Source organism: Alteromonas sp. G4i13 (genome assembly GCF_054960505.1).
Window position 1 is genome coordinate 57,672 of sequence record NZ_JBHNYX010000013.1, and the last position, 54,021, is coordinate 111,692.

A 54,021-nucleotide genomic window follows, 5' to 3' on the forward strand; every position below is an offset into this window, starting at 1 on the left:
TTGCAGGTGGGGGGATTGAGTACCTATGCCCTGCGTTAACAAGACGATTAGCACTAGTAGGCCTTCTTTGCTTCACAACGAGAGTGCTGGTAGCAAAAGAATAAGAACGTTGACGTGCCCATCAGGCTTGCTTTGTCACAGGGTTGGCGTAAAACTGTCGTATCACTGACCATGGATATTTCTTACTGTTAACCGCGTTACGTTTTTAACGTATGTGAATCGCAGCTAACAGGAGGAAGCGCGAGATGGATATGAAAGTAGACAGTCAAAAGCTTATACAACTTCGCAATGCTAGGGCATGGAGTCAGCAGCATCTGGCAGATGTGTCTGGATTGAGTTTGCGTACTATTCAGCGAATTGAGAAAACACAATCTGCATCACACGATTCAATAGGCGCACTTGCTTCAGTTTTCGAAACGACGCCCGATGCGCTTTTAATGGGGGAAACCCATGCCACCACAAGTCATGCTCAAGGGCAGCCAACCTCGCAAACTTCTACTGCGGGCGAGAATGCCGCAGCTCATCATTCAATTAAGCTGCAGGGTGACCGGCCAACGTCGTTGAATCCCCAACATGTTCTTTGGGCCACGCTAGCGCTCGCCATCAGTTTGTTCGTTGCTATTTATTATGCGCAAACGGTCAATGCAAACAATGGTAGCAACCAAGTAATTGAAGCTGGCAAGCCAGTTAATGTCAGTAGCGAAGTCCTTGAAGATGCAACAAGTTGGCTGGAACTTATCGACAGCGGTGAATATGAACAAAGCTGGAAAGAGAGTGGGGCTATTTTTAGAAGCGGTATTTCAATCGCTAAATGGACCGAGGCGATGCAGCTAGTCAGGGAGCCATTGGGGGCGGCCAAGTCGAGGGAAATCGCGTTAGCACAAGCGCCAACTTCACTGCCTGGATTGCCTAAAGAAAACTACCTGATTTTGTCGTTCACCACTGACTTTGATTCCCAGACCACAATGAAAGTAGAGACCCTTTCTATGGTGGAAGTTGATGGCGAATATAAAGCAATAGGCTACTTCATTAAGTAGCCTACTCAGGTAACTGGTACAAAGTTTCAATTCCTTGAATGGCTTTGAAAGCATCATCGCTCGTTGCATTGTTGATGGCTTTGATAAGTTCAGGTGCATTGTAGGGTTCTAACAAGGTTAAGAACGTCGCTGTGCCAGGCGGCATGCCACTATTCACTGCTTTTTGAAGTCGCTTCCATACGGTGAACAGCGACTCCTCACCTAACGTTTTTTGTTGCACCACGCTATCGATGGCGCGGTGCATTATCATCCCGCATGAATAATAAAGATTGAAGTGCCCGTTTTTATAAGCACGAGCCAGCGTTGTCTGCGCCAGACCTTCAGTACAGCTCTCGAAAGCGCGGGTCATTCGGCTTTCAACGTAGCTATTGGCGTCTTCGTAGAGGAAGTTCATGGCGATTGCCGCAAAGTAGTCGGCGTTGCCCTCGTGCAGCCAAGACTGCTCCTCGTTTTCTGATACACCTTCGGTACTGCCGGGCTGATATAAATGGGCGACTTCGTGAGCAAAGAACCAAAGTGTTTGGTTAACAAAGCTGCTGTTATCGGCCTGCTCATTTAAGTCTTGTCTGTTCCAATGCATAAATATCTGGTTAGGTAGTGTGCCGCCTTGTGTAGAGTGATCATCTACGTTTGCATAAGAGGCAAATAACATGGGCTTTTCGCCCTTAAGCGGATTAAGAGAATGGGAGAAAAATGCCATTATGTTGGGTAAATCTTCTTCTAGCGAAGCTTTAATGCTTTCAGGAAGCCCGGGATCAATTAGGGCAACCACATCATCGGTAATAATTGGCTGTTGCTTACCCACATACACGACTCTTCCATCATTGTTATCTGTCCACGACACGCTGCTTTTCATTACTTTGCCATTCAACAATATGTGTTCATCACTGGGAACATTGAGTGTCAGGTGCCATTTATTATCTTCTTCAGTACAGGCATTAGCACAAGCAAACAGTCGCCCAGAGTGAAAGGCATTTCCACCATCAGAAAAAGGAGAAAATGGTGCGTAATCTTTACCCAAGTGTTTATAGGTGGGCGTCAGTAAAAATGACACGGTAGAGAGGGGCCTGCCTGACTTCGAACGTACAAGTTCTTGGTGTTTGACGTTATCAAAGACGATTTCTATGTCGTTGTCTTGCGCGAACCAACGTGTTGTTCTTGATGTATCTGGATTTCTAATAAAAGCCAGCGTTTTGGCTGGCGTAGTTAATGTGTAAGTGACTACCCATTTTTCAGACGTATCAGCCGTGCTTTTCTCAACCTTGATTAGAATGTTAGAAGGGGAAGAATCATTGAGCGCTTGGCTATTCGCCCATGCAATTTCAACGTTAAAGCACGCCAGTAGCGCTAACGTCATGCTTATGGCCGTTTTTATTTTTGTGATGTTAAGCCAATTCATAGCTGATCTTTCCCTGAGTGTTATTAATTTAAACGTATCCACTTTATTGAGGTGTTGTGGCATTGGGTTAGCACCCGTGTTTAATTCACCGCTTCAACAAATACACCTTAGCCTATTTGGGTATTAAAAACGCAACTAAAGCTGCGCTAACTGTAGTTAAAGTGTGAGCATTTGTTACGAACCAAGTATGCCAGTTTCTTGTTAATGCAGAATGGGAGCGCTGTGCTATCTCATATTACGTGAAGGGACTGCTCTTCGCTTATCACTTGCTCTAACGAAAAATAAAAAAGAAAAAACAGTGCTAAATCTCAAAAACTGGATTATGGTGGAATTAAGGGTTCGCTAATTTAACAAACGAACCTTTGAGGCAGAAAGAGTAGTACTGCTTCTCAGTCGACGCGAGTAGGGGAAGAAGTCCTGTTTCGAGCGGCATTCTCCTACAACCGTAACTGTAGCTTGTTAGCGCGTGCGTTCATAAATGAACAATACGTCTAACCTGGCTTTATTTACCGGAGTGAAGGATGCCAAGAAAAAATTCTACCGATACTAAGATTTACGTCCTCGATACCAATATTCTGCTGCACGAACCTCACGCTTTTCTCTCCTTTAAAGAACATGACGTTGTTATTCCAATGACCGTATTGGAAGAGCTCGACTACATCAAAGACAGCAAAAAAGACGTGGCGCGTGATGCACGGGTATCCATTCGGGCAATGGAGGATTTACTCCATGACGCAACGCCAGAAGATATGCTAGCGGGTGTATCGATGGAAGGGTTGGGCGCGGGTCAAACGGCACCTACAGGGAGTCTATCTATATTCGCCGACCTCAACATGGTTGAGGCTCAGCAAGTGTTTACCAGCAACGAGAATGACAACCGCATTATTAACGTAGCGCTGCACTTGCAAAAGACGTTCGCGCCGCAAAAAGTGGTGTTGGTTACCAAAGACTTAAACATGCGCCTTAAAGCGAAAGGGGCAGGCCTCGCTCATGTTGAAGACTACCGCACCGACCAGCTAATTACTGACATCAAATATCTATCTCGCGGGTTTCATACCTTTGAAGGTAATTTTTGGGACAGCGTAAAAAGCGTGGATAGCCGCAGCGAAGGGCGCGACACTATTCACACTATCCCCAAGTCTATGTTGTTAGAAGCGTATGTAAACGAGTTTTTGCTCGACGAAACTAAACAGTTTGCAGGTTTAGTAGAAGAGATCACCGACGATCATTTAGAGGTGTTGGATTTAGGTTACGAACGCTTGATGGGTCGTCATGCCTGGGGCATCACACCCAAAAATATAGGGCAGGCCATGGCGCTTCATGCGCTGCTAGACCCACACATTGATATGGTTATTCTCACAGGCCCTGCCGGTAGTGGTAAAACGCTCCTTGCGTTAGCTGCAGCCCTTGAAATGGTGGTAGAGCGTAACATGTATGACAAAATCATTGTCACGCGAAGCACGCCGGAAATTGCTGAGTCCATTGGCTTCTTGCCGGGAACGGAAGAAGAAAAAATGTTGCCTTGGTTGGCAGCAATTACCGATTCTTTGGAAGTACTCCACAAGCACGACGAAAATACCAAAGGGTCTATGAATTACATCATGGAAAAAGCCAACATTCAGTATAAGTCGGTAAACTTTATGCGAGGCCGAAGTATTCAAAATGCGATTGTGATTTTGGATGAGTCGCAGAACTTAACCGCGTCACAGCTTAAAACCATCATCACACGTTGTGGTGAAGGAACGAAGCTGATAGTGGGCGGTAACTTGGCGCAGATAGACAGTAACTATCTGAGCGCAGTGACATCGGGTCTTACTTACTTGGTTGAGAAATTTAAAGACTTCTCGGGCAGTGCCACTATAAACCTAGACGGCGTGGTAAGAAGTCGTCTTGCGAGTTTTGCTGAAGAAAATCTATAACCTAAGATAATGCGTAAATTGGCAGTATTGTTTTTATAACAGAATACTGTCCTCACTGTTATACTCCGCTGGTGGGAACTATCGGAGTATAACGTGGCTAAATACGAAGTTTTAGCTCACCAACTTAAAGAGCAGATTGAGCGCGGCGTGTGGGTAGAAAATGAAAAGCTCCCATCGCTTCGCAAACAGGCAGCACAAACAGGCTTCAGCCTAATGACAGTGCTGCACGCCTATCAGATGTTAGAAAGCCAAGGCATAGTAAGCTCCCAAGAACGTTCGGGCTTTCTGGTAACAGCTAAAGCGAGCAATGCCTCAAAAGAACGTGTACAGGCCACAGAAGCCGTCAGTATTAACGACTTTGTATATGAAGTGCTGCAGGCCTCTCGCGACCCCCACATGTTCAGTTTAGGATTTGCTTACCCCGACCCAAGCCTTTATCCAAGGCAACATTTAAATAAGTCTATTGCAGCTGCCGCCCAGCAAATTTCCTTGACCAGCGCCATGGATAACTTGCCTCCAGGTAACCTGGACCTTAGAAAAATCATCGCTAAGCGCTATGCCGTCAAAGGCGTGAATATATCGCCTGATGAAATCATTATTACCGCTGGTGCGCTAGAGGCGCTGAACTTGAGTTTGCAGGCATGCACCACACCAGGAGACTGGGTGGTTGTTGAGTCGCCGGTGTTCTATGGAACGCTTCAGGCGCTTCAACGTTTAGGTCTAAAAGCGATTACTGTAACGGTATCACCCAACACTGGCCTGGATGTAGCTGCACTTGAGCGCGCATTTAAAAATCATAATGTGAAAGCCTGCTGGCTTATGAGCAACTTTCAAAATCCAGTTGGATACTCATTGAGTGACGTTCAAAAACAGCAGGTGGCCGCGTTACTCGATAAGTATAATGTTGCCCTTATTGAAGATGATGTGTATGCCGAGCTTTATGCTGATAAGCGTCCACCTCTGCCAATTAAGCATTTTATGAAAGAGGGAGATAGCATGTTGTGTTCATCGTTCTCCAAGTCTTTAGTGGCAGGTTACAGAATAGGGTGGGTCGCCGCAGGTAAGCGTGCCCTTGAAATACAAAAACAGCAGCTTATGAGTACATTGGCAACCAGTGCGCCGATACAGCTTGCGCTTGTAGACTATTTATCCACAAAAAATTACGAGTCTCATTTAAAGCAGCTGCGAAAAAAACTCATCGCTCGTAAGAAGACGATAACGGCGCTGCTTACCGACCTTCTATCAGACGTTGCGACTATTCATACACATAGCGGCGGCTATTTTTTGTGGGTGGAATGCCGGGGGCATGTTGATGCAATGGCTATTTATAAAGAAGCGTTGCGTTTACACATCACCATTGCGCCTGGAAAACTGTTTAGCTTAACCAATGAATTTAACCATTGTTTTCGTTTAAACGCGTCGTTTGCTCTGAATGAAGCGAAGCGCAATCAACTGCTTAAGCTTTCGTTATTTATAAAAAGTCTTTCATAAATAACGTGTTATCAATCTGCGTAACGCAAACCGTAGTTTTTGCACATTCTGTATAGGGCGCAGGTTTGAAACAAGAAAAACATACACCTTAAAAATCTGTGACTTCAAAGCCTACGCCTTAAATATCTGCGCCTTAAAATCTATTGCAACTGATCTATAAAGAAAGCCCTAATCTGTTTCTATTTTAACGGCCCTAAATCCCTACCATTAGCGCAAAATTTTCGGAGAAAGCTAATGACGGCAGTTAAAATTCGGCAGGAAGACATCATTGCTTGTACACCCGTAGAAAACAAAAAAATCTATATCCGTGAGGAAACCGGGCACTTTCAAAAAATACGTCGATACTTGAATGTAGTATTAGTGACGTTGTTTGTTGCGCTCCCCTTTATTCAATACCAAGGACAGCAGGCGGTTTTGTTTGATGTGGGGCGTCAAACCCTCACGCTTTTTACATGGGTGTTGTATCCACAAGACCTCATGATTTTTGCCTTTCTGTTTATTCTTGCGGCTTTTGTTTTGTTTTTAGTAACCCGTCATTACGGGCGAGTATGGTGTGGCTTTACTTGCCCTCAAACCGTATGGACTCTCGCTTTCAATTGGGTAGAGCGCCGTATTGAAGGTACGCACAATCAAAGCAAGGCTTTAGATAAGCAGCCTAGCTCACTAACAAAAGTAGTCATAAAGGGGGCAAAACACAGTGCATGGTTGGCATTAAGCCTTATTACTGCGCTGGTTTTTATGTCTTATTTCTATCCGGCATCTCGTCTATATACGGAGTTTTTCACTTTCTCTGCGCCTGCGTTAATTTCAGGCTGGACTATGTTCTTTACCGTTTGCACTTATGCCAATGCCGGTTGGCTTCGAGAGAAAATGTGCACGCATATGTGCCCCTATTCTCGCTTTCAAGCTGCGATGTTTGATAACAGTACGTCATTGGTTACTTACAACGAAACCAGAGGAGAAAGCCGCGGACCAAGGAAGCGTTTTTCACAGCACAAAGACTTGGGCGATTGTGTGGATTGTAATTTATGCGTTCAAGTCTGCCCAGCAGGCATAGATATTCGTGAAGGAATTCAGTACGAGTGCATTAACTGTGGTCTGTGTATTGACGCATGCGACAAGGTCATGGCCAAATTTGGCTATCCACTCAAACTTATCAATTTTTCGCGAGCTGGCAGGAATTCTGGGCGTAAATTCACTAACTATCTTTACGGCGCCGCAATCATTGCCATACTGCTCGCAATGGGCGAGTGGGCTATCGACAGGCAGGACTTCGAGGCTTCAATTAGCCGTGACCGCAACGCGCTTTACAGGGAGAACAACGCGGGACACATTGAAAACACTTATACGTTAACCGTTTTAAATAAATCCCGCGTGGCCAAAACCTATGAAATTGCTATAGAAACGCCATCAGATATGCAGCTTATTAACGTACCGACTATAAACGTAGCACCAGGCGAAAAGCGAAATGTGCCGTTTTCAGTTGAAGCATTGTCGCCAATGGCTAATACCATGCAATCTGTTAGCTTTGTTATTATCGATAAATCTACCAACAGTGTGATTGGCAATGAAGTGATGTTCTATTCAGGGAATAACAGGCAAATGTAGATGAAACTTACTCTACTACTTCCACTTGGTAGCGCCCGGTCACAATGTTGCGCTCTGTATCTTCGGATACTTGCCCGAAGGGAATGAGTGCCGGACCCGTAGGATCATAGAGCACGTAAACGTCGCCATCGTGCTCAATGGTTCGGTCATCTGCCATGGGGGTTAATGCAATTCCAAGCAAGGCGTGGTTGGGCAGGTAAAGTACAATCATCTTTGTAGTGGGTAAAAAAGCTCTTACCATTGAAGACGCTAACACTGCTTTACTGTCACAGTCCCCTAGGTTCTGCATAAGCACACTTATGGGCGGCGCATACCCAGAGCCATTACTCACTACTCTATCTTCTAACGTGTCGTAAGGGATGCTTTGCAGCCAACTGAGAATTAAAGAAAAATAGGCTCTAGAATCTGACTCAGACGCGACTTTCTCGTAAAACGCTTGAGAAACGGACACCAAAGGTTTTACTGACTCAGAGATGTAACGCAGGTGATCTGGCTTTATGGCACTTTGGTTAAATATGGTCGTAAAGCGCGTGAAGTAATGTTCACGCAAGTAGCTATCGTAAGCGTTTTGCTGTACGTCACGTAAATGCGCTTGAACGTCTTCTATTTTCTCTTCGTCAGTCCCCGACACTTTAATATTAATGGCTTCTCTCAAGGGCTTGATTGTTATTTTTGCGTCCTTGGGGTCGATAGCCTTTGCTGCTTTGGTCAATGCAACAGTCACGTGTCGCTGTGCTATTTTGGGCTTGTAATTTGTCTGCCTGAGCGGCAAATCTTCAATTGACTCAAAGGGAATTTCAAACCTGAGGTTATGTCGCTGCTTCGCACCGTCAATCCATTCGTAATAGAACTGCATGCCGGTATCAGTCTTCTTTCTTTTGAACTCGAGTTGTTCAGAGAGCGCATGCTGAACATGGAAAACCACAAGGATCGTAGCAAGACCAAGGTATCTCGTTACCTTGCTAATAAAGCGCCAAATGTTCTTTTTTTTCGAGGAAGTATGAAGCTTCATTGTTATCGTTGGGTTAACTTAATAATTGATCACTCATTTTGTGAGTATGCGCGTGAAAATGAAAAAAACAAGGCAAAGGCTATTTTGAAGCCTTTGCCTTGGGTCGTGCCAGCCCATTACCCTAGCAGAGGTCGTCAATAGTGCATTGAGAGACCTTGGGATTGTGCTACTTGATTCAAAAACTGTCGATTAGTGGGTAAACCACTGAGTTGTTGCTGAATACTTTGTACATGTTTTGCGTAGGCATGCCGCTGTTCAGGAGTGTGCAAATTGGCTTGATAGACATCATTGTACTGCGACCTGAATCCCATGCCGTATAGAACAAACAAATAGCTGGCCGCGGGGAACAATTCCTCACGAAGTTCAAAATCAGATGAAATAGGGCTGCGGCTTTTCCACAGGGTTAACCAATCTTGTAACTGGGTGGAACAGCTCTCTTGGTTTCGCATATCACGCCAGTACGCAGAAGCTTCACGTTCACTCAACACATAATGAAGCTTTAGGAAGTCGACTATTCTTTCCCATTTTTTTTCGAAAGCCTGATTAAACTGTCGACCAGCCGCTTGGCATTCTTTATATGTTCTAGGCAGTTGTTTTGCTATGTGGGTGGCAGATAATTCAATCATGACAAGCGCCGACGCTTCCAAAGGTTCTAGGAAGCCAGCAGATGTGCCGATGGCGACACAATTCTCTACCCAAAGCGTTTTACGGTAGCCCGGTGAGAATGTGATCTTTCTCGCTTTGCTAACATCCACATCAGCGGTTTTCTTGTCGTGCTTTAAGTAGGTCTCCAGTGTTGCTCTTGCTTCATCTTCACTGCAATGCGCCGAGCTATACACGTATCCCACACCTTTTCTCGAAGGCAAACCAATATCCCAAACCCAGCCACTGTCTTGAGCTGTTGAGTGTGTGGTAGAGGCAATATCAACTGAGCTGTCAACGTAGGGAGCTTGGATTGCGATAGCACTATCGTTGGCCAGTACGTTGGAGCATGATGTTAAGGGAACACCATAGTGCTGACCAATTAACCTTGCCGCAAAGCCTGTACAATCTATGAATAGATCACCAGTAATATTACCGTGTTCACGACCCACTATTGCAGCAATAGGTTCTGAAGATGAGCCAACCACATCATCCACATGATCCACAATATGTTGAACACCTAAAACCGTTGTCGCGTGCTTTTGAAGTAAGGCTGCAAACTTGTTTGCGTCAAGGTGATAACCATAGTTTGCAATGCCAGCATACGCAGGCGTTTGACGCTGCTTGGGGGCGAGATGGTGGTCGCATAATGCGGCCTGGGAACATACGGCATGTGCAAAATCTTGCTCTGCTGCGTAGCTTTGCCACCATGCCGCAACGTCGCTTTCAAAGTACCTAAATGGCAGGCTGAAAGGGTGGTAGTACTGATGTTCAATGGTGTCTGAGCGCCAATTGTGAAAACTGGTACCCTGCTTAAAAGACGCATTGCACTGGGCTAAAAAGGTTTCTTCACTGATACCAATTTTAAGAAGCGTACTGCGCATAGTAGGCCACGTCCCTTCGCCTACACCCAATATACTGACATCTGGTGACTCAACTAAAGTGACACTAATATTGTCATCGTGCTTGTGCGTTACAGCGATGATTGAAGCGGTTAACCAGCCAGCGGCACCACCACCTACAACAACAATACGACGAAGGGGGCTATTCGCTTGATGCATATTTTTCCCAAAGCCTACTTTATGGAAACAAAATGTTAACGATTTGGTTTTTCTTAAATGTATATTAAATGGGGCTTAAATGTAAGTGGAAACGTTTACATAATTAGTCGGTAGTCAGGAAATAGCGCAATTAACTACGAGTACAGGCAGCATTGTTTACTGCCAATAATACACAGGGAAATTATTGGGGCAGATGTTGGTAGTCGGTTGGGAAATTGCGGCAGAGCAATGTTGAAGAGGAGGGAAGTAAAAGCCGACGTTCTTAAGCGGAAAGCTGGTACAGAGCCCCTTTATTTACACAAAGGGGTAGGAAGGGATTATTGGTACCAGTTTAGTTCGTCACGTAAACTAACAACTGAACCGACGATAATAAGTGTAGGAGGCTGTAATTGCGCCTCTTCTTGCTTAGCCACAATATTGCTTAGCGTGCCTGTTAGTACCGCCTGCTTTTCGGTAGTCGCCGATTGAACTAAAGCGATAGGCGTATTGGCATCAAGACCGTGTTCAATGAGCTTTTCGCAGATAATCGGCAAGCCTGTCAAACCCATATAAAACACAGCGGTTTGATTCTTCTGTGCAAGGGCAGGCCAGTTGAGGTCGATAGTGCCATTTTTTAGGTGACCGGTGGCAAATACCACAGACTGGGCGTGATCGCGATGAGTAAGTGGAATGCCAGCATAGCTAGACGCCCCGCTTGCGGCGGTAATGCCGGGAACTACCTGAAAGTCGATGCCGTGCTGAATAAGTGTTTGAATTTCTTCTCCACCACGTCCAAATATGAATGGGTCGCCGCCTTTTAAACGCACCACACGATTGCCTTTTTTAGCTTCATCAACCATTAGTTGGTTAATGTCGCCTTGAGGAAGCGTGTGATTGCTTTTGGCCTTACCCACGTAGATTTTCTCAGCGTCACGGCGTACAAGCTCAAGAATTTGCGGCGATACTAAGCGATCATAGACTACCACGTCGGCCTTTTGCATTAAGCGCAAGGCGCGAAAGGTAAGAAGATCGGGGTCGCCAGGACCTGCTCCCACCAAATACACTTGCCCTTCTACTTTTTTGTCCTGAGCCGCGGCTTGCAGTGCTAATTCGAATGCATCATCGGCTTTGCTGTCTTGGCCCTTTTCTACCATTTCAGCAATGTCACCATCGAGCACGTCTTCCCAAAAGTATCGGCGAGCGGTAACGCCATTAAGCGTTTGTTTTACTTTTTCGCGGAATTTTTCAGAAAATGCGCCAAGTCGACTTAAGTTAGCAGGCAGTACAGTCTCTAACTTTTGACGTAAATAACGAAGCAAAACAGGCGCTACACCACCACTACTCATAGCAATAACGATAGGAGAGCGGTCAACAATAGAGGGGGTGATGAATTGGCAAAGCGGCGTATTGTCCACCACGTTCACCAACACTTTGTTAGCGCGCGCTAAGTCGTGAATATGTTGATTAACATCGCCTTTGTCGGTGGCAATGAAGACCATATCTTTATGGGTGAGATCACTATTTTCAAACTCGCGTTCAATAAGTGTCACTTTGTCATTTTGCGCCAATTGCTTCACCGTATCGCAAACCCAAGGCGCCACCACGGTGATGGTCGCAGGTGTCTTCATAATAAGCTCTAGCTTACGGGCAGCTACTTCACCAGCCCCAACAATTAGAACATTGAGTTTTCTGGCGTCTAGGAATAACGGAAAGTAATCCATAAAGGTTTTCTTAGCTTCAAATACAAAAAAAGAACTGACACTATTTTGCGCCAATTCTTTTTAATTAGAAAACAACGAAAACAGCCTTTATATTGCTATTAGTTATATAAAGGCTGAATGTATTGCTATTTAGTTCTTACGCTTACGGTTTTCGCGATCTCCGCGATTAGGGCGGTCTTCACGATTGCCGCGAGGCGCTCTGTCACCACGGTTACCACGATCGCCACGACCTTTAGCCGGCGGTGTATCTGACCATTCGCGAATATTCAAACGCTGACCAGCAACACGGGTGCCCTGTAGCGTATCGCGCGTCTCCTTAGGCATGCCTTCAGGAAGGTCTACCGTGCTGAAGTTGTCATAAATTTCGATAGCGCCAATGTGCTTCGAATTTATGTTTGCTTCATTAGCAATAGCCCCAACGATATTTCCAGGCTTCGCACCATGTACGTGACCTACTTCAATGCGGAAGCGCTGCATGCCTTCTTCAGGCTTGCGGTTTCCACGAGGTACTCTTGGCTTTCTCTCACGACCATCACGGTCACGAGAGTTTCTCTCGCGGCTATCGCGCTGAGGCTTGCTGTTAATATCTGGACGATCTGATTCTTTAAGAATTAACGGTTCGTCGCCTTGTGCAATTTTAAGCAGTGCCGCCATCAATACTTCAGGAGACGCTTCGTTTTCTTCTTTAATCATCTCAACAATAGGCATTAATGATTCAATGCTATCGTCTTGGGTTGCTTCGGCAACCGATTGTTTGAAGCGGCTTAAACGGGTTTCGTTAATTTCGCTAATTGAAGGAATTGGCATTGCTTCAATAGGCTGCTTAGTGGTTTTCTCGATAGAGAATAACAAGCGCTTTTCGCGATGAGAGATAAATAGGATCGCATCACCTTGACGACCAGCACGACCCGTACGGCCGATACGGTGTACGTAAGATTCGCTATCGTAAGGAATATCGTAGTTAATAACGTGGCTTACACGCTCAACGTCAAGACCACGGGCTACAACGTCGGTAGCGACAAGGATATCAATTTTACCCTGTTTAAGTTTTTCAACGGTGCGCTCACGAGCTGCCTGAGGAATATCACCGTTTAGTGGTTCTACATCGTAACCACGAGCAGAGAGTTTATCTGCTAGTTCAACCGTAGCGGTTTTCGTACGTACGAAAATGATCATACCGTCGAACACTTCCACTTCCATGATACGCGTTAGCGCTTCAAGCTTGTGGTGTGGTGCAATTTGGCAATAACGCTGGCGAATGGTGCTAGCTGTACTTACCTTAGACGCAATTTTAACGTGCTTAGGGTTTTTCAAATATCGCTGAGTAATCTTCTTAATTGGGCCAGGCATAGTTGCCGAGAACAGTGCGGTTTGGCGCTCTTCTGGTGCGTGGCTAAGAATAAGTTCAACGTCATCGATAAAGCCCATACGAAGCATTTCGTCAGCTTCGTCTAGCACTAAGAACTTAAGTTCGCTTAAGTCTAGTGTTTTGCGCTTAATGTGGTCGATGATACGGCCTGGTGTACCAACAACCACCTGAACGCCGCGCTTAAGCTGGCGAATTTGGTTGTCGTACGACTGACCGCCGTATACTGGAAGTACTTTAATTTTTTGACTAAAGCTCGCATAAACCTGAAACGCCTCTGCAACCTGAATAGCTAGTTCACGGGTTGGGGCCAATACCAGTAATTGCGGCTTACGTTGCTCAGGATCGATATTTGCCAACATTGGTAGGGCAAACGCAGCGGTCTTTCCTGTCCCTGTCTGTGCCTGACCGAGTAGATCGTGACCTTCAAGTAGAAGAGGAATACTCTCAGCTTGAATAGGAGACGGTTTCTCGTAGCCAACTTTTTCAAGGGCTTGTAAGATAGGTTCTGGTAAATTGAGGTCTTTAAATGTCATGTCGACAGTTGTGGTCATTAAGGATCCTGGTGCATTAAGTAAGGAGGGTGCGGCATACGATTAAACCGTACTTTTTCGGTTTATTATCGCAAGACGCTATACAGCGATGAACTGGCCTTTCGGGCGAGTTTATGAAGCGTATTCGTAGCGTATTTCGCGATATGCTTGCCAGCAGTGTTGCAAAAAACCATATTATATTCGAATAATGGCAAGGTTGCCACGAAATTGCACAGTTTAGATGAAATAATAGACAATACACCATGCGCTATTTTCAATGTGTAGCGATGTGACAATAAAAAGTTGAGGTAGGGCAAGGAATTACAATGACAAAAATGAAACCCAATACATTACTTAAACGCACAACGTTAGCGGTAATGCTGACCAGCGCGCTTTTATCTGGATGTAGTGAAAAAACAATGGAAAGCCATTTGGCAGATGCAAGGAACTACGCCTCTTCTCAACAAATCGACGCCGCCATTGTTGAATATAAAAATGCCATTCAAAAAGCGCCCGATGCCGCAGCACCGCGCTTCGAACTTGGCAAGCTGTACTTGCAGCAAAGTAATTTTTCAGCTGCTGAAAAAGAACTCAACAAGGCAATGGAACTTGGGCATCCTGTTAGCCAAGTCATTCCTTTATTGTCGGTCGCTTACCAACAGTCAGGGGCAGAAAATGCGCTGGCCGAAGTAGATTATCGCGCAGAAGGGATGTCAGCAGTTGAATCAGCCGAGGTGGGTTTTTATAAGCTACAGGCTTTAATGCAGCTAGGTAAAAACGAAGAAGCTCAAACGCTACTGGCTGATTTATCAACCCTAGATACGAGCTCAGTCTACAAAGGCCTTATTGACAGTTATGCCTTTGTTTTAGACAACGACATGGATGGAGCGCTAGCCGCCACCGAGAAGCTGCGAGAACAAGCCCCCACCAATAAAGACGTGCTACAACAGCTTGCCAAAATTTATCTGCAAAATGGCGAACCAGAAAAAGCTGCAGAAGTATATGGCGTTTATGTTAGCCAGTTTCCTGATGACGTTACCAGTAAATTTGCGTATGCCGCGCTTCTTATTGAGATAAGAGATCTTGATAACGCTCAGCCTATTGTCGATGACTTGTTGGTGCTGAACGAAAACCATCCGCTGCTAAATACTTTTAAAGGCATTATTGAGTCAGCCAACGAAAATTACGCGAAAGCCCTTGAACACTTGGAAATTGCCGTTCAAAACGGTAGGAGCGATCAGGTTGTGCGTTTGGTTGCGGGTTTTAGTGCGTATCAAATTCAAGACTTCGAGGCGGCCCAGCGCCACTTAACTATGGTGGCGTCTAGCTTGCCTGATAATCACCCTGGCCTTCGAATGCTAGCCGACAGCATGCTTCAACTAGGTGAAAACGATGAGGCGCTTGAAGTGTTAGCAAGAGTCGAAGGTGAGCAGGGTGTTGATGCGGCCCTGTTTTCGAAAGCCAGCTATCAGTTGCTAAGAGAAGGCAACGTCATTGGTGCTCAGCAAATGGTAGAAAAATCAGAAGGGGTTAGCACTACAGCCGAAGACTTATCGCGTTTAGGGGTTTTACAGCTTTCATTAAATGACATCGATGGTTTAGTAAACCTCGAACAAGCGGTTGAACAAGCACCTGAGTCCGTCACCTCACAAGCAACCTTACTGCGTGCCTACATAGCGACGAATCAGCTGGAAAAAGCAAAAAGCGCGGCGAAAGAGTGGCATGAACAGTCACCTGAAACTGCAGCTCCGCTTATTTACCTAGGGAATATTGCGACGGCAGAGGGAGCCTACCAAGAGGCCGCCCAATATCTAGATAAAGCCAGTGAGCTAGAAGGTGCAAAGAATGAGGTGTTTTACTCTCGCGCTAAATTACTGGTAGCCGAAGGTAAAAACGATAACGCGATTTCCTTTGTTCGCGCCTTTATTGATAAGAACCCCGCCGATGTACAGGCGCTAGCGCTATGGTTTGCCCTCGCAAAGGAAAAGGGGAACGCAGAGGACGTTATCAAGCATACTCAAACACAGTTCAACACCAATAAAACAAATCTGAATTTAAGACTTCTTCTTGCAAGAATGTACTCGTTGAACAGTCAGCTTGATAAAACGGTTTCGCTTTTGTCAGATGTAGAAGGTAATGAAGCGTCGCCACAAGCGTTTTGGAACTTAAAGGGTCAAGCGCTTATTGCCACCAACAACGTAGAAGACGCGACAGCGTTTTTTGATCGTTGGCTATCGTTTTACCCGCAAGATAAAAATGCGGTATTGGGTAAGTTGTTGATTGTCGACTCTCAAAAGCAATTTGATCAGGGGCTGACGTTAACCAATAAGGTGTTGGCTAAACGTCCAGATGCACAGTTAACCTTATTGAAAGCTTACTTTCACAGTCGACTTGGGCAGGCTAAACCTGCATGGGAAATCATTAATAGCACGGCCGATGATGTTAAGGCTCTGCCTTTCGTTAGAGGCGTAATAGCGCGCTTGCATCTTATCGATAAAGCGCCTGAGCAAGCTGTAGAGCACGCCAAAGCCGCCTATGACGCTACGCCTAACTCAGATAACGCTTTGTTGTTGATAGCGGCGCTTGAGATGTCGGGTAAAAAAGCTCAGGCATTTACGTTTCTTGAAAAACACGTTCAGGCGCACAGCAACGACATCCCAAGTGCAATGCTGTTAGCCGAGCGTCAAATTGGCAAAGACCGAGCAGCAGCCATTAAAACTTATGAACAGGTGCTAGCTAAAACGCCAGATAATTTTGTCGTATTAAATAACCTGGCGTTTTTGGCGCTGGAAGATAAAAAACTTACCCGAGCAGAAGAGCTCGCTAAAAAGGCCGTATCACTGCAGCGTGAGAACGCAGACGCCGCGGACACGCTAGCGCAAATATACATTGCTAAAGGCGACAAAGCCGCAGCGCTTAAACTGTACGAGGAAGTCGCTGCACGTCCTATTGCGAACGACGACGTATATTTAAATTATGTGAGTGTATTACTTGAACTCGATAAAAAGGCGCTCGCCTCGCGCAAGCTGGCAAGCCGAGAGTTTAAGTCAGAGGCAGCCAAGCAAAGAGCGGAGTCACTTAAGCAGCAATACGGGCTTTAGACTCGCCCGGGCGTATCTTGCTTTAGCCTAAATCTAGGCATCACCATTTTTGAGAAACTAAAAAGGCCACATCACTGTGGCCTTTTTCAATTGCGCTATTCGGACAGAACGCACTTAGCTGGTTTTGTTTACCGTGCTATTTTGATTATTAGCGGCAAGCTGTGCCTTCAGCTCTCGTAGTTCTTTCATTACATCTTGAAGGGTTGGCTCTACGTTCCCTTGGGCAATTTGCTCTTCAAGTAAGGCGGCTTCTTTTTCTGCTCGTGCTTTTTCGTTTTCTCTTTCCATCACGTTCACCACGATCCCAATCACCATGTTCAAGAACGCGAACGCTGTAAAGAAAATAAAGGTAAGGTAGAAAATCCAGCTTAGCGAGTAAACCTCCTGAGTCTCGTACATTACATCGGTCCAATCTTCGAATGTCATAATTCTAAAGAGCGTTAGCATCGAGATAGTGATATCGCCCCACAGCACGGGATTGATGGTTTCGAATAAAGTACTGCCTATAGCTGCGTAAATGTAGAAAATGATAAACATCAACAGCATGACATATGCTAATTGGGGCAGTGCTTTAACCAAAGAAACTAATAAGATCCTGAGCTCGGGAATGATCGAAATCATACGCAATACGCGGAACACACGCACCAAACGGGCGATAAGTGCCAGTTCGGTATCGTCTGCCGGAATGAGACTAATAACCACAATCAGTGTGTCAAACCAGTTCCAAAAGCTCTTGAAAAAGTAGCGTTTACGTTTTTCAGCCAAAAAACGAATGGTGATTTCTGTTAGAAAGAAGGCACTGATAAACCAATCTAAAAATAGTGTTACTGACGACATGCCAGCTGGCAGTTCATAGGTCTTGGCACCTACGAGTAGCGCTGAAATAACAATAACGCTTATTACAAAGGCTTCGAACCATTTATTGGCTCGAATGCGCTCAAATTTATTTTGAAGTTCAGAGGCTTGCATTTCTATTTATCACTCAAAGAAAAACCGAATAGCCAAAGGGCTTGTGGTAAGCGCCATTGGCTGTATACTAAATAATCAGAAGTGCAGCGTACGCGCACTTATTGCATACAAATGTAGGGGCACAACGGGCGTTTTAAACCTGTCTCGTCGCACGTTACCTAAACGTTTATCAAGCCGAATACACAGGCTTAAAAATAAAGGGCATAATCATGGATGATGAATTACGGTTGTTGCAAGAGAAATTGCATCGTGTAGCGGAACGCTTGTCTAACTTCGCGCCCACAAAGCAAAATGCAGAAGCCTTGCGTATGGAATATCGCCAACTGCTAAGCGCACTTAAGAAATATACACCTACATCGCCAACTTAATCATCATTAACATAGCCCTTTTTCGCGACTCAGCATCGCATTTCTTCAGGTGTCATATTATCTCAGGCATAAAAAAGGGCAGCACTGGCTACCCTTTCTTTCACTATTGAGCATGTACTAAACGCTCAACTATCCAATGCTAATCATTGGTGTTGGTTTCTGCTGGCTTAAGACCACGGTTGATCATAGCCACATCTTCACCTGTCAATGTACCTGCCGCTTGCTTAAGCGTAACCACTGACTGAATAAAGTCATAGCGTGCGCCCGCAAGGTTACGACGTGCATCGAACAGGTTACGTGTGCTGTCTAGCACGTCAACAATGGTACGTGTACCTACATCAAAACCTGCTTCTGTTGCTTTAAGGGCGCTGTCTGCTGAGACCACTGACTGCTCTAAAGCACGAATCGTTGAGATTGACGCTTTTACATTGTTAAACGAGCTGCGAATAGACTGCACAGTTTGACGATAAGTCTGTTCAGCTGCTTGGCTTGCTGCAACATAGTTAAACTTAGCTTGGTCGGTTTGCGATGAAACGCGAGAGCCTTGATAGATAGGCACATTCAATTGAACCGCAACTGACTGACTATCAAGATAAGGTGTTTCAAACTGTAAGAACGGGTTTGAAATATCGTCTTTGCTTCGCGATGCGTTAGCTGTTAAACCAAGGGTAGGTAAGTGACCCGAGCGCGCAATTGAAATATCTTCTTTCGCGATATCCATAGCAAGTCTGTCAACCAGAAGTGCTAAGTTTTTATCCTGCGCAGTTTCTAGCCACTCATCGACAGCCGCTGGCACAGGCATAGTTGCGGCAAAATTCTCTGTGTTTAGCCCAAACAAACGATCGTGATATTTACCTGTAATTACGCGAAGCGCTTCAAGAGCAAATTCAAGCTGGTTCTTTGCTTGGATTTCCTGCGCCACCGTGCTGTCGTAATTGGCCTGAGCTTCGTGTACGTCAGTAATAGCCGTTAAACCCACTTCAAAACGCTGGCGAGTTTGTTCTAACTGGCGCTCAATGGCACGTTTTTCAGCGCCCACAAATTCAACATTGTCACGTGCACGTAGTACGTCAAAATAAGCAGTAACCGTACGCACAATAACGTCTTGCATGCTAGCGGCAAGCTGGGCGTCGCTTTGCTCGGCCACTTTTTCAGCGCGATCCAGCCCTAGCCAGTTTGCGTGGTCGTAAAGTGACATTTGTACCTGCAAACCATAATCGATAGTGTCTACGTCTGTTTCAAATACCACAATTTGAAGGTCATCAGCATTAGCACCTAACGTTTGTGCACGTTCAGCTGTAGAAGTTGTATAGCCTACCGAGCCAGATATCTGTGGTAGAAGGTTTGCGCGGCTAATACTAATCCCTTCAAACGCTGCATCACGTTGCGCTTTCGCTTGGTTTACCAATGGGTCGTTCGCCAGTGCTTGTTGATATACCTGCATAAGGTCATCGGCCAGCGCACCCGTTGTCATCGAAACTCCGATAACCAGCGACAGAAGTGTTCGTTTCATGCTTACGTCTTCCTGTTGTGTTCAAGTTGCGTCGTCATTCGCTCTAAGGGACGACTTAATAAAACCAAGTGTATGAAAATTCAACCACAAACCGAAAGTCCAAACTCGTAACAGTATTTGATTAACTGTAACAGAATATGTGATCTACCCACGCAATTATTATAGTAATAGACGACTTGTAATATGATTTTCTGTTATTCGCTCACACCCCGTTATGCATTTTTAACGCATATACATGGTTGGTGTGTAAATGTACTATGTATGATAAATCTATTTGAACCATAAGTGTCAGCAAATGAGCAAGGAATTCCTTTCATTTACCTCAAATGACGTCGAAATCACTGACATTAAGCCAGTGTATCGTGGTTTCTTTACCATGAATCAGTATCAATTTAAGCACAAGTGTTTTAATGGAGAGTGGAGTGATACCGTCACGCGAGAAATATTTGAACGCGGTCATGCAGTAGGCGTTTTGCCTTACGATCCAGTTCTTCAAGAGTTTGTGCTAATCGAGCAAGTAAGAATTGGGGCATTAGCCACATCTTCAAGCCCTTGGTTGATAGAAATTATTGCTGGCATGATTGATGAAGGTGAAACACCTGAAGCGGTATGCCATAGAGAGTCTATGGAAGAGGCGGGTATCACGTTAGATAAATTAACGAAAGCATTGAGCTATTTGTCTAGTCCGGGCGGGACCACAGAAAGATTACATATTTTTATTGCAAAGACCGACGCTAGCCAAGCGCATGGTGTGCACGGCCTGGAAAGTGAGTCTGAAGATATTAAAGTGCATCGCATTAAAGAGAACACAGCCCTTGAATGGTTGGAGAATGGCCATATTGACAACGCCGCAGCGGTAATTGCGCTACAATGGTTCTTTATGCACAAAACACAACTTCTGGAGCAGTGGCAGACATCGTGACTCAACGCAACCAACGAAAATATGTACCTCATCTTCCTTCCATGCAGGCGCTTTGCGAACTGAACTACTCCCATGTTCTAAGAATTTTGCCTGATTGCGATACGGAAGATTTGAGCTATGAATTTTCGGTAGGAGTGGGCCTGTCTTATGAAATACGCATTGTGGAGTCTGCTCGCTACACCAGTACATTAAGTATTAAGCAAACCACTAAAGACATGCCGTCTTACTTAACGCCTAGTATGACGGTGCGCCTATATCACGACGCTCGCATGGCGGAGGTTATCAATAGCCAAAATACGGGAGCGCTCGAACCCTCTTACGAGTATCCGAACTTAAAGATGCGCCAGCGCAACGAAAAGCATATGGTGAACATCTTTTTAGCTGAGTGGCTAAACTTCTGTTTGCAACACTCCTCAAATGTTACCTCTGAAGCGTGATTACACTTATACAACTCAGTGATTGCCACTTACTGAAAGATAAAAATAAAACGGGATATGCGGGTATAGCGCCCTATAAATCGCTAGCACGCGTGCTCAGTAGCGTTCGGGAATATGTTGTTGATAGCGTTGATATTAAAAATTACGTTGCTCAAAAAGCTGCCAGCGAGCCAGAACAGAGAGCAAAGCACCAAGTAATTGTGCTAGTGACTGGGGATATTAGTGGCGATAATTCACCTGAGAGCTACGAGCATTTTATCGCATTGATGGAGCAATATATTGAGCCAGCAAATATAGAATGGTTTGTGCTGGCGGGTAACCACGATAATAATCCGTACTTTGAAAAATATCTTAGCAGCCGTTATTTAAAGAGCAATGACCCGATAAGCTTTCCCAATTGGCAAATACACGGCCTGGATACCCGCGCTATAACCAATAAGCAAACGGCAGCCGGGGAAGTAAAAGAAAGCGATATACAGGCGCTAGAACAAGCGCTAATTAGGTCACCACAGGCCAATCATCTCGTTGCACTTCATCACCACATATTGCCTTCAAACAGTTGGATGGATAAGCACTCGTTAGCTAACGGGCAACAGATAGCCGCGTTAATAGACGAACATCCACAAGTGAAAGCTGTCATTCACGGCCATGTGCATTCGCCATTGCGCCAGCAAATAGGAGTGAACAAAACGCTTTCTTACGCAAGCCCATCTACCTGTTGGCAATGGGAAATGCGTCCCGAATTCGGTGTTAGCAATGAAGCGCCAGGGTATCAGGTGATGAGCTTAATGGATGGTGGCTCGGTGGGCGTTAAGGTTGTTCGGGTTTAGCTTTCGCGCTCTTTGCTTAAGCGTGGCTGTTTTGGAAGTATTTGGCGTTAAGAACAGTTTTGAACTCTCATCGAGTCCATATTAAATATAGAAACAGAGAACACAGAATAGAGAAAAACATGCAGCACATTTTATATCTTCACGGCTTTTTAAGTTCGCCGAAATCCATTAAGGCGCAAGCCACAAAAGCGTATTTTGAGCAGCATCACGCAAACGTTACCCTACATATTCCAGAGCTGTCTAATTTCCCCAGTAAAGTAGAAGGCCAGCTAATTTCACTTATTGAGAACACTCCAGCTCTGCTTGAAAACGGGCTGAAGCTTATAGGTAGTTCAATGGGGGGCTATCTCTCTACGTTTTTGCTTGAAAAATTTGGAGGCAAAGCGGTGTTAATTAACCCTGCAGTTCGCCCCTACGAGCTGTTGCAAGGCTTAATCGGCACTCATGAAAATCCTTACAGCAAGGAAAAGTTTGAAATAGTTGAAAGCGATATAGGGGTAATTCAAGCGTTAGAGGCAGCGTCAATCAAAGAACCAAACAGTTACAAAGTGTTGCTTCAGACAGAAGATGAAACGTTGGATTACCGTTTGGCTGAAGAAAAGTACGCGCAAAGTCACCTGGTTATTGAAGAGGGTGGCGATCACAGCTTTGTAGGCTACGAAAATCACTTGCCTGCTATTGCCGAGTTTTTGCTGAAATAAGCGCATTGCCAGTCTTTACTAGCCCTGCTAACATCAAACATATTGCTGTGCGGCGCTATACTATATAGCTAACCTTAGTGCTGCGTATCTCTTTCTTTGTCGCTGGCTTAAATAACAACCATAACTATGTCAAATCAATACAATTCAGATGCTATCGAGGTTTTAAACGGCCTCGACCCCGTAAAACGCCGCCCTGGTATGTATACCGACACTACCCGCCCGAATCATTTGGGTCAGGAAGTCATCGATAACAGTGTGGATGAAGCGCTTGCTGGGCATGCCTCTAATATCAAAGTTATTTTGCATGAAGACCAATCGTTAGAAGTTATCGACGATGGTCGTGGTATGCCGGTAGATATTCACCCTGAAGAGGGAATATCAGGCGTAGAGCTTATTCTATGTAAACTTCACGCAGGTGGTAAGTTTTCAAACAAAAACTATGCCTTTTCTGGTGGTCTTCACGGGGTAGGGATCTCGGTAGTTAACGCGCTTTCAACCCGCGTAGAAGTGACTATTCGACGAGACAGTAACGTATATCAAATCGCCTTTGAAAACGGCGACAAAGTCGAAGACTTACAGGTTATCGATACCTGCGGTAAACGCAATACAGGAACCCGTGTTCACTTCTGGCCTGACCCGCAATATTTCGACTCGGCAAAATTCTCAGCCAGCCGACTTGTGCACAACTTGCGCGCTAAAGCGGTGTTAAGCCCGGGTCTGCGCATTCGTTTCGACAACAAGATTACCAAAGAAAGCCAAGAGTGGTATTACGAAGATGGCCTTAAAGACTACCTCTACCAAGCGGTAGAAGAGTTTGAAACCTTACCGTCTGACACGCCGTTTGTGGGTACATTCAGCGGCAATACAGAAGCCGCCGATTGGGCTGTAATGTGGTTGCCTGAAGGTGGAGATTTGGTAACGGAAAGCTACGTTAACCTTATTCCTACAGCGCAAGGCGGTACACACGTCAATGGGTTGCGCCAAGGCTTACTGGAGTCAATGCGCGAATTCTGCGAATTTAGAAACTTAATGCCCCGTGGCGTTAAGTTATCGCCTGATGATATTTGGGACCGCTGTGCTTATATCCTGTCGACTAAGATGCAGGACCCACAGTTTGCCGGGCAGACTAAAGAGCGCCTGTCTTCACGTCAGGCCAGTGCGTTTGTATCAGGTGTAGTGAAAGACGCATTCAGCCTTTGGTTAAACCAACACACTGAAATTGCTGAAGCGCTTGCTGAAATGTGTATCAACAATGCACAGCGCCGCCTTCGTCAAACCAAAAAGGTTGCGCGTAAAAAGGTCACTCAAGGGCCGGCACTACCAGGCAAACTGACCGACTGCTCATCACAAGATATTTCGTACTCTGAACTGTTTTTAGTAGAGGGGGACTCGGCGGGTGGCTCGGCCAAGCAAGCGCGAGACCGAGAGTTTCAGGCAATTATGCCGCTGCGCGGTAAAATCCTGAATAGCTGGGAAGTCGACTCTTCTCAAGTGCTGGCATCACAGGAAATTCACGATATTTCAGTTGCGCTGGGTATCGACCCAGATTCAACCGACCTGTCTGGTTTACGCTACGGTAAAATTTGTATTCTTGCCGATGCTGACTCTGATGGGCTACACATTGCTACCTTATTATGTGCGCTCTTTGTTCGTCACTTCAGAACCTTGATAGAGCAAGGCCATGTGTATGTTGCTATGCCGCCGCTATTTAGAATAGATGTAGGCAAAGAGGTGTACTACGCGCTAGATGAAGGCGAGAAGCAGGGCATCCTTGACCGAATTGAAGCTGAGAAGAAACGCGGTAAAGTCAACGTACAGCGCTTTAAAGGCTTGGGTGAAATGAACCCGCTACAGCTTCGCGAAACAACCATGGATCCGAATACCCGTCGACTTGTTCAGCTGACCATTGAAGACGCTGAAGAAATGATGGAGCTGATGGACATGCTGCTTGCTAAGAAGCGTTCTGGCGACCGTAAAATATGGCTCGAAAGCAAAGGTAATATGGCTGAAGTGGTACTGTAACTGGCATTAGCGCCAAGACGCAAAACAATGTGGTGCAGGAGAAAAAGTACAGCGACCGGTTGAAGGAAACATTGCGCAAATACAATAACTGAGGAATTGAAACCGCACAGGTAATCGAAGAGTTGATTGTCATGGCGAAACAGTTTCAGGATGAAATGGCGCGTGATGAATCATTAGGGCTAAACCCTGATGAGGTCGCGTTCTACGAGGCACTAGCCAACAACGAAAGCGCTGTAAGAGAGCTAGGCGACGACACATTGAAGAAAATCGCCATTGAAATCACGCATGAGTTAAGCGCATCGACAACAGTTGATTGAAGTCAGAGAGAGCGTGCGGGCAAAATTGAGAATCCTAGTTCGCCGCACATTACAACGATACAAGCACCCACCAGATAAGGCGATTGAAGCCGTTGAGTTGGTATTGCAGCAAGCAGAAGTGCTGTCGAACAGTTGGAGTTAAGGCGCTAAAGGGAATAAAGTAATGGATGAACTAGCAGATAAATGGGCTGGCCGTATTTACGGTACAAATACAGGGAATGTTTTTCTAGAGATTAGCCAGAAAGATGCGAGTATAAAGGGGCGCCTTCGTATTATGGATTCTGTATACGGCGTTTCCTTATACACTTGTGTAGGTACCGTTTCAGACAGTATAGAAATGACATGTGAGCCTGAACAAGATATTGAGGGAGTTGTGCAGGGGACGGTAACTGTTCAAGGCCGTTTAGACGAAGAAGGCAGGCTGCACGGTTCATGGGAATCTTCCATTGGCACTGGCGGAACATTCGAGATGTATCCCCACAACATAGAAAAAGTGGACAAGACAAAAAATCCCGAACAAATACACAATAAAACCGTTCCGATTGGTTCGGTTAGGCTATTTAAGTCAGACCTTCTACAGCTTGTGAATTATATCTCTAAGGACTTCACAGCCGGTCGAGTCATAGTTACCTATCATTCCCGAGGTGTAGAGTTAACGAAATATGCAGATGACTTCTTTAACCAGTTGGATGATATAGAGCATCTTCAATACATAAAGCTGGTTATACAAGAGCCTGAAGCTTATGGCATCAACAGGGTCGTCGTTATCGAGCTTGGTGTTCATGGATTTAGTGAGATAAGAGTCTCTGGTATCAATGAATCCTGGGTATTGGGTAAGGCGGAATCCGTATATCAATTTTTAAAACCAAAACAAAACGCCTTAGTTACAACGTACAGAAAGCATGGGCTGAATATTAATAGCGTTTTATTCGCGGTTTTACTTATCAGCTTACCCGAAATATCAGATTGGAAGAGTAGAGGAATATTCGTTATATGCGCCTTTACCTTGTTGGGAATTTTAATGCACATGCATGCAAAATATATCCCTAATACGTCAATCTACCTTACAGAGTCAAAACCAAGTTTTGTTAAACGAATTTGGCCCAGCCTTCTTTCTTGGTTTATTGCCGCAAGTAGCTCATTAGCTGCGGCTTATGTATTTTACTTATTGAAAGGACAGTAACAATGAATAAGTGGTAAAGGTTCAGGGATGGTCCACTGATTTTGTTATCGCAAAATCACTATGATTGAATTTGCGTATCATATATTTAATGTTATTGTTTTATAAGTTTATTTTCACTTTCAAATTGAAGGAAAATATTGAATGGAATCTGAGCCACAAACCAATACCCAATCCTCCGTTAAACTTGAATCTACACTCCTATCTATGGCAATTGAGTCATGGCGCTTTAGTAAAGTTTTTAACCGCCTACTACATAAAGTCGATGCTGGCGAACAAGGCCGCTATCTTGGTCAAATGCGCTGGTTCATAAAAAAAATAGAAGAATCTTTAGCTGAGTCTGGCTTAAAACTAGTTAATGTTGAGGGGCAGCAATTCGACCCAGGGATGGCCGTAACGCCACTTAATATTGAAGAGTTTGAGCCCGATGATGTGTTAGTTGTCGAGCAAATGCTTGAACCAATCATTATGGGTGAACAAGGCCTTATAAAGACAGGTACAGTTACGTTAAGGAAGATTGAATCATGAAGAATTTTGTTGGTATTGATTTAGGAACCACAAACAGCGCAATTTGCACGTATGATGGCGAAAGTACGCGTGTTTGGAAGAGTCCTGAACAAAATGATGTAACGCCCTCTGCAATCTATATTGACAAAAGAGGGAACAAATATGTTGGCAAGCGCGCCTATGATTCTGCTCCCCATAGCCCAAATAATTCTGCTTTGCTTTTTAAGCGACTAATGGGAACCAGTACACCAATCGAGTTGAAGGCAATAGGCGAGACCAAAACGCCGGAGGAATGTTCAGCAGAGGTCTTGAAAGTTTTGTATGGGTATTTACCTGAAGAGATAAGAAACGACCCAAACACAGGGACTGTGATAACGGTTCCTGCTGCATTTAACCAAATGCAAAAAGACGCAACAATGCATGCGGCTGAAATGGCTGGACTTGGAAACGTTGCTCTTATGCAAGAGCCAGTTGCTGCGGTTATGAGTGTAATGAAAGCTAGAAATACCGATGGCATCTTTCTTATATACGATCTTGGCGGCGGAACCCTAGACATAGCGATCGCTGAGAGCATTGGAGGAAGAGTTAACCTTCTTGCTCATGGCGGCATTGCAATGTGCGGTGGAAGAGACTTCGATCGCGTACTATTTGATAATGTAGTGAAGCCATGGCTTTTTGAAAATTTCAATTTACCAGATGACCTATCTGTAAACCCTGATTTTAAGTCATTAATGCGCCTCGCGAACTGGGCAACAGAGAAAGCAAAGATTGAGTTGTCATCTCGTGAGGAGTCAGTAATAAGTTTGTCTGAATCAGAGACGAGAGCAAGAGACCTATCTGGCGAAGAGATTTACATCGATATTCCTATCACTCGACAGACTCTAGATGAACTTATTGAAGAGCGCGTTACAGAGTCTGTAACTGCTGCGCGAGAAACTCTTAGTAAAGCGGGTTTATCCGCTCATGATGTGGAGAGAGTGGTGTTTGTTGGGGGGCCAACAAACTACAAGCCGTTGAGAGACAAAGTTGCATTTGAGCTAGGAATACCCGGAACAACAGATGTTAACCCGATGACCGCCGTAGCAGAGGGGGCAAGTCTATTTGCTGAATCAATTGAGTGGAAATCGGACAACAGAGCCCGGAAAAGCAACAGAGGTCAAGTTTCATCACAGGGCGATTTGAAGTTATCTTTCAACTACATCAGCCGCACACCGGATACTAAAGCTAAAATTGCGTTACAGATTAAAGGGGAAGCCCTTCCTGGAGCTGAATTTCAAATTGATAGCGTAGATACGGGGTGGACTTCTGGGAAAATGGCGCTTCAGCACGGTGCCATTGTAAGTGTCACATTATCTAAGCAAGGCGAAAACACGTTCAAAATTTCGGTTACAGATAGTTCTGGTGGACCTGTACCTCTCGGAAACGACGAAATAGTAATTACTAAAACTGCTGCGACTGTTGATGCTATTCCAGCATCACATTCAATTGGAATTGAAGTATTAGAGAAGTTAGGTGGAAAATCTGTATTGGATTACCTTGTCCGAGCTGGTGATTCACTTCCAAAAAAAGGAAAGAAAGTATTTAAGGCCGCTGAATCATTAAAAGCTGGGGTCGCAGGTTCCTTGAATCTAAAAATCTGGGAGGGCGATATCGAAGATCCTGTTACAGATAATCGCCCTGTGGGAGTTCTAAAAATTTCTGGATCAGATTTTGACGATGGAGTAATTCCTGCTGGTGCTGATCTAGAATGTGATTATGAAATCTTAGATTCTGGAAACATCATCATTGAGGTATCCGTACCAAGTATTGGTGGGGTCTTTCACTCAGGTAAAAACTTCTATTCTAGACAAGAAGGTCAGCTCGATTATACCACCTCCGCTGCCATGGTTGTTGAGGAAGGTGAAAGAACTACTTCACGGATAGATGAGTTATTCGAAGTTATAGATGATCCTAAACTCCAACAAGCAAAAGATAAGGCTCAGAAAGCAACATCTCTTGATCCTGATGAAGTTGATACAGAAAATGCGCAAGAGGCCATGGAGTCTGTATTAGAGGCGAGAAAGATTTTAGCGCAAGTGCGCAAGGAGCATTTGAAAGAGATTCGACAGATCGATCTCAATCACGCGATAGACTTCTTTGATAAATACCTCCGCGAATCAGCGAGGCCTTCAGAACAAACCTCTTTTGATAGTTTGGCGAAAACTGCCCAACGCTCGTTGGAAAGGAATGATCAGGACTTCGAGCACCACCTCGATGAATTGAGAGGTAAAAACTTTGACATTCTCTGGAGACAAGACTGGTTTGTAGTTGAAAAATTCAAGTCTATGACTAACTCGCCACATCTGTTTGCCGACAAAGCTCGTTTCCAAGAGCTTGCGCAGACAGGATTAAATCTACTTAAAAATGATAACATCGATGACTTGCGAGCAATCGTTGCTGAACTTTCAATGATTCAGATTGGCGGAGGGGCAGAGAGCGATCTGCTGGATGTTGCAAACATCCTTAGAGGTTAATGCTAATGAAAGCTTGGTTGGAAAATGGGACTCAACTCACCGAATCATTAACCGTAAATAAGTTACTTTGCTCGTCAAAATGCTGGCAGATTTATTCAACGTTGGAATCTATGAATTTATTGGTTGCAAATGTTGAGCAAGCAGAAAAGTGGTTTGCGTCGGGAGTGATATCGAGTAGCTTATTCCGGTCTCATGACTATGAAGGTTCAAAATTCTATGTTTTGAGCAGTCCAAAGAAATATTCGTTAACTCCTTTTCCAGATATTCCTTCGCCAGAGAGCAAGGAAGATGCCTTTGCCCTTGCTCACGCTTTCAAAGCAACTCGGGATGTATACCCTGATGGTACTTTGGAAGGTGGGATATATGTGGAACAGTATTCACGAATTCTTCCACTCTCCAAACCAACTGGGGATTCAGATGATGTTCTCATTGGGACATGGTTGACTGGAGGAGTTAATATCTCCGCAACCTCCTTTAGAAGGCTAACCAAGCTTCAGGGCTGGTTGTCTGCAAGTGAGCTGCTTGAAGTTTTAAATATCATTGGCTTGCCAGTGCCTCCTGATGCTGGATTAATAGCCAAAACAAAATCGGATGACAGTCCTGTTAAAGAAAATAAACCAGAGTGTCGTTTGAAAACAACTAGCGAGAATGTCTCAATTGACCAATGGGTAGATGAAGATAAATTTGTTCTTCCTGGCAGAGCAAATTTAGAGAATTTCTTCAACGAACATATCATAGACATAATCCAAAACAGTGAGAAATATCAGAGGATGGGGATTGAGTTCCCTTCTGCTGTAATTCTTCATGGCCCCCCAGGGTGTGGTAAGACTTTTGCGGTAGAAAAGCTTGTGGAATATATAGGTTGGCCGAGCTTTCAAATTGATTCTGGCAGCATAGGAAGCCCTTACATTCACGAAACTGGTAAAAAGATTTCCGAACTTTTCGACAGGGCAATCGACAACGCACCCTCGATAGTTGTGATTGATGAGATGGAGTCATTTCTATCTGAACGTGGGCAAGGCGGAAGTGCCGGGCAACATCACATTGAGGAAGTCGCAGAGTTTCTTAGAAGAATACCTGAAGCTATAAGTAAACGGGTTTTGGTCATTGCGATGACAAATATGATTGATGTCATTGACCCAGCAATACGGCGTCGCGGTAGATTCGACCATATCATTGAAGTTGGAATGCCAAGCTCTTTTGAAGTCTCATCTTTGTTGCAAACGTTGATGAAGGATCTTCCCATTTCTGAAGAAATTGATATGGATGAACTTATTCAAAGACTTTGTGGAAGAGCACTTTCCGATTGCACCTTTGTAATAAGGGAAGCGTCACGACTTGCAGTTAAAGATAACAAAGACGTGATTGACCAAAGTTGTATCCAAACTGCTCTCTCACTACTACCTAACAAAGAAGACAAAAATAAGCGAACAATTGGATTTGTAAATTAAGGAGAGGTAAAAATGGACTTGCTAAGCAACCCTTTTCAAATTCTCGGTGCTTCGCTTCGCGACGACCGCCAAAGAATATTAGAGTTGGCTGATGACATGAGTTTAGTCAATGATGCCGATATATGCATGGAAGCGCGTGCAGAATTGACAAATCCTCGGAAACGTCTAAAAGCTGAATTAGCTTGGATATGTGGTGTTCGTCCAAGCAGAGCATCTGAGTTGATATCTATTTTAGGGACTTCGCCGCAGAACATTCTTGAAGTTGACAATATTCATTGTTTAGCTAAAGCCAATTTTATTGCATCTGCTCTTTCGAGTTATAGGCCAGAAAGCATAGAAGATATCGTTAAGTGGGTTCTGGAGTTAGCTAATCAATTTGATCAAATTTCATGCGAACAACTCCAAACAATGCTGAACGAAGAACGGATCGTATCAGGATTCCCAGAGATTAACGATTTATCTTCGATAGAAGCCGAGTTGCAAGAAAGACGGAATTATTACAGGACAACAATTAAAGCCGCGTTAGATCAATTCTCACCACCAGAGCTTGTAAAAGCAGTCACAGACATTGTTGATATAGCTACTGATTGTGGACAGGTTCATGGCCCCGTTTTAGTCGAAGATGTTGTAGATACATACGAAATAGAGGCTCAGGATTTCTTAGAAACCGAAGGGCAAAACATTAGTACATTAGTTAGCTTGATTGAAGAGAAGCTGGATAGTCAAGTTTCTGAGCAAGAACTGTCTGGCTTGTTAGATAAGTTGATTAACGTTGTCCGAAATTGGGACAACGTTGCTCAGCCCATTCAAGTATTGACGATGAGCCTTGGAAGAGAGCATGAAGCGAGTGCTCGTATTGCGAATGATATTAGGTCGCTTGCAATCTATATGTTCAATGAATATGGGATGCTTGAGTTATCCAGAAAGCTGACAGAAATGCTGCAAGAAGTGTTTGCTGAAGTAGTGAGAATAGCTGAAAAAAGTGCAGAAGATGCTGAGGCGTTACAAGAAATAGCGGATCAAAGAGAGCAGTATCTTGAGCAGGCTAAAAAACAAGAGGAGGAATGGAGACGCGAAGTTACTTATGAAGCCGATGTTGGGGCTATTTTCAAAGATAAACTAAAGATTTCTCCTGATGGTATTGAGTGGAAGGGCAGGAAGTGGCCTCTAGAAAAAATTACCAGAGTTAGATGGGGCGCAACAAAACACTCTGTCAATGGCATACCCACTGGAACGACCTACAAAATTTTTTGGGGAACAGATGCGGATGGTTATTCTCTTGAGCTTAAAAAAGGAGCAACCTTTACGAACTTCATCGATAGATTGTGGAAAACGGTTGGGGTAAGGCTTTTAACAGAGTTTCTTGAGGACCTTGGGAATGGGAAACAATTCAAATTTGGCTCCGCCACTATTTGTGATGAGGGTGTTGAGTTAATAAGACGAAAATTCTTCGGTAGTGACGAGAAAATTTTTTGTACATGGAATGAATTAGTCATTTGGAATGGCGGCGGTTCGTTTTGTATCGGCAAAAAGGGAGATAAAAAGCTTACGGAGGGCTTTTCGTACCAAGATCAGAACAATATCCATATATTGGAAGCTGCTATTCGTGCATTTTGGAAGAGAGGTGGACATAAGCTGAGTAGTTTACTTGAGCAGTAATCGTCTAACACTAGGTGTTTCGAGGAAACAAATGGAATTAAAGTAAGTATGAATAATGATGGCGAAACCAAAAAAGGCTTTTCAGGATTATCTGGATTGGCTTCGGATGTTGGCGACACGATTAAAGCTGAGCAATCCAAATTAAAAAGCGGCGCTGGGGAAGAAAAAGTCAATAAAGCATCTGGTTCGGGCCACGCTTCTAATCAAACTCGCACAGTTGAGCCGACGAAAAAAGTGGAAGTTAGTACCAGTGATGAACGCAGTGGTCATAAGAAATACTTTATCATTGTTGCGGTAATTGCACTTTTATTGTGGATAGTTACGCAGAGTAATAATCGAAATACGACGAGTCCTAAGCCTTTACCCAAATCTTCTTCACAGCCTGTTCCCGATTCAAGGCCTACATCCGTCCCAACGCAACTCAGTTATACTAAACCATCTGTTGGTACTAACAATATTTTAAACGTATCAGAGATCCGTTGGTGTATCAGAGAGGGCATTAGAATTGATGCTATGCGGAATGTTTTCTCTTCTAATTCGGGGATCGATAAATTTAATTCCTTGGTGAATGATTACAATAGTCGTTGTGGTAGTTACCGGTATAGGTCCGGGTCTCAAACAAGAGCGGAGAGGGATGTTGCACCTCACAAATTAGAAATTCAGGAAGAAGCGAAACGAGAAGCGAGAACTTATGAGAACGAGTTAAATGCTCCTGACCTCAGAGCGGTTACTACTAATTCAACTCATACGCTCTCGGGACCTAACCCCAAGCTTACTCAGCAGTATGACCCCGACCTTATAAGACAAATACAGACATTGCTAGCTGGGTTTGGTTATGAGATTGATAGAGTTGATGGCTTGTTTGGTAAAACAACACAGGCGGCAATAAAATCGTTTCAACAAGCTGCCGAACATACCGTTGATGGTATTCCGGACAGAGAATTACTAGAGATATTGGAATACGTCAAATCTGAGTTGGTTAAAAAACGGCCAGGTGGTTTTGATGAACCTGTTCAAAGCCCGTCGTCAAAGATCCCAGCCAATGCTTGGGTATCTGGCTCGAATTGGTTCTGTAATGATGGTTACAGAAAAGTGAGCAATAGATGTGAAAAACTATCAGTACCGGAGAATGCTTGGGTATCTGGCTCGAATTGGTTCTGTAATGATGGTTATAGAAAAGTGAGCAATAGATGTGAAAAACTATCAGTACCGGAGAATGCTTGGGTATCTGGCTCGAGTTGGTTCTGTAATGATGGTTATAGAAAAGTGAGCAATAGATGTGAAAAACTATCAGTACCGGAGAATGCTTGGGTATCTGGCTCGAATTGGTTCTGCAATGATGGTTACAGGAAAGTGGGAAGTAAATGTGAATCAGTATTCAAGGATTAATTTTGTCAACTTATGGTTTTAATCAGGGCAAGATCATACTCTGACTTGCGTTAACTAGCGCATCTGTGATCAAATCTAGCTTTTTAGGCTAGCACAGATGTCATTTATTACCCATTTTGAGTCACTTGAAGATAAACGCTCTCATATCAATAAGAAGCATGACCTACTTGATGTGATTTTTCTCACCGTGGTGGCCATTCTTTCTGGTGCTGAAGGATGGAAAGACATTAAGCAATTTGGGGACAGCAAACTGGATTGGTTGCGTAAGTTCAGGGCCTTTAAAGAGGGTGTACCCGTCGACGATACTATTGCCCGTGTTATCAGCTCGCTAGAGCCCAACGCCTTGCTAACGTGCTTCATTAGCTGGGTGAATGAAATCCGTGAAGACCAAGGGCAGCCCGTGATTGCGTTTGATGGTAAAACGCTTCGCCATTCATTCGATGGTGATAGGAAAACCGCCCTTCACAGCGTGTCTGCCTACGCGGTGGAACAAGGTTTAGTCCTCGCACAATGTAAATCGAAGGGTAAGAAAAATGAAGTGTCGACGGTACTGGAATTGATTGAATTACTGGAGTTAAAAGGCAGTATTGTCACTGCCGATGCCATGCATTGTCTGAAGAAGGTCGCTAAAGCCATTAATGCAAAAGGCGGCGACTATGTTCTGCAAGTCAAGAATAACCAAGGTAAACTTGCAACGGAAATAGCGGCTTACTTCCACAAGACACGGCGTGATTCGCCTCAAGATGTCAAAGTAAACAGTTTGACTTTAACCAATGATGGTCATGGACGCATCGAGGAACGTACCTACGTTCAGCTACCCATTACGCCTTGGTTGACGCAAAGCCAAGGCTGGACGAATATGAAGTCGGTCATTGAAGTCACCCGAAAACGCTACCTTAAAGACAAGGAAACGAGTGAGACCGCTTATTACATCAGTTCCTTGGAGGTTAACTTACCTCAAATTGCGAAAGCCATTCGTAGCCATTGGTCGATAGAAAATGCATCACATTGGGTACTGGATATGACGTATCGAGAGGACGATTCCCGCATCAGACGCGGCGATGCGCCCGAATATATGGCGACCTTCCGCCGCTTTGCAATGAATTTAGCACGCTTGAATCCTATTAAAGACAGTATGAAAGGTAAGCTGAAGCAGGCGGCGTGGTCTGATGAAGTCAGAGAAAAGCTCTTGTTTGCTTGAATTTTATTCAAGCATGATTTTACCTTGTGGTTTTAATTTTATTTGTTTTTATCATATTATGCTTTAATTCTTTGCCTGGGAGGTTTTTTGATGCATTATTTTTCTATGGTTAAGATGATCAGTTTTGTCAGTTTATGGTTTAACTAACAGGCGTTGTAGATTGCAGAAACGCGCCGCTTTCGTGCTTATTTATAGAAGCGTGTATTGATAACGCTGTACAAACAAGTGACCGCTAGACAAGCAGTCTTATCGCTACATGAAGCAAATCGAAAACGCCGAGATACTATCCTGATACGGAAATTTCTCGGCGTTTTAGTTTGTGCATCTGCAATAAAATACTGCCACGCATAATTACGCTGGTGCCGTTTAGGATAAGTAGCGGCCAGCTTTGGCTTAATGGCATTGTTAGGCCAAACAATAAAGTGCTAACGTCTTTTATCAATATATTGCGAAACAGCGCAAATGACAGCGACCCCACTTTTTGTCTGCGCTGCAGTACAAACCACTGGTGCAGTGAACCTTGAAATAAGATAACGGTAACGACCAGCATTAAGGTATTTGCGCCAAGCTGTGCAAGCGTTGGGAAAGGGCGAAAAGCAATGGAAAGTGTGCCACCAATGAGAGCTAGCAGAGCAACAGCGGCAACGTAACCTGAAATTGTAGTGCGCCTGTGTTGCCATATTTTCCAAATGATAATGAGCGTAAGTATGAGCGCGCCAAATCGTGTCCACACCAAGTAATGGTTGAAAGGCTCTACCGAAATGCCAAATAGGAAAATTGAGAAAAAGGCAAAATAGCTAGAGCCAAACTGGTTAAGTGACAGACTGTGGTTAGCATCGTCACTTTCGCTAGAAACGGGCACTTGAAAGCGCGTCATGGCCTTAATTTGTGACCATAATCCTAACCATGTCAGTAAAAACAGCGCGGCACTGGCAAAGCCTAAAATGTGGTAAAGCACCCAATTTGCTCCACGTTGAAAATGTTCTAGCTCGTGAATGCCCCAGTGTATCACAGGACTGGCACTGTTCTGGCATGTTCTGACATATGGCATGCAAACAATCACTATTAACAAAGCACTGCAGCAGGGGCTAAAGGTGTTATCGTTTTTTCGGTATCGATGACACCCAATATGTTTTCAAAACCGGTATTGAACTAGCAAGGAGGTTTATTTTGGCATTGCACTCAGTTTCTTCATCAACCCGCCAGCTAGCGGTAAGCGACAAAACCACAACGCTATTATTTGATCACGACGGTACCCTTATTGACTCAGAATCCGTACATTTTGACCTGTGGAAAGACATTTTGCTGGGGTACGATGTTGAATTAAGCGAAGATTTTTATTGTGAAGTGATGGCGGGTATTCCAGTAAAGCAAAATGCTGTTGACCTTGTCGAACATTTTAATATTGATGTCGCACCGCAGGTGCTAGCAGAGCAAAAACACAAAAGCATTAGCGACTACTTAGATAAACAAGCTTTTCCCTTAATGCCGTTTGCTAAAGAAACCATTGAACATTGTGCAAACAAAGGTTACACCATTGGCATTGTGACTGGGGGAAGTAAAAAGTCGGTGGAAAAAACCTTATCTCAGTATGGTTTAAGTGCTTATATTTCTTGCGTGGTTGCCGTGGAAGATGTCGAAAACAGCAAACCAGCACCTGATTGTTACGCGCTTGCAATGGACAAGCTAGGAAAAATACCCGGTGAATGTGTGGCAATTGAAGACACGCAAACCGGCATGACAGCGGCACTTGCTGCAAACCTAGCCTGCGTAGTGATACCCACGGAATTGTCGAAGTATCATGACCTGTCTGGTGCCACAGTGCGGTATACAAGTCTGAAAGACTGGGTGGACTGTGAAGTCACTTTATAGCGTTTTCGGTGGTGATCAATTGGCGACTTGTCGTGCCACTTGCCGCTGGTGGCGCGAAAATAGATAACGTAGTATAACCAGCACCTTAGGGCATAGTGTTATTTGCCATACAACGAAGAGCACTTAAGGCGCTAACCTATTTTTTATTAATTGTTATGACAGGTAAAGCTGATTTCTCATGATTTTGCGTAGCGTTAAATGGCTTTTAATTACTCTTGCCATCATAGTAGTTCTGCTCGTTGTAGGCGTAGCGGCGGTAACTATTTTGGCTGTACAAAAACAGCCCTTAGTTGCATCTACAGCGCCCACACAACTAGATGGTGCTGACAGTGTTAATGAATTGCTCGGCCAACTGCAGCAAGCGTTTTCTCGCCGAGAAGAAGGCCATCAAGTTACGCTCACCGAAACCCAAGTCGAAAGCTTAGTGGGTGTGTTACAGCGCGCACTGCCTGACTTTAAGGGCGTAGTGAATATCACCCCATTGGCGGGAACCATTAACATCACTTACGCTATTAACAGTACGGGGTATTATGTTAATGCATCAGCGCTAGTACTGCCTGGCGATAGCTTGCGTATAGAGCAAGTTCAAGTTGGCGACTTAACCATTCCAGGTCGATTTTTACTTAGTTTTCTAGAGCGTACGGTAAACTCTTATACGCAATCAGAGATAGCCACCATTGCGTTATCGCGGGTTGAGCGTGTGACCATGAGAAGCGGTGAACTTACCCTTGATGTTGGGCGTTTAGATGAGCTGCTAAGCGAGTTAAACGTAGTGGCGTCGAATATGTCGGTAAGCGAACAGACCGAGCTTCAGCAGCTATCTGCATACTATTTACGTTATTTGTCTGGTAGAGAAATAGCCTTATCAAATAAACCAGTATCTCTTATTGAATACTTGCGTGAAGGGATGGCACGGGCGCGAGAACAAAGCCAAACCCCTGAAGATGCAGTACTGCATAACAATGCGGTAATCCTCGCTTTAGCGGTTTACGTTGGGCATCATCGTGTTGGGACTCTGGTGGGCGACATACAGCCAGATGCCGATAAGGCGTTAAAGCCTCGCAGAGGGGCTGTGCTGCACAAGCGCAACGATTTGGCTCGTCACTTTATTATTTCTGCTGCATTAGAGTTAATGGCTGAACAAGGTATGTCCTTGGCAATTGGCGAGTTTAAAGAGCTTATGGACCGGGGCAATGGTGGTTCGGGCTATAGCTTTGTGGATTTGGCGGCAGACATGTCGGGCACTGAATTTGCAAAGGTTGCTACCCATCCAAATACTGCGATGGAAGTGCAAAATGCGATTGCGCGCATTCAAAGTGAACTTGAAATCATCCCGCCTATTGAAGGGCTGCCCGAAGGCTTAAGTAAGCAAGTATTTACCGAGCAGTATCAGCGGGTGGACAGTGAAGCCTATTTGAAAGAAGTGCAGGAAATTAAGCGGAGAATTGCCTTGCTACCGCTTTATCAAAAATAAGCGGTAAGGCGCGTGAGAGTTCGCCGAAAGTAAGAAGCCAACCTATAAAAAGCCCGCTATGAAAGCGGGCTTTGTTTTACTCATTTGAAGTTCTACACTACTTTTTGGCAAGAGACTGCTGAAATTGCGCAATGGTCACCAGCGCCAACTCTATTTTTTTAACTAATGGCGCTAGGGCTTGTTTGGCCGCATCATCATCCAGTTCCTTTAGCGATTGCCAGTCATTTGCAATCTCTTGAACATATGGACCAAAGCGTTTTGCTGATGTGCTAAACCCACTGTCATCTGCGAAAACGGCTGCAAACTTCCCTTTTTGATCGCGCTGTAAACTATCTAGTATTTGGTCGGCATCAACAGCTTTGCGGTGCAGCGTTTGAAGTGTTTCTTGAAGTTGTTGATGGACAGCTTGCATCTCTTGGCTCTGTTGCATGGTCACGCCTTTTGTTTCTAATGTAATCCGGTGCACGCGTTAGCCGCACACTTAATGTTCATATATATTGCGCAGCTATCAATTATGCTACGCCGAATGTATCACGATAAATAATGATTAAAGTTTCGTCTTTCAAGGCCGATAACTTAACGATGTTGTAAATTACAAAGCTTGCGGTTCACTAACGAATTTGCTGGTTACGTAACACTCAACACATCGTAAGGGTGGGCAATTCTGCCCATTTTTTTACTTTGCTACAAGCAACAAAGGAAAATGGTATGGATCTACAAGGTGCTAGTGCCTCTGGAACGTCCGGTGCGTCACTTGAGTTGGCCTCTCTTAAGTTGGCAAAAAGCCAGCAAGAGCAAGAGGGAAAAGCGTCGCTTCAGCTGCTGGAATCAGCCGCTGACGTACCAAAAACGTCATCTTCAAACCCCGCGTTAGGCGCCAACATTGATACCTACGCGTAAGTTACGGATGCAGATGTAAGTCGATAGGCGTTTTGCCAGGTTGACCGCCAATTTCTCTCACCAGTTTTGGCACTAAAAAGCCCGGCAAGCGCTTTATCGCTTCTTTCATGATTCGACGACCTTCATCGTCGCTGACATAAAAATGACTTGCACCCTGCACTTTATCTAATACGTGCAAGTAATAGGGCAGTACACCAGCCTCAAACAGCGTTTCACTTAAGTCACTTATGGCATCGCCGGAATCGTTTACGCCTTTTAGCAATACCGACTGATTGAGCAGGATCACACCTCTCTCTCGTAATGTGTTTAATCGGGATTTTAGCGTTTCTGACATCTCATTCGCGTGGTTTGCATGCAGCACCAATACTTTCTGAAGCGGCAAGGCCGTAAACCATTCAACAAAGTCATGGCTAATTCGTTCTGGTAGCACTACCGGCAGACGGCTATGAATACGCAGGCGTTTTATGTGGGCAATAGCGGCAATTTCGTTGGCTAGCCACGACAAATGATCATCTTTCGCCATCAGTGGGTCGCCACCTGAAAAAATCACCTCATTAATTTTGTTATTACTGCGAAGATATTCAAGCACATCAAGCCATTGGTGCTTACTTACCGCATTGTCGGCGTAAGGAAAATGGCGACGAAAACAGTAACGGCAGTTTACTGCACAGCCGGTGCGAACCATTAACAACACGCGAGAATCGTATTTGTGCAGTATGCCTTTGCCTGCGGTGTCGTGCTCGTCTAACGGATCTTTGCTATAACCGGGTGATGTTAGGAATTCATCGCTGAGCGGCATGACCTGCAAAAACAGCGGGTCGTTGGGATTTTCTTTTTCCATAAGATCCACAAAGTGTCGTGGAACACGCATAGGAAAAAGACGACGTGCTTTGATGTGTTGTGCGTATTTTTCTTGGTCTAAACCTAAGTGTTGCAATAGCTTTGCAGGATCAGTAAAGCTACTTGCTAATTCTTTTTGCCAGTTATGCTCTACAGAAATCGGTTTTTTAGGTATTATTTGTTCCACGAAACTTTTTGTACCTTATGTTTAGACAGAGGAATTATGGCTAATTACAGCACTAACGAGTTCAAAGGCGGCCTGAAAATCATGCTGGACGGCGAACCTTGCAACATTCTAGAAAACGAATACGTAAAGCCGGGTAAGGGCCAAGCGTTTAACCGTGTAAAAATCCGCAAGCTTATTTCAGGTAAAGTTTTAGAAAAAACTTTCCGCTCAGGTGAATCAGTAGAAGGCGCTGACGTAATGGATACGGAGCTTGCCTACTTGTACACCGACGGCGAATTCTACCACTTTATGAACAACGATACATTCGAACAAATCGCTGCAGACGAAAAAGCAGTGGGTGAGAATAAAAAGTGGCTGGTAGAAAACGACGTTTGCACCATTACACTGTGGAACGGTTCACCTATCACAGTAACGCCACCAAACTTCGTTGAGCTTGAAATCACTGAAACTGATCCTGGTCTTAAAGGTGATACAGCAGGTACTGGCGGTAAGCCAGCAACGCTTAGCACTGGTGCAGTTGTCCGCGTTCCTCTATTCGTTCAAACAGGCGAAGTTATCCGTGTAGATACGCGCTCTGGCGAATACGTGTCTCGCGCACAAAAATAATATCTTATACCAGTCCGCATAGATAATTACCCTCTCAGCGAGAGTTAAAATGTTCGTAATCGCGGCGTGTTGCCGCAGGTATAGTGGTTCTACATCAAGGTGACACAACAAAGAGTACGGACATTTTAAACTCGCCCTTCGGGAAGGTCTGGCAAGCTTCCTAGCTTCATTCTGGGAATTTGAAAGGGAACACATTCCTGCATTCCCACGCTTCGCTATGAAGCTTGCCAGCGCCTTCTGAGTGGGCAATGATCTATGCGGATTGGTATTAAGCGCATATCGCGCATTCTGTTTACGTGTAAAGCCGGTACCTTTGTGTACCGGTTTTTTGTTTTAGCTAATCTTCTTAGGTTTGGACACATGCAATCTTGGCAGCCTACTACCACTCATGAAGCGCGTGTTGCGCGAGCAGAATTACTCAGAACAATACGTGAGTTTTTTTACGCACGAAACGTTCTAGAGGTAGATACGCCTTTACTTTCAAACGGTACGGTTACCGATGAGCATTTAGACGCGTTCGATACACAATTCAATTTTGGCTCATCCGGTAAGCCAACTACGCTGTATCTTCAAACGTCACCTGAATATGCCATGAAGCGGTTACTATGCGCTGACAGCGGTAGTATTTATCAAGTGTGCAAAGCGTTTCGCCATGAAGGGGAAGGCCGCTGGCACAACCCTGAGTTTACCATGCTAGAGTGGTACCGCTTGGACTTTGATCATTTTGCATTAATGGAAGAGGTCGACGCTTTATTGCAAGAAACACTGGCGACAGCTCCAGCCGACAAGATGACGTATCAGCAAGCTTTTCAAACCTTTTTAAATATTGACCCGTTAAGTGCTGATAACGACGTTTTGCTAAAGGTAATGGAAGAGCAGAACATAGATATTCACGCGCCGCAAAATCTAAGCTATGACAGCAAGTTACAACTGTTATTCAGCTATGTAATCGAACCTAAAATCGGTAACGAAAAACCGTGCTTCATCTACGATTTCCCTGCTTCTCAGGCGGCGCTTGCCAAACTAAGCCCAGTTGATGAACGGGTTGCCGAACGCTTTGAGGTGTATTACCAAGGCGCTGAACTTGCTAACGGTTTTCATGAGTTAAGTGCAGCAAAAGAGCAGCGGCTGCGTTTTGAAACGGATAACAGAAAGCGCGAAGAACATGGCCTTCCCACTAAGCCCATTGATGAGAATTTCTTAAGTGCGCTTGACGCAGGTTTGCCACCGTGTGCGGGTGTGGCGCTGGGCATCGACAGGCTGTTAATGCTTAAAATCAACGCGAAGCATATTCAAGGAGTGATCAATTTCACTGTGAGTAGGGCTTAGTACCTTCGTGCCCAATTAGCTATGAATTGCTTAAACCTTGGGTTCCAGTAGGCGCGTCCGATTAAATTGCAAAAACATAAGATTAAGTGAGTAAAGCAGCGGTTGACAAGCAATGGGTAATGGCTAAAATGTTATAACATCACTAAATAATGTTATAACATCCACAGAGGGATACCCATGAAAATGCGTTCGCTGCTAAGTTTGTCCATAGCAGGGCTGTTAAGTGCGCCTGTGTATGCCACCACAGTAACGGGAAAAGTCACCGACACGGCAGGGCAACCTGTTGCAGGGGCTGAAGTAAAAATCGAAGGCAGCCGCCGTGTAGCATACACCGATGCAAATGGTATTTACCGTTTTGACGATGTAAAGCAGCCACATATTCATTTACATGTTTATTCTTCAAACTACATTCATGGTGATAACGACTTAGGCGACGTAAATACGGATCAAAATGTAGATTTCGTTTTAAAGCCTGCATCCGTCGAAAATATCGTGGTTACCGCCAATGCGCTTCAATCATCAGTACTGGAATCTGTTACGCCAGTGACAGTAATTGGTGCTGAAAAATTACGTAAAATAGAAGCACCAACCTTAGGGGAAACCCTAAAAAACGCTCCGGGTGTGCACAGCACTTATTTTGGCCCGGTTTCAAGCAGCCCAGTTATTCGCGGTAATGATGGCCCGCGCGTAAAGATTGTTCAAAACGGTTTGGATGTATCTGATGTATCTCGAGTAGGTCCAGATCACAATGTTGCCACCACACTTTCAAGTGCAACGCAGGTGGAAGTACTTCGCGGTCCTGCAACGCTTCAATACGGCAGTGGCGCTATTGGTGGTGTGGTTAACGTGGTTGACAAACGTATTCCTCAGTATCAGATAGACGGCGTAGAAGGCGAAGCTGAAACTAGCTATAGCACAGTGAATAACGGCTCGTATACCCGTGCAGATGTAACGGGTGGCAGTGGCAATATTGCATGGCATGTCGACGGGTTTTATCGCGATACAGATAACGCGGATATTCCGGGCTTTGCGTCTATCGACCCCGATGAAGATGAACCAAACGGTGTGCTAGAAAGCAGCGCAATGGAGACGCGTAACGTCGTTGCAGGTTTATCTTACGTGGCCGAAGAAGGCTACTTCGGTTTCGCTGTTGAACAACTCGACAACAAATATGGCGTACCTGGCTATAGCCATGCTCATGGTGAGGAAGAGCATGAGGGCGAAGACCACGATCTTGAAGAACATGATCATGAAGAACACGCTGAAGAAGGCGTGTTACTTGATGTAGATATGACCCGTTATCAAGCAGCCGGTGAGTGGCATTCACCCTTTGAAGGAATAACTAACCTTAAATTTGCCGCAGCTTACACCGATTACGAACATGCTGAGATTGAAGACGGTGAGCCAGGCACGGTATTCACAAATGAATCGAGCGACATTCGCCTGTCTGCTTATCACGAAGAAGTGAACGGCTGGCACGGCGTATTCGGGCTACAGTTTAATCATAGCGATTACAATGCCGTGGGCGAAGAAGCCTTTACCCCAGCTAATACTACATCGAGCTACGCACTTTATCTTATAGAACAAAAGAAAGTAGGTAATGTAACCTTTGAGCTTGGTGGCCGACTAGAGCGAACGACATTAGATGCTGATGCCAGCGAAGTGGAACTTGACGTATTGCATGATGAGCATGAAGGCGAGGAGCATGCTGTTGCTTTCAACTTCCCTGACTACGACTTTACCAGCCTATCGCTTTCAGCGGGCGCTAACTGGGAATACCAGGAAGGTCACTCGGTTGCCGTTACGTTGTCACGCAGTGAGCGTGCGCCTAGTCAGCAAGAACTTTTCTCTGCTGGCCAGCATTTAGCAACCCAAAGCTACGAAGTGGGTTTAGTATTTGATATGGATGAAGAAGGCCATATCGAAGAAACACTTAAAGGCGTAAAAGAAGAAGTTAGTACCAACCTAGATATTACTTTCCGTAAATTTACCGGTAGCTGGGGCTATAGTGCGTCTTTCTTCTACAATCAGGCAGATGACTATATCTTCCAAACAAGCACAGGCTTAATTGCGCTCAGCGAACACGAAGAGCATGGACATGATGAACACGGCGATGAAGAAGGCTTGCCAATTTATTATTTCCAACAGGCTGACGCTGACATCTGGGGCTTCGAAGCAGAAACTTACGTTGATTTATCAGACACGCTACGCTTAACCGTATTTGGTGACTATATCCGCGCAGAAATTGAAGACGACAACCTTCCGCGCACGCCGCCTATGCGCTTTGGTAGTGAATTAAGCTACGTGAACGATGGTTTAAGTGCTGACGTGGGCTTTACGTGGTACGACGACCAAAATGAAGTTGCGTCATTTGAGACTGCAACCGACGGTTACACCTTGGTTAACGCAAGCGTGCAATATGAATTTGGCACACAGGGCATTGACTGGGTAGTGTTTGCGCGCGGTGAAAACCTAACTGACGAGGAAGCCCGTGTTCATACATCTTTCTTAAAAGACCAAGCACCGCTTCCAGGTAGAAACTTTACTATGGGTGTGAGAGCGTTGTTTTAATTAAACAACTCCACTGCGGTATACAAGGCGATGTATTGGGGCTCTCAGTACATCGCCTTTTTTTATACTAGGGGAAAGTGGTCAGTACGATTTTTTCCAGTTGAATAAACTGCAAAGATAAACATGCTTAAGATGGTAAACGTCGAGCGGTTGTGAAGTAGAGGTGAAAATGAATGACATAGCGAATTGGTTAAGTACGCAAACCGAAAAACACATGGTGTTAGGTTATGGAAGCTTACTTAGCAAAGACAGCCGAGAGCGCTACTCCAACATTTTTACACCAGGGATCTCTGTGACGGTTTCAGGCTTCGAAAGGGCATGGGTGACGCGTAGTCTTCATGAAAAACAGACTTACGTTGGCGCCGTGGCCAATGCGCATTGCAAATTAAACGCCCAGCTTATCCCAACACAAATTAACCCTGCCTTACAGGAGAGAGAAAAAGACTATCGGTTTGTCGAAGTAAGCGCTAAAGCACTCAACTTTCATCAACACAAGGGTTCTGCGTCTCTAGACGATGTGCTTGCACAATTTACCTTTTGGATTTGCGAAACACTCGACTGTACACAGGCAAATGACGCCTATCCCGTACATCAAACGTACGTAGATACATGCTTGAGTGGATGCTTAGAGCACGGTGGTATAGAGGAAGCCGAGCGATTTATCGTCCATACATCGTTGTGGGAGCACCCAAGAGTAAACGACAGAGCGAACCCAAAGTACCCCCGCGCGGCAGTGGTCAACCCAGACCACTTTGAGCACATAGACAGGCTTCTATCAAAGAGATAGTGTTTGCCTTAGGTCTTACTTCTAGTTATACGTTCAAATGTAGAGGTACAAAAGCGAGTACTACATGCGCGTCATAAAAACTTTGCTAAAAGGATTAGTGTGAACACAAACACCGCTATTTTTACAAACGATAAAATAACGCTACGGCCGCTTACTTTTGATGATAAACACTGGGTACTTGCGCTGCAGCAGGACCCGCTATGGCTTAGATACATTGGAAGTAAAAATGTCCATACAGTAGACGATGCGTGTGACTACATTGGCAAAACAAATGCGCAGCGCGAAGAGTGGGGATATGGCCTGCTGGCTGTCGAATTAACCGAAACCAAACAACCGTTAGGGGTTTGTGGTCTCTTCAATCGCTTTGCATTTGAATGTCCAGATTTAGGCTTTGCCATGCTGCCTGAAGCAAGAGGCAAGGGTATATGTTATGAGGCATGTCAGTGTGTTATAGCGTGGTCTGCCTCTGAGGGCTATCGTTTTTTAACAGCCATGACGCACCCAGAAAATATGGCGTCGCAGAAGCTTTTACAGCGCTTAGGATTTAACAAGCAGGGCTTTTACTTCGACAAAACGTTCCCAAAACAGCATTTGTTCAGGTTGGAATTACAGCCATAAAGCATTGCTCTTTATGGCTGTTAGTATCTGTTAATCGCTATAAGGGCGGTAACACGGTCATCTTTTTAATAATGATCGGCTCAATGGGTACGTTATTCGCGTTAAGGCGAATCGAATATTCAGTTTCTACTTCCGACATGGCATCAACAATATCTTCGCCTTCAACAATTACGCCAAAAACCGCGTAGCCCCAGTCTCTTCCGGGGTTTAAGCTGCTGTTGTCATTCACGTTGAAGAAAAATTGTCGGTTTGCGGTATGCGGGTCACCTTGTCTTGCCATTGCAATGGTGTGCAGGTCGTTAGTCAAACCGTTACCAGACTCATTGAAGATATCTGGAAAGTTCGACTTGCCGTTGAAGTCTGCCGTATAACCACCACCTTGCACAACAAAACCAGGCACGATGCGGTGAAAAATGGTGTCTTCGTAGGCGCGCTTATCCACATAACGAAGAAAGTTATTTACGGTAATTGGCGCACGTCTTCTGTCCAGTTCAACCACAATATCGCCCATGGTGGTTTCTATTTTCACCCGAGGGTAATAGTTATCTGGCTGAACCTGAGACCCATCGTCTTTTTTGGCCATAACGGGTGAAATGCTGCCTATTAACATGATGGCGGTCAGCAGTGATAAAAGTATTTTCTTCATAAAAACGCCTTTAAATGTTTTCCTTAATTCGCGCACGTTTTTTAATCGCTTAGCGTTTTGAAGTGCCTAAGATAACGAACTTTTTGTCACTCGCAAGTACCTTAGCGCCACCAAACAACTTTTTAAGTTTAATGTGATAGTCGAGGTGTCGGTTACCAACCACAACTAAGTGACCGCTTTTAATAAGTACGTCCCGGGAATCAGTGAACATTTGCCATGCAATATGGTCAGTGATTGCGTTTTGTTGATGAAACGGTGGGTTACACAGAATTTTGGTAACAGCGGGTTTATTCTCTCTATTGATTAATGTTTCAAGGCAATTACTTGCAACAAACTCACATTGATCAATTTTATCCGGGAAGTTGTTGAGCACATTGAGTCTGGCACTTTCTAATGCCATATACGACTCATCCACAAATATTACTTTGGCATCAGGGGCAAGAGAAAGGGCATTAACCCCCAGTACTCCATTGCCGCAGCCTAAATCTACCACCACATCATTAGCGCTCACCGTCATATGTTCAAGCATAATGCGAGCGCCTATATCTAATGACTGTCGGGAAAACGTATTCGCCAGATTGTCTATAGTTAACGCCGTTCCCATCGTACTTTTACACTGCCAGCGCGTCGGATAGGGCGAGTCAGATAGTTTTATTGACTCACGAGGCGAAGCGAACACAAGCCGCGATTTCTTCTTGGCAAGGGACGTGGTGGTGGGGCCAATATATCGTTCAAATAGGTTGAGTACGGATTTTGTGATGGTCTTCACTTTACCGGTTGCGATAACACGCGTGTCAGGTGTTATATATTTTTGTAAATCAATAAGCTGCTGTTCAAGAAGTGCAAGGGCGCGGGGGACCTTCAGCACAACAAGACTCGGCGCCTTTTCTGGCTTAAACGTTAAGCTTTGCACGCTAGTCAAGGTTTTCAGCGGCGCGGTTAGCAGGCCGTTTTTATTGCTCGTTTCTGCATTACCCAGTAAATGATTGGCTTTTAAATTCTCAGAGAGTGATCGCAAAGATATGTAGGAGTCAGATACCCAGTAAGGTGCTAAGTGCGAAAACCAACAACCTAACGCGCCGAAATCGTCGTTAAAAATCATCATTGTGCCTTCATTGTCACCACTGCCAATTGAAAGCGACGCTTCACTTAGTAAGCCCTCAATGTGCTCAATAACGAGTTCATCAGCGCTATCCCATGCTTGAAGGCTTATGTGCTGGTGCTTTTCAGGGTAGCGAATAAGCGAGAATTGTCGGTCGGCAAAAATAAATTCTGTATTCATTGGAGTCTGTTTTCAGAGAAGGCTCAAAGCACTCACATACTTTTGGGAATGCCTATTTGGTTTATGTACGCGTCGCCTATCTTATCATATCAGCTACGCGGCTCTAACCAATAACGTGTTATTCTTATGCCGTGCAATGTTGATGGTGACAATGCAATGGTGGAAGAATCACTTTTATAGCTCGCAGAAAAATCCACATTAGCAATGCATGCGTAATTAAGGTGTAATTAGGGGAACTTCAAAAGTGTGTTTAAGCACTTTTGAGATCAAGTGCCCATAGCCAAAATTAAAAATCACCGGAAATATCATAGTTACGCATGCAGTTTTCTCTTTTCGAGACCCCAGAAAACAATAGCTCATCTCATAAGCTCCCGCTGTCAGAGGGCGATGTCACTTATTTTCCTCAGGCGCTATCAAAAAATGATGCAGATACTTTTTTTGAGTCACTGAAGGCCGAGTTACCCTGGCGTCAGGACTCGATCAGATTGTTTGGCAAGCCGGTAAAAATTCCCCGCCTTCAGAGCTGGCACGGCGATGACGATTGCACCTATACCTATTCGAATTTAACCATGTCGCCAAATCCGTGGACGAACAGCCTTTTAAGTATTAAAGATTGTTGTGAAGCGTTATGTGCTGCAACCCAAAATACAAAGTTCAACAGTGTGTTAGCGAATTGGTATCGTGACGGACAAGATAGCATGAGCTTTCATTCAGATGATGAGCCTGAGTTGGGTATAAACCCGGTTATTGCATCCGTCACCTTAGGTGAAGCAAGGCCCTTTGTTTTTAAGCACAAAGAAACAAAGGAAAAGTATACGCAGGTGCTTGAGCACGGCAGTGTATTAATTATGGCAGGAACAACACAAAGTCATTATGTGCACGGTATTGCGAAGACGGCTAAGCCTATCGGTGGTAGAATTAATCTTACATTCCGACATCTTATTCACAGAACAAGGTAAGCCAAATGCAAGTAAAAGCGTTTCTGGAAACTACGATTGAAGCTGCACTTAATCCGAGTTTTCTCGAGGTTGTAGATGAGAGTTTTATGCACAATGTTCCAGAAGGGGCTCAGAGTCATTTCAAAGTAACGGTAGTGAGTAATGCTTTTGAGGGTAAGCGCTTAATAGCGAGACACAGAGAAATTAACGGTCTTGCGGCTGAAGCGCTGCAGGGGCCTGTTCATGCGTTGGCACTTCACACGTATACGCCGACAGAGTGGGAAGCTCGAGGTGGGCAATCTATGGTATCGCCAAACTGCCTAGGTGGTAGCAAGCACGACCAATAACGCTCTTTTTGTACTAAATGGAAGTAGATTTATGACAAGCAGTGAAACGAAAAACAGCGGCGCGCTAGCCTCTTACTTAGACATCATTAAAACACCCTCTATTCAGGTGTTACTACTTGGCACCGGTTTTTTGCTTATGATGTTGTTTGTCTACATGGGCGTGCTGACTACGTTTGACGATGCGTTATTCAATGTAATTAGTGAAGCAGGCAATGTATCGGGTTGGAAAGAAGACGCGCTTCGCGATATCACCGCGTTAGGCAGTAATACGGCACTTATCTTTGTCACGATTTCAGTTGCCGGAGCCTTGGCGATGGCCGGTGAAAAGAAAAAGGCACTGACTTTTTTGATTGCTGTTGCCGTGGGGATCGCAACGACTTTCTTACTCAAAGCTGGCATCGACAGGCCTCGTCCTCCGCTGCCCATGCAGGATGTAAGTGTGTATACACAAAGCTTCCCCTCTGCACATGCTACCTTATCTACGCTTGTTTATTTCTATATCGCCTATTTGTTAACGTACTTCACGCAAAACGCTTCAGTAAAAGTGTGGATCTACATGGCAGCCACCTTTCTTGTATTTTGTATTGGCTTAAGCCGCATTTTATTGGGCGTGCATTGGCCTAGCGACATTATTGCAGGGTGGTTTGCTGGTGGCAGTATGGCTGCCTTTTGCTTTTATATCATCAAGTGGAAACGCAAACTGCGTATAAAAGGCGAAGGTTAAACGTGCAAGATCTCAAACGGCTAGGCGACATTATTAAGCGGGATCCTTTTCGCATGCGTTGCCTTCGCGCTTTGAGAGCGCTCGATTTACCGCAAGGGTACATTGGTGCTGGATTTGTTCGAAATGCCATATGGGATGAGTTACACGCAAGAGCGACACCAACTCCGCTTAACGATATTGATGTGATTTACTTTAGTGGTGAAATTAATCCGCCGCAAAGTGTTGCGAGTGCCGATAATACATTGGAATCAGTACCTCAACCGCAAGCTTACTCATCAAATTCTGCAGCTGCTAAACCAGGGCTGAAAGCACAAGAACAAGCCATAGAACGCGAGCTAGCGCGTATGGTTCCTCAAGCTAATTGGCAAGTTAAAAACCAAGCGCGTATGCACGTAGCTCACGAGCACGCTCCCTATCAAAATTGCCACGACGCTATTTCTTATTGGATAGAACGAGAAACCTGTGTTGCGGTTCGTCTTTTAGCCAATGATGATTTAGACATACTCGCGCCATTTGGCTTGGAAGCAAACTTCGCCGGCACCATAAGTATTAACCCAAAATATCCAAGGCCCGAAGTTTTTAAACCGCGACTTGCTTCTAAGAACTGGCTTACTGTTTGGCCTTTGTTGAAAGTTCATAAATAACTGGAAAGCAGTACATATTTGTACGAATTGGCACGCAATGTTTCAGACTATACTTTGATTAATCAAAGCCATAATAAACGTTCTTCTGCACAACAATACATTGTTCATTTCTGCATTCATACTATCAGTAAAGCATTACGAATTAGCCAATTTATCCCGGCATTTCCTCTGTACCTATCGTCGAAAAAATTACGAAAGAACGTATTTACAGTAAACGCGGCACACGTGTGTTGCATAAAAAACTTGCATTCATGTAACCTTTGGGTATCATTGATACCTAAGGGTTACATATGATCCGTTTAGGTATCATATGTGACATTAGAACGCAGTGAGCTTTAATCGGCATCAATGCGCCGTTAATAATAGGGAATTTAAAAATGGCAACATCAATTTTGGTACCACCAGAGACGGAACAAGAGTATTTAACAATCACGGGTAAAGTCAGTCTCGCCTTAGCTTTATTTGTGCTATTCCACGTTGCATTAGCTGTAATTGGCAATACAGACTCAGTTATTTACTGGGCATTAGAGGTAGCTTCATTAGCAAGTGCTATTTACTGCGTAGCATTAGGTATTAAATCAACGAAGTTTGCCAAAAATATATCCCGGTTGGGTTTTTGGACACTAACATTTGACGATGAATATGTGGACTACGTCAGCTCATTTAGCTTGCGCATTACCTGTCATATACTGATTTTCGGCACACTGATTCTCGCTTTTTGGGGGGACAGTAGGTGGTTTGTAGAAGTAATTGCTCCCTTTGAGATTACCAATGCTCTTCAAGTCTTACTTGGTGTAGCCGCGGCTGCTCATGGAACATCCATTTTGTGGAAGTTGCGCGAGGAAGAGCCAGATGAATGAAGATTTAGATAACCACATTCACAAGCTCCGATTGCAACATAAAATCTCTCAGCAAGAGTTAGCTGATGCGATAGGTGTTTCCAGAAAAACTATAAGTACCGTGGAAACCGGACGTTTCACACCATCGGTAGTTATTGCTCTAAAAATTGCCGGATATTTTGCTATTCCAGTTGAGCAAGTATTCGCACTTAAATAAATCGATACATTGGAAATATTCTGTAGTGGAAGCCTATTAAAGGGCGTTGCACAAAAAGTCGGAATTTGTGTTGAGCCGGAATTTACCTTCCTACTGAGTTTTTCGTTGTAATATTTACGATCTTAGCGGCAATAGCCGCTATGGTCGTATTTTCGCTCATAGCTTGTTTTTGCAGTCGACGATACGCGTTATTTTCGCTTAATCCGAATTGCTCCATTACTACCAGTTTTGCTCGCCCAATCAGTTTTTGTTCCTGTATTGCACGCTTGGCCTCTTCGAGCTCCCGACCCATATCTTCTATGTGTTGAGCCTGTGAACGCAGTAAATCATAAAAAGAGCGGTGAGCAGATAAAGTCTTCGTTTGCTCGTTAAGTGATAGTGTTTTGATTTCGTCTTCTTTAGTGTCTTCCGCGAGTCCAGGCATACTTGGATCGAACAATAAGGTGAGCGGTGAGCCATCAGTAGCGTGTTCATCATTGAAGCGCGTAAGCAACTGCTGATGATTGGCCATCTCATTTTTTGCATCGGCCACTTTACTGTTAGCTTGCTGAGTAAGGGCCTCAGTGAGTGCCACTTCGATAGTCTGCATTGCATCCATTCGACGTGTTGCTACATCAAACCAAACTTCCGATATTTCTCCGGCAATGGGACTGCCGTCACCAAGCTGTGCAATCATATTTCTAAGTTGTGTAATATCGATTGCAGCAGGGCTTTTGTTCAACGCGTCTAATGCATCTTTATGCGGCTTACAGCTAAACTCACAGAATATACTGAAGTGATGTTCTTGGGCATGCTGAAGCGCGGCCAGCTTTTCACAAAGGCGAACATCGAAATGAGTTTCTGCGAAACCAATAGCGCCCCACGCCCGCTCCTGCCCAGCGTATTCTTTTGCCTGCATAAAGTTGAACAGTGCAACCAATAAGCGAGTGATTGTTGGGTCGCTTGCAATATCTGCCGCTTCAAAAATAACCGTAAGTAAACTGGCAACTAGACGACTGTATGCTCGTGTTGATTCCAGTGGTGTCAGCAGCTGCTTGCTTACCTGTTCTCTCAGTCTGGGCAGGTAGTCTGTCGCCTGCATAGCAAGTGTAATGCTGCTCAACAACCGCGGGTTACCCGTGGTGATCTCATCTGTCAGGTAGAGAGATTTCAAGTGGCTTTTCAACATTGACTCCGCTTGCTCGCTAGCACTGACGTACTGCATTCGCTCAGCGGCATAACGCTCGCCTTTTGAAGCAAGAAAGATATTGCTGGCCCCACGCTCTTTTTGCAGTTCATGAATGAGTTCTCGAACGGCAATTACAATTCGACAATTACTAGATAGTTGCTCAAGCACGGTTATTTCAGCGTGCTTGGCCGCTAGCAAAAAGCGCTTAGTGGCGTCGCTACAAAGCGCAATGGTCTGTTCTGGTTCATGAAGCATGTTAAGGCCTGCTAATCTTCGGTACACACGTTTCGAATTTTCTATTGATGAGTGCATCTATTGGCGAAACGTTTTTTGAAACTCATTGCTCTTAGCCCCTGCACTCAGCAGAGCAATACGTGTACCAAGCAACACTTATGCCCTGTTTATTAGAATTAATGAAGATAAGCGTTAGAGTGAACAAAAACGCCCGGAGTGCTGACATATAGCGGGGTGTGGTGCGGCTGGAACTTTTGCTTAAGGTGACTTTATAAGGGGGACGGGAAGGTTAGCGGCGTTAAGAGGGAAGTTGAGAGGGAAGAAGCTGCGCCAAAATGGTGCAGCCTCGCAAACTATGTGGTTTTGCTTTCCGGATTAGTTTCTGACTACGCGAAGAAACCAACCTACAAACAGTGATATTAAGAAACCGAAGAAGGCAATCATTGTGGTGATGGTTAGCATTTGTCCAGAAAAATCAGCATTCTCGCCAGTGTGCTCGCTAACCAGCATTCCTGATGCTTTAAAGATAAACAATGCCGCTACAGAAAATAGTAAAATAACGGCGGTCGACATGATAGTGGCTTTCCAATAAGCCTTCGGCGACATCCAATGAATAGCGCCTGCCACTAGCACGCACAAAATAGTCAGAATATAAGGTACCACTTTAACTCCTCGTTGAATAAGACTTGTGCCTTATTGCGACGTCTTACCGTAGCCCCGTATTAGAAATCGAAGCGCATTGAACGACGCGGTTAATAAAAACCATTATACGATGCCATGTACGATGCAATTTGTCAGCATTCGCTATTAAATTAAGCCCTGAGACCGTACATGAAAAATTGACAAGCTCACAGCATTAGGAAAGGGGCAAAGAGCCCTGCGCTTATCACGTAAGCGCCAAGTAGTTCGGACTGGGGCCTGTTGATCTTTGCTGCACATCAACGTTCAAC

At 44.7% G+C, this 54,021-nt stretch carries 48 protein-coding genes; 34 read left to right on the plus strand and 14 right to left on the minus strand.

The features are described 5' to 3' along the window. Positions 1-245 precede the first annotated feature (245 nt). Positions 246-1,037: a DUF4019 domain-containing protein gene (locus ACFI6J_RS08445; RefSeq protein WP_278343996.1), complete on the plus strand. Its 792-nt coding sequence runs from the start codon at positions 246-248 to the stop codon at positions 1,035-1,037. Position 1,038: 1 nt separating this feature from the next. On the opposite strand, the gene ACFI6J_RS08450 is transcribed toward ACFI6J_RS08445, so the two are convergent. Continuing rightward, positions 1,039-2,436: a hypothetical protein gene (locus ACFI6J_RS08450; RefSeq protein ID WP_462586020.1), complete on the minus strand. Its 1,398-nt coding sequence runs from the start codon at positions 2,434-2,436 to the stop codon at positions 1,039-1,041. Between the two features lie 521 nt (positions 2,437-2,957). Between ACFI6J_RS08450 and ACFI6J_RS08455 the strand changes: the two genes are divergently transcribed. From ACFI6J_RS08455 to ccoG, 3 genes are all read left to right on the plus strand, one after another. Next, a complete protein-coding gene (locus ACFI6J_RS08455) occupies positions 2,958-4,355 on the plus strand; it encodes a PhoH family protein (protein ID WP_061439421.1) in 1,398 nt (465 codons plus the stop codon). A 93-nt stretch (positions 4,356-4,448) separates the two neighbouring features. Continuing rightward, positions 4,449-5,846 carry an aminotransferase-like domain-containing protein gene (locus tag ACFI6J_RS08460; protein ID WP_061439423.1) on the plus strand — a complete coding sequence of 466 codons (1,398 nt, stop codon included), beginning with the start codon at positions 4,449-4,451 and terminating at the stop codon, positions 5,844-5,846. 234 nt (positions 5,847-6,080) lie between these two features. Continuing rightward, entirely contained in the window at positions 6,081-7,454 is a 1,374-nt protein-coding gene (ccoG, locus tag ACFI6J_RS08465; protein ID WP_061439425.1) for a cytochrome c oxidase accessory protein CcoG, read from the plus strand. A gap of 7 nt (positions 7,455-7,461) precedes the next feature. On the opposite strand, the gene ACFI6J_RS08470 is transcribed toward ccoG, so the two are convergent. The 4 genes from ACFI6J_RS08470 to ACFI6J_RS08485 form a co-directional block, all read right to left on the minus strand. Continuing rightward, positions 7,462-8,466 (minus strand): hypothetical protein, encoded by a 1,005-nt coding sequence (locus ACFI6J_RS08470; protein WP_231506399.1) that lies wholly within the window; start codon positions 8,464-8,466, stop codon positions 7,462-7,464. A gap of 134 nt (positions 8,467-8,600) precedes the next feature. Next, positions 8,601-10,169 carry a tryptophan halogenase family protein gene (locus ACFI6J_RS08475; protein ID WP_061439430.1) on the minus strand — a complete coding sequence of 523 codons (1,569 nt, stop codon included), beginning with the start codon at positions 10,167-10,169 and terminating at the stop codon, positions 8,601-8,603. A 317-nt stretch (positions 10,170-10,486) separates the two neighbouring features. Further along, entirely contained in the window at positions 10,487-11,869 is a 1,383-nt protein-coding gene (gene cysG, locus ACFI6J_RS08480; protein WP_061439437.1) for a siroheme synthase CysG, read from the minus strand. A gap of 129 nt (positions 11,870-11,998) precedes the next feature. Continuing rightward, positions 11,999-13,789 (minus strand): DEAD/DEAH box helicase, encoded by a 1,791-nt coding sequence (locus tag ACFI6J_RS08485; RefSeq protein WP_061439439.1) that lies wholly within the window; start codon positions 13,787-13,789, stop codon positions 11,999-12,001. Positions 13,790-14,094: 305 nt separating this feature from the next. Here ACFI6J_RS08485 and prsT point away from each other — a divergent pair, with 305 nt between their 5' ends. Next, positions 14,095-16,869 carry an XrtA/PEP-CTERM system TPR-repeat protein PrsT gene (prsT, locus tag ACFI6J_RS08490; protein ID WP_061439441.1) on the plus strand — a complete coding sequence of 925 codons (2,775 nt, stop codon included), beginning with the start codon at positions 14,095-14,097 and terminating at the stop codon, positions 16,867-16,869. Positions 16,870-16,983: 114 nt separating this feature from the next. On the opposite strand, the gene ACFI6J_RS08495 is transcribed toward prsT, so the two are convergent. Next, positions 16,984-17,838 (minus strand): ion transporter, encoded by an 855-nt coding sequence (locus ACFI6J_RS08495; protein ID WP_061439458.1) that lies wholly within the window; start codon positions 17,836-17,838, stop codon positions 16,984-16,986. 209 nt (positions 17,839-18,047) lie between these two features. On the opposite strand from ACFI6J_RS08495, the gene ACFI6J_RS08500 reads away from it, so the two are divergent. Continuing rightward, positions 18,048-18,206 (plus strand): hypothetical protein, encoded by a 159-nt coding sequence (locus ACFI6J_RS08500; protein WP_014997260.1) that lies wholly within the window; start codon positions 18,048-18,050, stop codon positions 18,204-18,206. A 139-nt stretch (positions 18,207-18,345) separates the two neighbouring features. On the opposite strand, the gene tolC is transcribed toward ACFI6J_RS08500, so the two are convergent. Further along, positions 18,346-19,719 carry an outer membrane channel protein TolC gene (gene tolC, locus ACFI6J_RS08505; protein ID WP_049587315.1) on the minus strand — a complete coding sequence of 458 codons (1,374 nt, stop codon included), beginning with the start codon at positions 19,717-19,719 and terminating at the stop codon, positions 18,346-18,348. Between the two features lie 295 nt (positions 19,720-20,014). On the opposite strand from tolC, the gene nudF reads away from it, so the two are divergent. The 14 genes from nudF (at position 20,015) to ACFI6J_RS08575 (ending at position 34,848) form a co-directional block, all read left to right on the plus strand. Further along, the gene (gene nudF, locus ACFI6J_RS08510) at positions 20,015-20,641 is read left to right on the plus strand and encodes an ADP-ribose diphosphatase (protein ID WP_049587314.1); all 627 of its coding nucleotides are present in this window, start codon (positions 20,015-20,017) and stop codon (positions 20,639-20,641) included. Further along, entirely contained in the window at positions 20,638-21,078 is a 441-nt protein-coding gene (locus ACFI6J_RS08515) for a DUF1249 domain-containing protein (RefSeq protein WP_014975631.1), read from the plus strand. The genes nudF and ACFI6J_RS08515 overlap by 4 nt, the downstream gene beginning before the upstream one ends. Further along, positions 21,075-21,908 (plus strand): metallophosphoesterase, encoded by an 834-nt coding sequence (locus tag ACFI6J_RS08520; RefSeq protein WP_061439460.1) that lies wholly within the window; start codon positions 21,075-21,077, stop codon positions 21,906-21,908. The genes ACFI6J_RS08515 and ACFI6J_RS08520 overlap by 4 nt, the downstream gene beginning before the upstream one ends. 119 nt (positions 21,909-22,027) lie before the next feature. After that, positions 22,028-22,609 carry a YqiA/YcfP family alpha/beta fold hydrolase gene (locus tag ACFI6J_RS08525; protein WP_061439462.1) on the plus strand — a complete coding sequence of 194 codons (582 nt, stop codon included), beginning with the start codon at positions 22,028-22,030 and terminating at the stop codon, positions 22,607-22,609. A 126-nt stretch (positions 22,610-22,735) separates the two neighbouring features. Continuing rightward, entirely contained in the window at positions 22,736-24,631 is a 1,896-nt protein-coding gene (gene parE / locus ACFI6J_RS08530) for a DNA topoisomerase IV subunit B (RefSeq protein WP_061439465.1), read from the plus strand. A gap of 131 nt (positions 24,632-24,762) precedes the next feature. Further along, positions 24,763-24,948, plus strand: a complete 186-nt coding sequence (locus ACFI6J_RS08535; protein ID WP_061439467.1) for a type I restriction enzyme endonuclease domain-containing protein — start codon at positions 24,763-24,765, stop codon at positions 24,946-24,948. Positions 24,949-24,961: 13 nt separating this feature from the next. After that, a complete protein-coding gene (locus ACFI6J_RS08540) occupies positions 24,962-25,090 on the plus strand; it encodes a DUF3387 domain-containing protein (RefSeq protein ID WP_264386956.1) in 129 nt (42 codons plus the stop codon). A gap of 21 nt (positions 25,091-25,111) precedes the next feature. After that, on the plus strand, positions 25,112-26,131 hold the full coding sequence (locus tag ACFI6J_RS08545) for a hypothetical protein (RefSeq protein WP_061439472.1): 1,020 nt from the start codon (positions 25,112-25,114) through the stop codon (positions 26,129-26,131). A 141-nt stretch (positions 26,132-26,272) separates the two neighbouring features. Continuing rightward, a complete protein-coding gene (locus ACFI6J_RS08550; RefSeq protein WP_061439473.1) occupies positions 26,273-26,656 on the plus strand; it encodes a hypothetical protein in 384 nt (127 codons plus the stop codon). Then, complete coding sequence (locus ACFI6J_RS08555; RefSeq protein ID WP_061439474.1) at positions 26,653-29,148, plus strand: Hsp70 family protein; 2,496 nt, start codon at positions 26,653-26,655, stop codon at positions 29,146-29,148. The genes ACFI6J_RS08550 and ACFI6J_RS08555 overlap by 4 nt, the downstream gene beginning before the upstream one ends. Positions 29,149-29,153: 5 nt before the next feature. Next, complete coding sequence (locus ACFI6J_RS08560; RefSeq protein WP_231506401.1) at positions 29,154-30,599, plus strand: ATP-binding protein; 1,446 nt, start codon at positions 29,154-29,156, stop codon at positions 30,597-30,599. Between the two features lie 12 nt (positions 30,600-30,611). After that, positions 30,612-32,258: a hypothetical protein gene (locus ACFI6J_RS08565; protein WP_061439478.1), complete on the plus strand. Its 1,647-nt coding sequence runs from the start codon at positions 30,612-30,614 to the stop codon at positions 32,256-32,258. Positions 32,259-32,306: 48 nt separating this feature from the next. After that, on the plus strand, positions 32,307-33,647 hold the full coding sequence (locus tag ACFI6J_RS08570; protein ID WP_462586026.1) for a peptidoglycan-binding domain-containing protein: 1,341 nt from the start codon (positions 32,307-32,309) through the stop codon (positions 33,645-33,647). 97 nt (positions 33,648-33,744) lie between these two features. Next, positions 33,745-34,848, plus strand: a complete 1,104-nt coding sequence (locus ACFI6J_RS08575; RefSeq protein WP_462586028.1) for an ISAs1 family transposase — start codon at positions 33,745-33,747, stop codon at positions 34,846-34,848. 283 nt (positions 34,849-35,131) lie between these two features. Here the strand turns inward: ACFI6J_RS08575 and ACFI6J_RS08580 are convergent, their stop codons facing one another. Then, the gene (locus ACFI6J_RS08580) at positions 35,132-35,806 is read right to left on the minus strand and encodes a hypothetical protein (protein ID WP_014975642.1); all 675 of its coding nucleotides are present in this window, start codon (positions 35,804-35,806) and stop codon (positions 35,132-35,134) included. 212 nt (positions 35,807-36,018) lie between these two features. Between ACFI6J_RS08580 and ACFI6J_RS08585 the strand changes: the two genes are divergently transcribed. Together ACFI6J_RS08585 and ACFI6J_RS08590 are read left to right on the plus strand one after the other, a co-directional pair. Then, positions 36,019-36,720, plus strand: a complete 702-nt coding sequence (locus tag ACFI6J_RS08585) for an HAD family hydrolase (protein ID WP_462586029.1) — start codon at positions 36,019-36,021, stop codon at positions 36,718-36,720. 178 nt (positions 36,721-36,898) lie between these two features. Next, complete coding sequence (locus ACFI6J_RS08590; protein ID WP_069943720.1) at positions 36,899-38,194, plus strand: hypothetical protein; 1,296 nt, start codon at positions 36,899-36,901, stop codon at positions 38,192-38,194. Between the two features lie 97 nt (positions 38,195-38,291). Here ACFI6J_RS08590 and ACFI6J_RS08595 read toward each other — a convergent pair whose 3' ends face one another. Beyond that, positions 38,292-38,624, minus strand: a complete 333-nt coding sequence (locus ACFI6J_RS08595; protein WP_239239832.1) for a hypothetical protein — start codon at positions 38,622-38,624, stop codon at positions 38,292-38,294. Between the two features lie 278 nt (positions 38,625-38,902). Between ACFI6J_RS08595 and ACFI6J_RS08600 the strand changes: the two genes are divergently transcribed. Beyond that, positions 38,903-39,094 carry a hypothetical protein gene (locus ACFI6J_RS08600; RefSeq protein ID WP_014978283.1) on the plus strand — a complete coding sequence of 64 codons (192 nt, stop codon included), beginning with the start codon at positions 38,903-38,905 and terminating at the stop codon, positions 39,092-39,094. Between the two features lies 1 nt (position 39,095). Here ACFI6J_RS08600 and epmB read toward each other — a convergent pair whose 3' ends face one another. Continuing rightward, positions 39,096-40,121 carry an EF-P beta-lysylation protein EpmB gene (epmB, locus tag ACFI6J_RS08605; RefSeq protein ID WP_462586032.1) on the minus strand — a complete coding sequence of 342 codons (1,026 nt, stop codon included), beginning with the start codon at positions 40,119-40,121 and terminating at the stop codon, positions 39,096-39,098. Between the two features lie 36 nt (positions 40,122-40,157). Here epmB and efp point away from each other — a divergent pair, with 36 nt between their 5' ends. The 5 genes from efp (at position 40,158) to ACFI6J_RS08630 (ending at position 46,032) form a co-directional block, all read left to right on the plus strand. Beyond that, the gene (gene efp / locus ACFI6J_RS08610) at positions 40,158-40,727 is read left to right on the plus strand and encodes an elongation factor P (RefSeq protein ID WP_014975647.1); all 570 of its coding nucleotides are present in this window, start codon (positions 40,158-40,160) and stop codon (positions 40,725-40,727) included. Positions 40,728-41,087: 360 nt separating this feature from the next. After that, the gene (epmA, locus tag ACFI6J_RS08615) at positions 41,088-42,056 is read left to right on the plus strand and encodes an elongation factor P--(R)-beta-lysine ligase (RefSeq protein WP_061439490.1); all 969 of its coding nucleotides are present in this window, start codon (positions 41,088-41,090) and stop codon (positions 42,054-42,056) included. A gap of 177 nt (positions 42,057-42,233) precedes the next feature. Then, positions 42,234-44,627: a TonB-dependent receptor gene (locus ACFI6J_RS08620; protein ID WP_061439492.1), complete on the plus strand. Its 2,394-nt coding sequence runs from the start codon at positions 42,234-42,236 to the stop codon at positions 44,625-44,627. 169 nt (positions 44,628-44,796) lie between these two features. Then, positions 44,797-45,414, plus strand: a complete 618-nt coding sequence (locus ACFI6J_RS08625) for a hypothetical protein (RefSeq protein WP_061439494.1) — start codon at positions 44,797-44,799, stop codon at positions 45,412-45,414. Between the two features lie 99 nt (positions 45,415-45,513). Continuing rightward, entirely contained in the window at positions 45,514-46,032 is a 519-nt protein-coding gene (locus tag ACFI6J_RS08630) for a GNAT family N-acetyltransferase (protein WP_061439496.1), read from the plus strand. A gap of 37 nt (positions 46,033-46,069) precedes the next feature. Here ACFI6J_RS08630 and ACFI6J_RS08635 read toward each other — a convergent pair whose 3' ends face one another. Both ACFI6J_RS08635 and ACFI6J_RS08640 read right to left on the minus strand, forming a co-directional pair. After that, positions 46,070-46,678, minus strand: coding sequence for a peptidylprolyl isomerase (locus ACFI6J_RS08635; protein WP_080986480.1), 609 nt, complete (start codon positions 46,676-46,678; stop codon positions 46,070-46,072). A 49-nt stretch (positions 46,679-46,727) separates the two neighbouring features. Continuing rightward, a complete protein-coding gene (locus ACFI6J_RS08640) occupies positions 46,728-47,960 on the minus strand; it encodes a methyltransferase (RefSeq protein WP_462586035.1) in 1,233 nt (410 codons plus the stop codon). A gap of 317 nt (positions 47,961-48,277) precedes the next feature. Here ACFI6J_RS08640 and ACFI6J_RS08645 point away from each other — a divergent pair, with 317 nt between their 5' ends. The 6 genes from ACFI6J_RS08645 (at position 48,278) to ACFI6J_RS08670 (ending at position 51,669) form a co-directional block, all read left to right on the plus strand. Then, complete coding sequence (locus tag ACFI6J_RS08645) at positions 48,278-48,919, plus strand: alpha-ketoglutarate-dependent dioxygenase AlkB family protein (RefSeq protein WP_416022447.1); 642 nt, start codon at positions 48,278-48,280, stop codon at positions 48,917-48,919. Between the two features lie 5 nt (positions 48,920-48,924). Then, positions 48,925-49,245 carry a BolA family protein gene (locus ACFI6J_RS08650; RefSeq protein WP_061439501.1) on the plus strand — a complete coding sequence of 107 codons (321 nt, stop codon included), beginning with the start codon at positions 48,925-48,927 and terminating at the stop codon, positions 49,243-49,245. Between the two features lie 31 nt (positions 49,246-49,276). Next, on the plus strand, positions 49,277-49,969 hold the full coding sequence (locus ACFI6J_RS08655) for a phosphatase PAP2 family protein (RefSeq protein WP_014948227.1): 693 nt from the start codon (positions 49,277-49,279) through the stop codon (positions 49,967-49,969). A gap of 2 nt (positions 49,970-49,971) precedes the next feature. Continuing rightward, complete coding sequence (locus tag ACFI6J_RS08660) at positions 49,972-50,613, plus strand: nucleotidyltransferase family protein (protein WP_462586036.1); 642 nt, start codon at positions 49,972-49,974, stop codon at positions 50,611-50,613. Positions 50,614-50,990: 377 nt separating this feature from the next. Further along, the gene (locus tag ACFI6J_RS08665) at positions 50,991-51,473 is read left to right on the plus strand and encodes a hypothetical protein (protein WP_462586038.1); all 483 of its coding nucleotides are present in this window, start codon (positions 50,991-50,993) and stop codon (positions 51,471-51,473) included. Further along, entirely contained in the window at positions 51,466-51,669 is a 204-nt protein-coding gene (locus ACFI6J_RS08670) for a helix-turn-helix transcriptional regulator (protein WP_462586040.1), read from the plus strand. Before ACFI6J_RS08665 ends, ACFI6J_RS08670 begins: the two co-directional genes overlap by 8 nt. Before the next feature lie 82 nt (positions 51,670-51,751). On the opposite strand, the gene ACFI6J_RS08675 is transcribed toward ACFI6J_RS08670, so the two are convergent. Together ACFI6J_RS08675 and ACFI6J_RS08680 are read right to left on the minus strand one after the other, a co-directional pair. Then, positions 51,752-53,092, minus strand: a complete 1,341-nt coding sequence (locus ACFI6J_RS08675) for a nitrate regulatory protein (protein ID WP_069943732.1) — start codon at positions 53,090-53,092, stop codon at positions 51,752-51,754. A gap of 354 nt (positions 53,093-53,446) precedes the next feature. After that, positions 53,447-53,734, minus strand: a complete 288-nt coding sequence (locus ACFI6J_RS08680) for a hypothetical protein (protein WP_014948232.1) — start codon at positions 53,732-53,734, stop codon at positions 53,447-53,449. Positions 53,735-54,021: the final 287 nt, after the last annotated feature.

Excerpts from the sequence above, each read along its gene's own strand:
- ACFI6J_RS08620 (WP_061439492.1), top strand. The coding sequence starts at position 42,234 with ATGAAAATGCGTTCGCTGCTAAGTTTGTCCATAGCAGGGCTGTTAAGT.
- ACFI6J_RS08655 (WP_014948227.1), top strand. The coding sequence starts at position 49,277 with ATGACAAGCAGTGAAACGAAAAACAGCGGCGCGCTAGCCTCTTACTTA.
- ACFI6J_RS08625 (WP_061439494.1), top strand. The coding sequence starts at position 44,797 with ATGAATGACATAGCGAATTGGTTAAGTACGCAAACCGAAAAACACATG.
- epmA (WP_061439490.1), top strand. The coding sequence starts at position 41,088 with ATGCAATCTTGGCAGCCTACTACCACTCATGAAGCGCGTGTTGCGCGA.
- ACFI6J_RS08565 (WP_061439478.1), top strand. The coding sequence starts at position 30,612 with ATGGACTTGCTAAGCAACCCTTTTCAAATTCTCGGTGCTTCGCTTCGC.
- ccoG (WP_061439425.1), top strand. The coding sequence starts at position 6,081 with ATGACGGCAGTTAAAATTCGGCAGGAAGACATCATTGCTTGTACACCC.
- ACFI6J_RS08570 (WP_462586026.1), top strand. The coding sequence starts at position 32,307 with ATGAATAATGATGGCGAAACCAAAAAAGGCTTTTCAGGATTATCTGGA.
- ACFI6J_RS08635 (WP_080986480.1), bottom strand. The coding sequence starts at position 46,678 with ATGAAGAAAATACTTTTATCACTGCTGACCGCCATCATGTTAATAGGC.
- ACFI6J_RS08485 (WP_061439439.1), bottom strand. The coding sequence starts at position 13,789 with ATGACCACAACTGTCGACATGACATTTAAAGACCTCAATTTACCAGAA.
- efp (WP_014975647.1), top strand. The coding sequence starts at position 40,158 with ATGGCTAATTACAGCACTAACGAGTTCAAAGGCGGCCTGAAAATCATG.
- ACFI6J_RS08445 (WP_278343996.1), top strand. The coding sequence starts at position 246 with ATGGATATGAAAGTAGACAGTCAAAAGCTTATACAACTTCGCAATGCT.
- ACFI6J_RS08595 (WP_239239832.1), bottom strand. The coding sequence starts at position 38,624 with ATGCAACAGAGCCAAGAGATGCAAGCTGTCCATCAACAACTTCAAGAA.
- ACFI6J_RS08535 (WP_061439467.1), top strand. The coding sequence starts at position 24,763 with ATGGCGAAACAGTTTCAGGATGAAATGGCGCGTGATGAATCATTAGGG.
- ACFI6J_RS08450 (WP_462586020.1), bottom strand. The coding sequence starts at position 2,436 with ATGAATTGGCTTAACATCACAAAAATAAAAACGGCCATAAGCATGACG.
- ACFI6J_RS08665 (WP_462586038.1), top strand. The coding sequence starts at position 50,991 with ATGGCAACATCAATTTTGGTACCACCAGAGACGGAACAAGAGTATTTA.
- ACFI6J_RS08470 (WP_231506399.1), bottom strand. The coding sequence starts at position 8,466 with ATGAAGCTTCATACTTCCTCGAAAAAAAAGAACATTTGGCGCTTTATT.
- ACFI6J_RS08475 (WP_061439430.1), bottom strand. The coding sequence starts at position 10,169 with ATGCATCAAGCGAATAGCCCCCTTCGTCGTATTGTTGTTGTAGGTGGT.
- ACFI6J_RS08500 (WP_014997260.1), top strand. The coding sequence starts at position 18,048 with ATGGATGATGAATTACGGTTGTTGCAAGAGAAATTGCATCGTGTAGCG.
- ACFI6J_RS08545 (WP_061439472.1), top strand. The coding sequence starts at position 25,112 with ATGGATGAACTAGCAGATAAATGGGCTGGCCGTATTTACGGTACAAAT.
- ACFI6J_RS08550 (WP_061439473.1), top strand. The coding sequence starts at position 26,273 with ATGGAATCTGAGCCACAAACCAATACCCAATCCTCCGTTAAACTTGAA.
- tolC (WP_049587315.1), bottom strand. The coding sequence starts at position 19,719 with ATGAAACGAACACTTCTGTCGCTGGTTATCGGAGTTTCGATGACAACG.
- ACFI6J_RS08640 (WP_462586035.1), bottom strand. The coding sequence starts at position 47,960 with ATGAATACAGAATTTATTTTTGCCGACCGACAATTCTCGCTTATTCGC.
- ACFI6J_RS08645 (WP_416022447.1), top strand. The coding sequence starts at position 48,278 with ATGCAGTTTTCTCTTTTCGAGACCCCAGAAAACAATAGCTCATCTCAT.
- ACFI6J_RS08525 (WP_061439462.1), top strand. The coding sequence starts at position 22,028 with ATGCAGCACATTTTATATCTTCACGGCTTTTTAAGTTCGCCGAAATCC.
- ACFI6J_RS08555 (WP_061439474.1), top strand. The coding sequence starts at position 26,653 with ATGAAGAATTTTGTTGGTATTGATTTAGGAACCACAAACAGCGCAATT.
- ACFI6J_RS08650 (WP_061439501.1), top strand. The coding sequence starts at position 48,925 with ATGCAAGTAAAAGCGTTTCTGGAAACTACGATTGAAGCTGCACTTAAT.
- prsT (WP_061439441.1), top strand. The coding sequence starts at position 14,095 with ATGACAAAAATGAAACCCAATACATTACTTAAACGCACAACGTTAGCG.
- ACFI6J_RS08675 (WP_069943732.1), bottom strand. The coding sequence starts at position 53,092 with ATGCTTCATGAACCAGAACAGACCATTGCGCTTTGTAGCGACGCCACT.
- ACFI6J_RS08600 (WP_014978283.1), top strand. The coding sequence starts at position 38,903 with ATGGATCTACAAGGTGCTAGTGCCTCTGGAACGTCCGGTGCGTCACTT.
- ACFI6J_RS08670 (WP_462586040.1), top strand. The coding sequence starts at position 51,466 with ATGAATGAAGATTTAGATAACCACATTCACAAGCTCCGATTGCAACAT.
- ACFI6J_RS08495 (WP_061439458.1), bottom strand. The coding sequence starts at position 17,838 with ATGCAAGCCTCTGAACTTCAAAATAAATTTGAGCGCATTCGAGCCAAT.
- ACFI6J_RS08590 (WP_069943720.1), top strand. The coding sequence starts at position 36,899 with ATGATTTTGCGTAGCGTTAAATGGCTTTTAATTACTCTTGCCATCATA.
- ACFI6J_RS08455 (WP_061439421.1), top strand. The coding sequence starts at position 2,958 with ATGCCAAGAAAAAATTCTACCGATACTAAGATTTACGTCCTCGATACC.
- ACFI6J_RS08560 (WP_231506401.1), top strand. The coding sequence starts at position 29,154 with ATGAAAGCTTGGTTGGAAAATGGGACTCAACTCACCGAATCATTAACC.
- ACFI6J_RS08575 (WP_462586028.1), top strand. The coding sequence starts at position 33,745 with ATGTCATTTATTACCCATTTTGAGTCACTTGAAGATAAACGCTCTCAT.
- parE (WP_061439465.1), top strand. The coding sequence starts at position 22,736 with ATGTCAAATCAATACAATTCAGATGCTATCGAGGTTTTAAACGGCCTC.
- nudF (WP_049587314.1), top strand. The coding sequence starts at position 20,015 with ATGAGCAAGGAATTCCTTTCATTTACCTCAAATGACGTCGAAATCACT.
- cysG (WP_061439437.1), bottom strand. The coding sequence starts at position 11,869 with ATGGATTACTTTCCGTTATTCCTAGACGCCAGAAAACTCAATGTTCTA.